We start from the raw sequence: 57,671 nt of genomic DNA, 5'->3' as shown, positions 1-57,671 counted from the left end.
GAGGATCCGCTGGGGGTATCAGCTCTGAGACAGGCAGATCGTCGTCATCGAGTCCGACCTCGCGTACTTGTAACCAGAGTTCAGGCGCAAGCAGTGCAGTATCCCCAAGCTGAAGCTTTACAGGCACCTTCTGATATTGCCAAGCCTGGCTCAATTAAAGCCTCGCCGTATACCCTGCTCCAGCATTCTCAGCCCGGTCTTCCACACCGGTGAGACCAGGGGAGCTGGCTGTGAACATGCTAGATCGGGGACTAATCCATTAAACCCCCGGACATGAAAACAATCCCGATGGCGATCAAGAAAAGAGCAGAGTTTGCGGAAGCGCGTTACCACGATATCATCCGGCCGGTTCATGCCGCCATTCAGCAATTCAAAATTATGAGAAAGAATAACGAATGCCTTACGTCCGGATTCCAGTGCCTGCCACAGCAAACCTTCCATTTCCCCATAAGAACAGGCGGTCAACTGTACATGACGCAATGAGCGAGCGCTGCTACGGAAGACCGTCATGGGATACTCATAGACATCTTCGCACTCAGCAGGCTCTACAAGCATGACGCCAGGGGAGACTCCGCTATCACGTCCAAACATGCTGGCGTTGTAGCTGCTGTCGAAAGTAATACGATTCCTGGCGAGCGCGTGCAGCGTATCCCGGTTGAAGCCAAAGCTTCCAGCGCGGAATGCTTTTACAATGGGAGCTCCGGCCAACTCGATTAACTTTGCTCCTGCCTGAATCAGGATGGTTTGCTCGTCTAAGGAAAAGTAGCGCAGAAACTGCTTCTTGCCTGCGATGCTGTCGAGCAAGGGCTGACGAGACTCATCCACCCACTCGGTATGCAGGTGAAGTTGTATTTCATGCCCATGCTTTTGAATGAGACCGATGATTTCCGCCAACGGGTCCGGGCCAAACCGGGTCGAGAAGAGCGATTCGACGAAAAACACTCCTGTTAGGCCATGTTCCCGCAATTGATATAACTGATACGGTAAACCATAGTTGCCTCTCGACGTAGGACCATAGACATACCGTTGAAACGCGCTTGGAAACTTGGCGTCAATGCCATCCCATCCATCGCACCAGACCTCTACGTCAACGGTAAAAAATACGTCCAGCATTTTATTGAACCTCTAAAACCGATATTGAGGCAGAGGAAGAATGCGGCCGGCGGCCTGGCGATGATCGGATCGTCCGTACAGGGAGAAATATTTGAGGTTGGGCTCGTCCGTTCCGCCGGCACAGCACAGTTCCAGCATTCCGTTATTGGGCATGGGTTATGCCACCTTGCGATCTTCCTTACGTGAACGTGGCTGCTCCATATCGAGCACGTTGCGCAAAAAAGATTCGAACATTAGCAGTGTCCAAAGCGGAGCGCTATGGTCGCGCCGCCCCGACTGGTGCTGGTCGAGCATCTGGCTTATATAGGTCCGGTTGAATAATCCGGTATCCGATAAAACCGGACCCATTAACGCATTGTTCAATCTCTCGCGCAACGGACCACGAAACCAGCTTGCCAGCGGAACGGCAAAACCCATCTTATCGCGGTACAGGATCTCATTGGAAAGATGAGGTTCCAGAGCTTTCTTGAATACGTATTTGCCTTCATGTCCGTGAAGCTTGAACGAAGCCGGCAGGCCGGATATCCATTCGACCAGCTTATGATCGAGCAGTGGCACCCGCACCTCCAAAGCGTGCGCCATGCTCGCTCGGTCAACTTTGGTAAGGATATCTCCGACAAGGTAGGTTTTCATGTCCAGGTATTGCACCCGCGACAGGGCGTCCTGTACAGGGCATTTTTCAGCATGCATACGCAACACCTCCACCGCTTGATAACCCTGAAGGCTGCGATTGAACGAAGGGCTGAACAGGCTTTGGCGCATCCTGTCTTTAACGATGGATACGCCATGAAAATAACCCTCCACCGAATCTCGGGCGAGTGCCTCGAAGGTGGATTTTGCCCTCAGAAACTTGGGCGCCCAGTCAGCCTTGGGATACAGACTGCCCAACAACCCAAACATTGGCTTGCAAAGCCCGAACGGTAGCGCGGACCTCATCCGATCTTCATAGAGATGCCAGCGATAACGGCGGTAGCCGGCGAGGTTCTCGTCCCCGCCATCTCCTGACAATGCAACGGTTACGCGTTTCCTCGCCAGCTCGCAAACCCGATAGGTGGGCATGGCCGAGCTGTCAGCAAAAGGCTCATCATAAATCGAAGCCAGCTTGTCTATCAGGTCAAAGTCGTCATGGTTCACCTGCTCTACATTATGGCTAGTATGGTAGCGATCAGCCACACTTTGCGCATATTGCGATTCGTTGAAAGCAGGGTCACCGAAAGAGATGGAGCATGTATTGACCGGTTCCTTCATGAGGTTGGCCATCATCGCAACCACCGCGCTTGAATCTACACCACCAGACAGGAAAGCTCCAAGGGGCACCTCGGTCATAAGGTGAATCTTGACCGATTCGCGCAGCCGTATAGTCAGCTCTTCCTGCGCCTCGGCCATACTGAGCGGCTCGTGCGGAACAAATGGTATATCCCAGTATTGGCGCAGCTGCGGCACATTTTGCCCGCAGTGGAGTTTCAGGGTATGAGCTGGGGGCAGTTTGAAAGCCTGCCGAAATATCGTCTTTGGCTCAGGTATATAACCGTAACCAAAATAATCTTCGATCGCATACGGGTCGAGCTCCCGCAGAAAATCCGGATGAGCTAGTAAAGCCTTAAGCTCGGAACCAAAAATGAATGTGCCATCTTTGAGCAGGCTGTAGTACAGGGGTTTGATGCCAAGCCGATCCCGGGCAAGAAACAACAGCTCACGATTACGGTCCCATAAACCGAATGCAAACATGCCTCTGAAGCGATCTACGCAATTCTCACCCCACTCTTCCCAGGCATGCACGATGACCTCGGTATCACAATGGGTACGGAAAATATGGCCGGCGGCGGCAAGCTCCCTGGCAAGATCCTGGAAATTATAGATTTCCCCATTGAAGATGACGACGACGCTGCCGTCCTCGTTGAAAAGCGGTTGTTGGCCGCTGGATACATCCATGATCGAGAGGCGGCGATGACCCAGGCCGACACCCGGCTCGGTGTACAACTCACCTTCATCGGGCCCGCGATGTGCCTGAATCTGATTCATGCGCTCCAGGAGCCGACGGTCGAACTCCCTCTTGCCGCGCGTATCAAATAGGCCGACGATTCCACACATGCTGGTTTTCCTTTATCTCAACTTTGTCTGCATAACACCTTGTCATAGACCCGGAGATAGCCCTTCGTCATGGCCTCGATGCTGAAGCTTGCCTGAATCTGTTCTCGCGCTGCCGACCCATGGCTGGCGATCAGCTCGGGATGCTTATAATAGCTCAATATGGCTGTCATCATGGCCGCTGGCGCGTCTGGCGGAATAAGTGTTCCAGTAACTCCTTCTTTTATCAGTTCCACATTTCCGCCAACCCTGGTCGCTATGACTGGCAAACCAGTGGACATGGCTTCGAGAATGGTGTTGGAAATGCCTTCGCCGAGCGAGGGAAGCACGAACAAATCCATAGCCCGCATCAGCTCCGGAATGTCTGCGCGCTCACCTGGAAACCAGCCAAGGGCTTCCGCTCCCGCTTCACGTAACATATTGACGCACTTCCCACGTGAATTCCCATCCCCGATTATCAGGAGCCGAAGTCGTTGGCGAGCTGAAGGTTCTTCTTTCAACAGCATCAGAAAAGCCTGAACCAAACAGGGAAAATTTTTTACATCCGCCATTCTTCCAACACTTCCAATAACAAATGTATTGTCAGCAATAAATCCTTCCGGTATACCTCCAATGCGCCCGGCTGCAAAAATATGGTGGTTGCGCGGGGAAAAACGTGTACTGTCGACGCCGTTGTAGATCTGGTTGACGCGGACGGGTGTTGCACCAATAGTATTGACGAGCCAGTTTTCCAGATCTTTGCTAACGGCAATGAAATCGGTCACTAAAGGGCAAATCGCCTTGCGCAGTAAGTTGTATTTACGGTTTTTCCCATGCAAGTCAAAAATGTCGCGACCGTGTTCCCCGTGCACGCGTGCCCGTGCGCCCGTAATGGCGGCGATGACCTGGCCCTCCATCGTGCCAAGGTTGCGGGTGTGCACGATATCTGGCCTCAGCCGCCTGAATGCCTTAAAAAGAGCGACGTAAAGATTGAGGTCGTTTCCCTCACGCTTGTTCAACGCTATAATTTCCACATCATGCCTGATGATCCTCCTGCGAAAGTCGGAATATCCCTTGAGGCAAACGATGGCATGGCGGTAACGCTCCGTCGGAATATGGTTGATCAGATTGATGAGTCCGTTTTCCAGGCCGCCTACACCTAAATGGTAAATCACATGAACAACAAGGGGAGGCTGTTCAAGGACTTCCGCGGATCTTGTTTGACCTGCCATTTACTAGCGATTGCCCGCATTCCGGAGAGATGTTTCTATGGATGGCATCATATCGGCGAAAAAACTTTCAAGTATCGGAGCCGCCTCATCGGATACGTCGTCATAAGATGCCGCAACAATAATCTCTGCCCCATCATCAGCCCTGCCCATAAGTTTGTTTCTGGCGAGAATCAGTTTGGCCAGATAGGGATTGGCGGTTTTTTCTTCACCAAGCCAATACCACCTCCATACCAGCAGCTTGGATGAGGATGATTGTATGAGGTTCTGATTAATTACCCCTTCGCCGGAGCCAAAGGATACAGTACGCGTGTCGTGCTTGACGTTCCGCCAATGGGATCGAGTTTCGGGATTACTTTGCGATTCATTTTCCGACTCATTTTCCAACGTAAGCACATTTTCCGAATTCACCAGCTCTTTCCCCTGCTGTTGATTTCGATAATAGGTAATGTATAGATCCACTGCTCTCTCCGGCCGTTTGCTATCGTTATAGTGTTGCAGGAGCTGGGTAGTTGCGCCAATGTATTGTGGCCTCCATTCAGAACCCCCCCTCGGGCTGATTTCCCATTTCTGCGAGAGACCGGCAATCTCGAGCTTAGGCATTGTATCGCTGCGGGAAAGCATGTTTTCGAGGTAAGCGGCATAAGCCGGCCAGATAAGTGCAACAGCAACGACCGCGGTGGCGGCGTAGATCAGGCTCTTGAGTGGAACGCCGCCCGGCGTCGGGTCCGATTCAGGCTCGAAGTGGGTCATCGGACCGGCAGATTTTGGCTCGTCCTCGCGCCAGAAGGATCCGATCCAGAATAATAAAAGCATCACGAAGCCAAAAAAAACCCAACCGTAGATCAGATGATCAATTCCCACGGCGAGACGCATATCGCTCAAATGACCCGTCATCACAATCATGTATGCGCGGATGCCGTTGGCGACCAAGGGCACTATCACCGACAATGCAATGAAGATCAGGCGGCGCTTCAGGCTTTGGTAGGTCAGATAAGCGTAAAGAGTACCCAGCGTAAAAGATGCGATCAGGTAGCGCAAGCCGCTGCAGGCTTCCACAACGGACCAGTTCCCGCTCGGGATGGTAAAAAAGCTGCCTTCACGATAAACCGGGATGCCCGTCAATTGTAATGCCGCCACGGTAAAGTCGGCGGTAAAGTCTATCAGGGGAGAAATAAGCGCCTCCCCAAACGGTACGGCAAGCAAGAGATAAGCTAACGGGAAAGCCAGTGCCCATACCATGCGGTTTCCAAGAATTGCCCAAACTGCGGCAGGGATCATCGCCACAAGGAAAATCTGCTCGAACACCTGAACGCTGGCGAGTATTGCAAGCAGCCAGCTAAAACCGATGGTGGCAAGCGCAGCCAGCCCAAACAGGTTCGGTTGAAGACTAAGGGCGCTGAGACGCTTGCGTTGCGTCCATATCAAATAAGCGCTGAAAGGAAAAATCAGAAAGCCATGAGCAAATGTATCGGATCGTGCCCAGATGGATACCATGGACCAGGTCGTTTTGTGGTAGCTCGCGAGAATGGCAACAATTGTAACGAGCGTTACGGCGACAGCTATTTTAAAACCGTGTTGATCCAGCGTTATCACGGGGTCATGCGTTAATTTTTGCGGCGTTTGAATATCCATGCCAATCATCTCCCGCCAATCTGAAGCAACTTTGCGGCCGGCCGGACCTCTTCATCAGAATAAATTGTTCGTGTCCGGGCAAGAAGCCTGTCGATGCCCCCCAGGCTTTTTTCCCAACTGTAGCATTCAAGCACACGATTCCTTGCAGCATGACCCATGGACGAATCCGATCCGTTGGCCAGCACCGCCAGAATGTGGGAGGCGAACTCACTACCATCGCTTGCTACGACCAGTTCCCGGCCGGGGCACGCGTGGATGCCTTCCATCGCCTGAGGGGAGATCACTGCAATTTTTTCCATCGCCATTGCTTCAAGCACTTTGTTTTGTATACCGCGGGCGATACGCAGCGGAACTACGACCAGGGAGGCATGGGCGAGAAAAGGCCGGACATCCGGTACCGATCCGGTTACCGTTACACCGGGCAGACTGGCTAAAGCGATTACTGCTGCGGTGGGACGCGCACCCACTATGTGAAACTCAACCATGGGTAATTGCGCGCGAACCTCGGAAAAAACCCGGCGCGCAAACCATTCCACGGCGTCAATATTGGCCCAATAGTCCATCGCGCCAGTGAAGACCAATGTAGGTAAACCGGCCGTGTAGGGATTTGAGTACGGCCGATGCGGTGAGAAATAGTCGGCATCGACGCCATTGTTGAAGTACGTAACCTTCTTCGCAGCTTCTGGCACGAGTTTTCCGAATAGGTCGGCTTCCGCCTGGGAAACGAATGTGGCGCAATCAAAATCTACAGCAACCTGCCGTTCGTAGCCAAGAAGCAATTTCGACTCGCGCCGATAAACCCGGTTCATCGGCCAGCGTGTGGCGTTTGCATATTGCCGCCATTTATCGGAATCAATATCGACGAAATCGACTATGCGGTGTGCGTTTCTCGCATGGCTGACGTATTGGGCCATGGCCGAGGAAAAAACCAGAATATTTCTGACCGGTCTCGTTTCAAGAATACTGTTTACCCAAGTTTGCAATCCCTTATCCCAATAATAGGGCAAGGTCAGAGGCCGCCCGGAAAAAAAACCGCGGAGGCTGCGTACACGCGCTACCTTTGGGGAGAGATCGATAAAACAGGTCTCGCCGCAGAGGCCTTTCACTTTATCGCGATACTTCCAGTCCCCGTCGTCATCAATAAAGGTACCGAGATGAATGCGATAGCGTTGACTCAAATGCCTGAGTAGATGATAAGAGCGTATTTTATCTCCCTTGTTCGGAGGATAAGGAAAGCGGTGGACGAGATAAAGAATTTCCTCCATTGTCAGCCCAGATTTTTCACGATATGCGGGCCGATGAGATTGGCAAGCCGCAGAGGCAGCTTCTGCCAAGCTTTGATGAACAGCCGGTACCGGGGATTGAGGGGATTGTGATCAGGCACTGCCTCAGACCCGTGTAGCTGGTATTCATAATAAAGTGGCGTGGGTTCGAACCCCCAGTTTTTCTTGAAATCGAAAGAGCCGGTATTGTGCTTGCTACGGCCGAAATCAAATGTTTTATATCCTCTTTCACAAGCACGGCGCATCAGTTCCCAATACATAAAGTCATTTCCCGCTACTTCCCGAGCTTCATGAGTACCGCCACCATAGTAGGGCAAGACCTCGTCTCGAAAATAAAAACTCATGACCCCGCTGACAATTTGCCCACCTTTTTCAATAATCATAAGTTCGCAATCCTGCCCGAACACCTCCTTGAGAAGACGGAAATAGCTTTTGGAAAACACTGGAGTACCAAGCCGGTGCACGCTTGCCGAATACGCCGAAAAAAAACGTAAGGTATCTTCATCTATGACGCTTTCCAGTCCAGCCTTGATACCCTTGCGTACCATTGCGCGCTGCTTGCGCGGGATGGCTTGCATGTTATCCTCCACTTCAGGGGCGATCTCTTTGCGGAAAGTCACATACAAGTCCTTGGTTGGCCATTGCGCATGCAGCGCTCTTAGATTGCGGTATTCCAGATAGTCCACTTGCAGCCGCGACGCGAGCGCCTGGGCTGCATGGTCGAGCGCTTGCCGCCCTGTTTCAGAAGTGGCAGCGATTCCGCCATATACACAAAATGGAAGTGAACTCAAGGAATGACCGAAAAGCCGGCTGTTAATCTCAGCTAAAGGCAGCACACCTTGAACCTGACCATCCAATTCCACATACAGGAACCATGTTTTATGCCCGAACGCACGTTCGATGACCGTTTGCCATCCGCTGCGGTGGAAAAAGGTCGCTTCGGGGCAGAGCGACACGAATTCGTCCCATCTTTTGGCCTGTTGTGGCTGAAGTAAATGCACAGATGGAGTATCAGCCCGAACGGAGGAGTGGCTGCGATTCTCCTGAGATGCGTCAATAGGACAACCCGTGCTGCTAATCAAGGAAAACCCGATCCATTCGATTCCAGTTGAAGTCACGGGTCAGTGCTTTGATCCGCTTTTCCATGCGGTGGAGATTGTAATAATGGCGGAAGCGCGTTTTCATACTGATACCTTTTTGACGCGGCTGTTGATGATCTATTTCCCAAGGATGGAAGTAGAAAATCGCAGAGCGCTGCTCCAGTTGATTCAGCCTTTTCAAAAACCATTTTGAAACGGGATAGGGCCAAAGCCTGAAATAGCCGCCGCCTCCGGCGGGAATATTTTGCCTGAACAGGCGCATTGTGGTGATGGGCAATTCCAGCAACCCACTGCCGCGGGGATAATATGCAAAACGGGGGGCATCGGGAATCCCATAATGATCGTGTCGAACTGGGTAAATGCTCGAGCTGTAACGGTAACCCGCCTCTTCAAGCAGATCCAGTGCCCATTGGTTATGCCGGCCTATGGAAAAACTGGGTGCACGGTACCCTAAAACCGCCTGGCCACCGATATCTTCCAAAATGGCTTTACTTCGGAGGATATCTTCACGAAATTCATCCGGATTTTGATCGGAAACACGGTAGTGAGCCCATCCATGGCTTGCAAGCTCGTGACCATTTGAAACGATGCGGCTTACCATTGCAGGATACCGGTCGGCGATCCATCCCAAGGTGAAAAACGTCGCTTTTGTGCCCTCTTCATCCAATAAAGCAAGGATGCGGTCAACATTGGACTCTACTCGGCAAGGTATGGATTCCCACCGTTCCCGAGCGATATACGGAGCGAATGCGGAAACCTGGAAATAGTCCTCCACATCGATCGTCATAGCGTTACGTATTGACGTCTGGGTCATCGGGAGGAATGCGTCCGGCGCGTAGACCACATCAAATCTTGTCCTTTTTAAGTTTTTTGCCCGGATCCGAAAGGGAGAGTATTTGCTTGAGCAACTCCAGCAACGAGACAACCGATTCCTCCAGCCTGGCAAGCCGGTTATCCGTATTTTCCATCTTGAGTAGAGATTCACTGCTCTCCGACACAGGTGTGCCAGGACTGTCGCCTGGCATGCGGACTGTGGCAGCCGGCACATCGAATTCCTGCTGAATATCACGAATAACTTCGTTAACTTCCGCGCTACTGAAACTGTGCAATTTTTCCAGGTAACCCATCAGCAGGAGGCGATCGCAAAGCCCATTTATTTTTCGGGGAATACCTGCTGTGTAATCATAAATGGCGCCAAAGGCATCCTCATCAAATGACGGATTTCCCTGCCAGCCTGCCGTCGTTAACCGATGTTCAATGTACGATTGTGTTTCGGCCAAGTCCATGGGCCCGAGGTGATACGTTGCAATCACTCTCTGGCGCAATTGCTGCATGTCGCGGCTCATTAGAGTTTCCCTGAACTCCGGCTGGCCAAGCAAAAAAGTTTGTAAGAGGGGCCTATCATCCGTTTGGAAATTGGAAAGCATTCTCAACTCTTCTACGGTCCGAGGAGAGAGATTCTGCGCTTCATCGACTACCAGGAGGGAGCGTTTTCCCTGCTGATCGCACTGACGAAAGAATTGTTCCAGCCCGATTAACAACGAAGCCTTGCTTAGATTTTCATAGGGCAACCCAAACGCCGCAGACACCATTCTCAACGTGTCGCCGGAATCCAGATCGGTATTTACAACCTGCGCAGGGAGAATCTTCTCGGAATCCAGCTTGCGAAAAAGATGCCGAACCAGTGTCGTTTTGCCCGCACCCACTTCGCCGGTAATGACAATAAAACCCTCTCCTTGGGCGAGTCCATACTCGAGATAGGCCATGGCGCGTTTATGACCCTTGCTACCGAAGAAAAAATTCGGATCGGGTTTTAATTGAAACGGTTTGACTCTGAAGCCATAGAATGATGAGTACATTCGATTATTTTCGCCAAGAAACTTCCGCTTTAAAAACTCATGTTCAGGGACGCAATAATGGCGTTCTCCCGGTAGTCTGCCCCGGGCTGATTGGAATTTCGTTCCTGATGCCGCACCTGAAGCGTTCCATTCAGATTAGGCCGGATTTGCGAGAATTGCCTGGACAAGCCGAGCGTGATCAGCCAAAAGTCATCCACTCTGCCGGCACCCAGAAAGCTGAATTTCGTGTACCCGAAATTGGCGTTGGCACTCGTCAATTGGCTAAGCCGGTAGCTCCATAATGCATTTGCACCGCGCTGCCTCGTGTGGTTAAGCAGTGCCAAATCTCCCGCCCCAACCAAACCGGCGTCGACCGAGTCTGGAGAGAATGCCTGGCGCGTCATATCGAATACTCTGAGCACAACAGTATTTCTTGCTCCATTCATCGCGACAGAAGCCTGTAGCATCTTCTGCAGGAAGAGGCGGTTGGTTAAAAAGTTGGTAGGACCAAAAAAAGAACCGGTCGCTCCGAGGCCAAGAATTGCGCCGCTAGCTTGCTGGATTGCGTCGGGGCTGAGAGTGGGATTTTGCGCCGCGAGGAGTTGGTTCAGCGATCCCCCGAAGCCGGCTGATGAACCAAGGCCAAGGCCAGCCTGCTGGTTGAAGGTTGTGATATCTTGGCTATAACTGACATCCCAGGCGGTCAAGCGGGTACGATGACTGGCCAGGGCTGAATAGGTGTTGCCGAAGAACCGTTGTCCGCCGTTCACAGCAATGTTCGTTCTTTCAGTGGGTGCCCATGCAAAACCAACCGTCCAGAGAGGTGCCGAGGGACTCCCTCTGATCGAAATAAAACTGTTTCTTTCGTAGCCACCGGTTGCGGTCAGGCCAAATTGCGGCGTTACCCGGTAACGAAGGTTACCGATCGTACGCTCCAGTTCGACTGACCGGCCGGTAGCGAAGTGGATCATTTGATTGCTGTAATTCACGCCCCACCCAAGCGTGTTGAAAGCGGTACCACTGTTGAGGCCAAGAAGGAAGCTATCCCCTTGGCTGTTAAAAAGCGAGTTTGCACTTGAATTGACTATATTGTGGATATAACGGAGTTCGGTTGATGCAAAGTTCTGAAAACGATGGCGCAGGTAGGGACTGACACTATAAAGGCTTACATTGGACCTGTTGCCTGTGACATTGACATTGTCAATCCCCTGCGGCCCAAGCAAGGAAGTATTCTGCTGTCTGATTGAAGCGCTTCCATCCACGAAAAACAGATCTTTCACCAGCTCGGCAGTCCCAATGGCGTTGAGTTGGTGCCTGATTCGGTTAAAATTACTGTTGTTGGCATAGATGAGATTGTTCAACGTGTAATCTATGTTGGCATTGAAGCGGTTTCCTATCCCGGTTACCGTTATACCCGGATTAGTCTGAGTGATGAAATCATCCGTTCCGGCCCCCCCTCCCAATCGCACGTTATCGCTATATGTTTCAACCAAATTCGTTCGACGAATTACCCTCCATTCAGCCGCATCCGAGTAGGAAGACAGTAATAACATTGCCGTTGCAGCCAGGTAAGCAGCCGGCAATAAATGCTTGTGAGAGCGCCAGTTTTCAGGCGCTCTCATGATAATAATAGCCGTAATATTCTCCGCCAGAAAATGATCTGGCCTTGTTATAGATCAGATTTACAACATCGCATGATTCTATCTGCCGGAGGGTTTCCTTGACGGCCTGTTGCGATGTCGTTTCAGCTTCCACTACCAGAACAATTTGCCCCATCTGAGTTGCCAGTACACGCGCCTCGCTCGTCAATAGTAATGGCGGGGAATCAAAAATAACGACGCGATCGGCATAACGTTCCGCCAGTTCTTTTAACAAATCATTCATGCTCTGGCTTGCTAACAGCTCGGTTGAATGCGAGTGTCTTCTCCCTGCCGTAAGAAGCGTGAGCTTTTCGATGTTCGTCTTAATCAGGACGTCCGCCAAATCGAGCTTTTCATCAATAAGGATATCCATTAAACCGCTCTCTGTCCCAAGTCCAAGAATTTTGGGTACCGTAGGGCGAGCCACATCAGCATCCACCAACAACACAGTGCGGTCCATTTCCATGGCGATGCTCATGGCCAGATTGACCGTACAAAAACTTTTCCCTTCCCCCGCAAGAGCGCTCGTGACCATGATCAGGTTTCCATTCTTGATCATTCCTGGTCCTCTGTTAAACGCATTCGTAAGTAGCGGCCGTTTGATTACACGGAATTGCTCGGCAATCTGTGTTCTTCCCTGGTCCGGCGTGACAATCCCATACTGCCGCATCTTCGCCAGATTTAGAGTAATCCGTCTTGACATCGGGGCAGAGGCCGGGGCCGTCGCCACTCCTGGAACCGGTACTGTGTCTTTTACCGAATCTGGTCCAGTCTGAACACCTTCGCTTGCCCTCGACTGAATGTCCATCTCATCGGAAAGCTCTCCGGAGCTGATGGAATTACTCGAAAGGAACGGCCCGCCACCACTCTCCTCTTTTTCGAGTTTAGCTGCGGCCTTCTCAATGATACTCATGCTTTCTCCGATTAAATCTACAAGGCACGATATGATGCAGAAGTGTTGGAATTTGCCGAGATGCAGATTCTGCAGAAATCAAAAACGACCCCGGCAGCCAAGCCGGTAAATTGCATGATTTCGTTGAATAAAAAGAGTAGGGGCTGATAAATGACTTTTCGAATACTCATCCATACGCTTAGTCGGCTTATGCATCAAGGATATATCCTATAGGGGCGAAGCCGGTGGAACCCTGCCTGGGGCGGCTAAAATTGCCGAGATCAAAGCAAGTGGGTTCTCAATTCCAGGTTAGGCCATTTTTACTAACAACGCGCCATATATGCCGAGTAAGGATAGTAATGAAAGGCCAAACGCATACAGCCGTTTCCTGCGCTTAATTTTTTCCTTACTGGTCCAAATCATTGGAATTGAACCCAATATCGGCCTTCCAGTTAATTCCCGCAGGCTAGCTTGACTATGAAACGTTGGCCGAACCTGGCTGATAACAAACGCGATTCCGATCCCTAATAATATGGCCCCAAGAAACACCAGAGAATATAGTTTGCCTCGATCGGGTCCCACCGGAATGTCGGGTACTGTTGGCGGATCGATAATCCTAAATGACATCAAATCCGTCGCGGAGCCCAGTTCGCCAGATATCTTCGCCGATTCGCGGCGTTCCAGAAGCTTTTCGTAATTGGCTTTGTTGACCTGGTAGTCGCGATTGAGTTGAGTAAGCTCCGCCTCTACTTGCGGCACTGCGTTGCTCAGGGATTTCAGCCGATTGTAGCGGAAAGTGTATTCCTCCACCCGAGCCTTCATGGACGCGACATCTGCTTCAGCTTCCGCCAGGGCCACATTGAGCTGTTGCAGCATGGGACTATAATTTTTCCCGGGATCGGCGCTATTTTTTGTTAGCTTAGCTTCTTCTTTCTTGCGCTCTTCAAGCTGGGCAACCAAACGCTTGGTTGAGATAATATCAGGATGCAGTTCCGTATAGTTTAGTCTGAGAGTGTCCAGATTCTTGTTCAATGCATCAATTCGAGAGTCAATCTCTACATTAACTATAGATGAGGGCGAGTCATTCTGATCCACCAGGAGTACGGGCTCGTCGCCGGTAATTTGCCTTTTGATCGCATCGCGAGCCTGCTCGGCTTCACGTAAATCCAGCCTGGTTTTGTTGAGATCTTCCTCTGCCTGAGATAGCTGGGCGTAATAATCGCTGCCTTGCTGAGGCATTAACCCAATATTCTTTTGTTTGAATGCCTTAAGATTATTTTCCCCGGCAATCAGCTTCTCCTCATAACTCTGGATCTGCTCGTCAATAAAGCGAATGGCGGACGAAGAATCTTTCTTATCCCCCAGACCCCCTTCGACAAAAATGGTTAATAACGATTGAACGATGTCTTTAGCAAGTTTAGGGTTTTGATTGTTATAGTGAATGGTAAAAAGGTTATCGCGACCAGCCGCCCCCAGCTGGATTTTTCCCATAAGCTCCTTGACCAGCTTTTCCTGCTCCTTTACATCCTTGACCTTGATATCCAGATCAACCATGCGCACCACTCTTTCCACGTTGGGGCGGCTGATCAAGGTTCGGCTCATGATGGAAACCTGCTGTTGCAGATCAGGGGAAATTGTCATACCAGCCATTAATGGCTTCAATACATTTTGTGTATCGACATAAATTCTGGCGGAAGCCTGATAATCATCAGGCAGCTTGTAAACAATAACCCAGCCTGCAATGGCGACGATCCAGGCTGCACTTACCGCAATCCAGCGATATTTCCACACCCCTTTCAGGTAAACAAGCAGCTGGGTTGTCAGCTCCTCCATATTTCAATTGGCCTTATAGATGGGGTAATCACTTAAGCTGTCGCCATTACTCCGGAATGTCAAAATTTCCGAAAGTGTGCTCTTGCAATACTTTCGCGGAAAGCTGATAGACGAGGTTAATCCCGATTGATCCACGCTCCTGCGTACCGTCATGCCTGCAAGGTGAAACGGATGCTTGCGTTTTGTAATCCGGGGAATGAGATACGGATGCTTTTCTGATTGAATGTACTCAGACCATCTGTTGAAAAGCCCCAGGCTTGCCGTAGAAATCCGATAAATTAGGGGCATGATGTTTGAATAGCCTTTTTTTTGCGCATGCAAGACTGCCCCTGCCGGAATCTCTAATGGCGCGACCAGAAACATACTGCGCTTTGTGAAGTAGACTGAACCAAGCCAGTCATCCCAATGTAAATCAAAAAAAGCTTTCTGGAATGACGAGAACATCCCCTTGACGCATGGGTACATTTGCGGAAATATCTCCATTCCTGATCAGATCATCCAATCTAACACTAAATTGTTGCTGTTTCCCATCCACGTTCCGAATGATCCTGGCCTTGTTGCCTGCAGCAAAATCGGTGATGCCGCCCACCGCGATCAATACATCCATCAACGTCATTTCTTCCCGGTAGGGGAGTGCCTGAGGCTTGGTAGCCTCGCCTATAACCCGTATTTGCTCCATGTATGGCCCCACAAACTCGGTCACGACGACAGTGACGACCGGCTGCTGGATGTACTTGGATAAGGCTTGTTCAATATCCCGCGCCAGCTGCGTCGAGGTTTTTCCACTGGCGGGCAGATCCTCCACCAGCGGTGTAGTGATTTTTCCATCGGGACGCACGGGCACCGCCATGGAAACCTCCGGATTGCGCCAGACAATAACGTCCACGTTGTCCCCGGGGCCAATGAGATAATCGTGCGAGATATACTTTTCGTCAGGGCTAAGAGCTGGGTAGGTTTTGCAACCGCCAAGGAAGAGGATAGGAAATATGACGGCAAGACAGGCCAGCCATTTCAAAATACTCAAGTGCAGAGCGTTCACTAATTTTCCTTTTTGCTATATGAAAGAGGCGGTCCGATCTATGCGATGGGGGCTGGTTTTATCGGAAAATAAAGATGCTATAAGTCAGCCTCTCTGTCAAGAGACTATTGATTTGTTGTGTTTTTTGCAACACATGACACCGATGCAGCATCTGCAGATTTCATTTGCAAGTGTATGCGCGATCCCGCAGTCAAACAAAAATCCAGCTTCAGAATCAAAAAATTCTTCTCGTAAACTTCTTCTCATAAACGTAAGGCAACTGTCTGAAGCACTTATCGCTTATATAGGTTGCTGGTTGAGCTATTTTCTCATCGCGAACCGCATCGTATCAGCATCAGCATCGGCATCAAATTGGACTTTAGTACACTCACTTGCACCGGTCTATAGTCCGTTGGGGGCAGTTTACCCGTCCACTCACTTTGCCGTCTTCCGAAGTGGCGGCTAAACGCGACGTTTATTGTGATTTTGCAATGCCCATCGGACATGTTCGCGCACAAGTGATGAAACATCGTCGCGCCGCCCCTGCAATGCATCAACCACGGCAGGCGAGGTCGGCGCATTACCTAGTCCTACCGCCAGGTTGCGCAGCCATTGCTCGTGGCCAATGCGGCGAATTGGGCTGCCAGCAAGCCGAGTATCGAACTCTTCTTTATTCCACGAAAATAACTCGACCAGCGATATGTCGTCCAGGCCGTTGCGCACGGCGAAGTCAGCTTCAACGGTTTTGACCGCGAACTTGTTCCACGGGCAGATCAGTTGGCAGTCATCGCAGCCATATACCCGATTGCCTATCAATGGACGCAGCGCTTCCGGAATGCTGCCCTTGTGTTCGATGGTAAGGTAGGAGATGCAACGTCTGGCATCCAGTCGGTAGGGCGCAACAATTGCGTGGGTGGGGCAAATATCGATGCACCTCGTGCAGCTTCCACAATAATTTCCTATGGGGCTGTCCACAGTCACAGGCGTATCAGTATATATTTCGCCCAGAAAGAACATGGACCCGGCCTCACGCGAAATCAGCAGGGTATGCTTGCCACGCCATCCCACACCTGATTTCTGAGCCCATTCTACCTCCATGACGGGGGCACTATCCGTGAATACGCGGTAGTTGGAGTGCTCCACCTCCGCGGCTATCCTGTCGGCAAGTTTTTGTAAACGCGTACGCAATACCTTGTGATAATCACGCCCGAGCGCATAGCGTGATACAAATGCCTTGTCGCCATTGCCGATCACCTGCCAACTGTCCTTCGCCACAGGCATATAATTCATGCATACAGAGATTATCCGCAACGTGCCAGGGATGAGTTCCGCGGGGCGGGTGCGCCGGGTGCCATGTTTCGCCATATAATCCATCTCGCCTTGATAACCCTTGTTCAGCCATTGCTCCAAACCGTATTCAGATTGGCTCATGTCGGCGTTGGCATCCGCGATTCGGATCTCTTGAAAACCCAACTCTCTGCCCCAGGCTTTGATCGCTCCGGCAAGCCGGGCAAAGTCCGGAGCGGAGTCCCGGGCGTTTTTCAATGGATTTTCTGAGATTTTCTTCTGCATAACTCACATCATACCGGGTCTCACGCGATGCATCACTCCGATCACGTTCACTTTACCCATCATCTTTCCGGCGAAGCCGCGACACTCGCGCTTGGCGCGGAAATCGCAACGGGTTTGCATCCCGGCCTCATCATTTTTCTGAGCGGCAACCTTGGCGCAGGCAAAACCACGCTGGTTCGGGGTATCCTGCGCGGCCTGGGTTATAAGGAAAAAGTAAAAAGCCCCACCTATAATTTAATTGAAGTTTATAAAATTTCTAAGTTATACTTGTATCACTTTGATTTTTATCGTTTTGAAAATCCCCACGAATGGGAAGAAGCAGGTTTCCGCGAATACTTCAATACAGACTCGATCTGTGTAGTGGAGTGGGCCGAAAAGGTGGGAGGGTTATTGCCCACCGCGGATTTAAGGTTTTTTATTCATATTGCTGAAGCAGGCCGCGATGTCGAAATTCACGCAGACACGGAGGCAGGCAGACTGTGCTTGAAACGTTGGCAAGCCGCCCTGAAAGGGTCGGATTTCCTAAATCCCTAATCCAGGCATTGTTCTATTGCCGGAACAACACCGTTCCATCGCTACCCGTCATCTATCTATCTATGGCGGCGCTCCTGTTCCTGTCATTTAAAAACCTCGTCTTTGCCGGTACGCCAGCTAGCGCGACGGCCGGCAACACGGTCAGTTCGGTTCGAGTCTGGCCCGCACCGGAGTATACACGCCTCACATTGGAGTCGGCCCTGCCCATACAGTACTCGCTGAGTACCGTTAAGGGCCCGGACCGCGTGGTGGTTGACCTGGACCAGATCGCGCTTACGCCGGAGCTCGAAAAGCTCCCCGATAAAATCGATGCGTCCGATCCATATATTCGCGCGGTCCGTATAGGCCGATATAAGCCCGGCATAGTCAGACTGGTGCTGGACCTCAAGACCGAGGCGATACCCCAGGCATTCGTGCTCAAACCGGTGGGCAATTATGGCCACCGGCTGGTGCTGGACGTTTATCCGGTCGTTCCACCAGATCCGCTCATGGCTCTCCTTAATGAAAATGCCACAGCGGCTACTCAGGCTGATTCGAAGGCAGATCTGAAGGCCGATAACAGCCCGATCATTAGTGGCGGCACCCTCGCCCGGGGCATAACAGCCTCGAAAAAAAACAAACCCGAGATGACGCGCCTCATTACCGTCGCCATTGACCCTGGCCACGGTGGCGAAGATCCCGGTGCAATAAGCCGCAGCGGTACTCATGAGAAACATATCACTCTGGCGATCGCAAAGAAACTCAAAGCCAAAATAGACAAGGAACCCAACATGCGCGCAGCACTTACCCGGGATGGAGATTATTTTATTTCTCTGCCGACGCGGTTAGTGAAAGCACGTCAGTTGAATGCCGATTTATTTGTATCGGTGCATGCGGATGCGTTCATCAAACCGCATGCGCGCGGTTCTTCGGTGTTTGCGCTATCTGAGCGTGGCGCGACCTCCGCTGCCGCGCGCTGGCTCGCAAAAAAAGAAAACCAGGCAGACTTGATCGGCGGGGTCAATCTGGATATCAAGGATCCCTATCTCAAGCAAACGTTGCTGGATTTATCGCAAACCGCGACAATCAACGATAGCCTCAAGCTCGGCAGAGAGGTACTGTCGGAGATCGGCGATATCAACCATTTGCATAAGAGCGATGTGGAACAGGCAGGATTTGCCGTGCTCAAATCGCCGGATATTCCTTCCATTCTGGTGGAAACCGCTTTCATCAGTAATCCCGATGAAGAGAAGAAGCTGAGAGATACCGCCTATCAGGACAAATTGGCTGAAGCCATACTCGCAGGCATCAAGCGCTATTTCGCGAATAACCCACCCCTGTCCCGGTCGAGAATGGTATCGCTCGAGTGATATCTGCCTTGGCTGGCAAACCGCTTGCATACTGTTAGCAAAGAATTTTTGTACTCAATAGACGGACGGCAGGAGAAGACAGGAGACAGGGCGGTTGAGGGGTGTTTGGCCCGTTGCGCCTGTTATCTCATAGAGCCGCAGCGAGCAGCACAGCCTGAACAATGATGTGTGGTTTTAACTTTCTACTTCTCGCTCATTTTCAGCAAAAGTTATTGGCGAATCTCTTCAATGGTCCCCATGTGAAAGCCTAGTTTGCCTTGCCGCCGCTCTTCGAAGTAACGTTTCAGCGGCTCCCGTATAACGCGGAAAGCCAGCTTATCCCATGGAATCTCTTCCTCACTGAAAAGCCTGACATCCAGGCTCTCAAGCCCGGGTTTGAAATCCAGGTCCAGCAACCGCGCGCGAAACAGTACATGCACTTGGTTGATATGGGGCAAACTGTAAATCGCGTAGAGGTTCCCCATTTGCACTCGGGCATTTGCCTCCTCCAATGTTTCCCGTTCGGCTCCCTGGCCAAGCGTCTCAGCATTTTCCATGAACCCGGAAGGCACAGTCCACAAGCCGTGGCGAGGCTCGATGGCCCGGCGGCACAGCAGTATTTTATCTTCCCATTCCGGTATGCAACCCACCACTATCTTCGGATTCTGATAATGAATAACGCTGCATGCGGGACATACGTAGCGGGGCAGCGTGTCGCCTTGGGGAACACGCAATTCCACCCGAGTGGCACAGTTACTACAATATCTCATGAGGGTGTCTCATAACGTTTTAACTGAAAGCAATAATGGCACAAGTGTTTCATGGTTTATATTGGCTCATGACAAAAGCGGCAACTTGAATTCTTCAGCTTGAAGGCGCTGCTTTTCTGAACGGTATGCTATCGTTCAGTTCGTCTACATAATGATCGAGGTGTTGTGCCTCTGTTTGGAGATAATTCCCAATAGCGGCGGCCAGTTGCGGATGTGCGAGCCAGTGGGCTGACCAGGTGCGCACCGGAAGAAATCCCCGGGCAAGCTTATGCTCCCCCTGGGCTCCTCCCTCAAACAAGCTGATCCGGTGTGCGATGCAGAATTCGATGGCCTGATAGTAACAAGTTTCGAAATGCAGCCCTGAAACAAACTCCTGTGTGCCCCAGTAACGCCCGTACAGTGCCCGGGAATTTATAAAATTCAACGCGGCTGCAATAGGCTGATTACCACGCAGCGCCAGAATCAGCAGCAGGTTTTCCGGCATGCTCTGACTGAGCCGCAAAAAGAATTCCAGATTGAGATAGGGACTCGAATAATGATCGCGGTATGTCTTGTTATAACAATCGATAAAGAAACGCCAGTGATCAGGAGTGGCCTCATGCCCGGTTAGCCATTGAAAATGGATGTCTGATTCATGTAATTTTCTACGCTCCTGGCGGATTTTCTTGCGTTTGCTGTGACTCATGCCCTTCAAGAATTCTTCGAAACTTTCAAAACCCGTTCCTGCCTGGTTCTTCCAATGAAACTGGACACCCTGCCGCAGCATCATTCCGGCTCGAGCCATTTCTTCTGCTTCATCCTCTGGCAGGAAAAGACAGTGGAAAGACGAAGCCCCGTACCCCGCATTTTTACCCTGAGCCAATTTCAACGCGGCCATAACAAGCAAGGCGCGATGCTCCGCCGTCCGTGCCAGCAGTCGCCGTCCCGTCACGGGACTAAAAGGCACCGCACTCAGCAGTTTTGGATAATACGAAACCCCACAGCGCCGATAAGCATCCGCCCAGGCCCAGTCAAATACATATTCTCCGTATGAGTGAGTTTTCACATAAAGCGGCAATGCGCCACGCAGCGTGCTTCCCTCCCATAACGTAATGAACTTTGGCGACCAACCGCTTTTTTCCGATGCGCATTCCGATTTATGAAGAGCGGAAAAGAATTCGTGGCGCAGGAACGGATCGTCCCCAGCCAGGGTATTCCACGCTGTAACAGGAATATCGTCGAGGCAATGGATTATTTGGATGTCGAGTTCTGAATTCATGAAAAATCACTGCTCCGCACGACAGGCGTGCTGGAACAGCGCTTCTTTCCTTCTGGTATATTTACCAAAATGTTAACTCAAAATCGTCGAACTCAAGCAGACTCACCCACATGAAACTCGCCATTGCCCAGATCAATTGCATCGTCGGCGACCTCAGCGGCAACGTCCGGAAGATACTTGATTACGCCGATCAGGCAAAGAAGTCTGGAGCGGCTTTGATGATTACCCCCGAGTTGGCACTTTCGGGCTACCCCCCGGAAGACCTGTTATTGCGCAATGGGTTCCGCGGCGCATGCAGAGATGTGCTAGCGGATCTCGCCAAAAAAATAGATGGGATCACGTTGCTGCTAGGCCATCCACATCTTGTCGACAACAAACTCTACAATGCGGCATCGGTGGTACGCGAGGGCAAAATCATTGCGACATATCTGAAGAATCAGCTTCCCAATGACAGCGTATTTGACGAGCGGCGCTATTTCCAGCCTGGATCCGATCCCTGCGTATTTGAATTGGATGGGATGAGATTCGGCATCAATATCTGCCAGGATATTTGGGAAGAAGGCACCGCCTCTCGCGCCAGGAAAGCGGGGGCAGACATATTGCTCGTGCTGAATTCTTCCCCCTACCACATGCGCAAGCAAAACTTGCGATATAAGATCGTTCGTCAGCGCATCCGCGAAACGGCAATGCCCATTATTTATGCCAATCTGGTGGGGGGGCAGGATGAGCTGATATTCGACGGTGCATCCTTTGCCATGAATGGCGAAGGCGAACTGACTCATCAATTCGATGAGTTCAAGGAAAGGCTCAGCCTGATCGAACTGCAAGGTGCTACTCTTGTAAGCGGGTATATTGCGCCGACCCAAACCGTGGAAGCCAGCGTTTACCAGGCGCTGTGTCTCGGCATCAGGGACTATGTCGGGAAAAATGGGATACCCGGCGTAGTGTTGGGGTTGTCCGGCGGGGTCGACTCGGCACTCACCATGACCATCGCGGTAGACGCGTTGGGTGCCGATAAAGTTGAGGCGGTAATGATGCCCTCACGATTTACGGCCGACATAAGCTTGCTCGACGCGCGTGCTATGGCCGATACATTGGGTGTACGCTACAGTGAATTTGCCATCGACGCGATTTTTAACGAATTTCAAGATACCCTGGCTGGGAAATTCCTGGCGCCGCCCAAACTTGGTGGCCCCGATCTCACCGAGGAGAACTTGCAGGCACGCATACGCGGCACGCTATTGATGGCATTATCGAACAAATATGGCTCGATCGTGCTCACGACCGGCAATAAATCGGAAATGGCTGTAGGATACTGTACCTTATACGGCGATATGGCCGGCGGCTTTGCGATACTGAAAGACATCCCCAAAACCATGGTCTATCAGCTCTGCCACTACCGCAATAATTTATCGGAGGTTATTCCGGCGCGGGTCATCACTCGCGCACCCTCTGCTGAATTGCGTCCCGACCAGACCGATCAGGATAATCTTCCTCCCTATGATGTACTCGATGGCATCGTGGAAGCTTATGTGGAACGGAATTTATCGCTACGCGAAATTTTGGGAATGAATTATGCGGAAGCCGACGTGCGGCGGGTAGTGTATTTAATTCGCCAGAACGAATATAAGCGCCGCCAGTCTCCACCCGGCGTCCGCGTCACCCAACGGGGGTTCGGCAAGGATTGGCGTTACCCGATTACAGCAAAGTATCGGGACGAGTTTTAGCGTGCTACTCATGCAATGGAAGTGGAGCAAGCGCCGTTTCAAGAAGGCCGCCTAACCCAAGTTTGCCGGATATATACTCACCAAGTTTGACGGATATATATTTTCCCGGCTTTAACCTTTGCCGTGTAGTAGAGTGTGGGCTGGACTGATCTGATTGATTGCTGCCGTGATCCCGCGCCCTAACTATCTGCCATTTGAAGGAGTATTGCGATGCGAGTCATGGTGATTGTCAAGGCCAGCAAGGCCTCGGAGGCTGGGATGATGCCGAGCGAGCAATTGCTTGCCGAAATGGGCAAATATAATGAAGAGTTGGCGAATGCCGGATTGCTGCTTGCAGGCGAAGGGCTTCATCCGACTTCGAAAGGTGCGCGCGTCCGGTTTTCAGGACGTCAGCGTACTGTATCCAGTGGCCCCTTTACCGAGTCCGAGGACCTGATAGCCGGCTTCTGGCTGTGGCAAGTCCAGTCAATGGACGAGGCTATCGAATGGGTCAAGCGCTGTCCCAATCCACATGAGGAAGAGACTGAGATAGAGATACGCCCCGTGTTCGAGGCGGATGACTTCGGTGCGGAATTCACGCCCGAACTGCGGGAACAGGAAGCACATCAGCGCATACGGGCTGAAGAACTCCGCAAGGCTGCCAAACATAGCTAATGCATAGCCGAGGCATACCCTAGTGTCCCCCCCAACCCCTTGAGAGCAAGGCGCAAAGCACAGGTTGAAGCCTGACACGGGTGCAAGTACCGGTGGGGTGCGCTTGCCCGGATTGCGAGCCGAAGCCACAGGAGACATATTATGCAGGTCCAGCCCTACTTATTCTTCAACGGCCGCTGCGAGGAAGCAGTGGAGTTCTATCGCAAAACGCTCGGCGCAGAGGTGATGATACTCATGCGCTTCAACGACAATCCAGAGCCCCCTGAGCCCGGCATGGCCCCAGCCTGTGCCGAAGACAAGATCATGCACACCAGCTTCCGCATTGGCGATACGACAGTGATGGCCTCGGATGGCAGGTGCGCAGGGCAGGCCAGCTTCGAAGGGTTTTCACTCTCGATCACGGCGGCCGACGTTGCCGAAGCCGAACGGCTTTTCGCCGGGCTGGCTGACAATGGCCAGGTGCAGATGCCGCTCACCAGGACCTTCTTTTCCCCCCTTTTCGGCATGGTCGCCGATCGCTTTGGGGTGTCATGGATGGTGATCGTGGCGTCCTGAAGAATTACTCGTTTTTGCTTGCAATGGCCGATGACAGAACCAGGTTATGGAAAATGCTGAATAAGGCTTGAGTAATGTTCCGGCGTTGAAACGCGCCCTAAATGTGGTGGCTTCCAGAATCGTCGCATGATCAAGCGATCTGCGGGTCGGATCCCCAAGCCCATTGCGGCAACTGTTCGCGGCCTGTAATCCTCATGCATTAAAATGAATTCCTTTCTTGGCGGTGCAACCGTTTTCTGCAAATGGCAGAAAGTTTTTAGAATCGGATATGGCTGACTCGGGAAGTCCCCCATCGCAGCACACAGCCCACATTCATAGTTATGATATTGATCTAAGGAAGGTTTCATGAAAAAAATCGAGGCCATCATAAAACCCTTCAAGCTCGACGAAGTGTGCGAGGCCCTCAACGAGATTGGTATCGCTGGCGTAACCATTACGGAAGTAAAAGGGTTCGGCAGACAAAAAGGTCACACTGAACTCTATCGTGGGGCGGAATATGTTGTGGATTTTCTCCCAAAAATAAAAATTGAGATCGTGGCAGATGAAAAACTGGTGGACAGCATTATTGACACTATTGTCAATACTGCCCGCACAGGCAAGATCGGCGATGGCAAGATTTTCGTTACCTCTATCGACCAGGTGGTACGCATACGCACGGGTGAAACGGATGAGGCAGCGATCTAGGCGTTTTGTCGTGCTCGAACGCAGAATCGCGCCAGACGAGCCAGCGCACATCACGCTGCAACGTCCGGTTTAGGCAGGTTAAACCAAGAGTCGGGGATTCAAGTAGATACCCCGCCGATTACTACCGATAAACTGTCCCGTACCGACCTCAATTCCCGGATTTCAACCCCTTTTCCCTTCAATTTTTCCTCTCACCGAATCCCCGTCCCGGCATGTTGAACTTTGCGGGGGAAGAGTTATCTTATCGACATGAAAGTGCACCAGATATTGGCTGTTCTGCCGCTTCTGTTTGCGTTACCCGTTTTTGCCGATGAGCTGCCCGATCTGGGCGATGTGTCTCAGGCTACCATTTCTCCACGCCAGGAAAGAGAACTCGGCCTGCAGATCATGTCCGAGATTCGCGCTGATCCCAGCTATCTGGATGACGCGGAAATAGCAGGTTACCTCGCCACGCTCGGCAACAAGCTGATTCTCGGCTCTCGCGAGGCACGTCCCGATCAGGAGTTTGAATTCTTCACCGTTAAAGATTCGGCCATCAACGCGTTCGCTCTCCCTGGCGGATTCATGGGTTTCAATACCGGCCTGATCCTTGCGGCACAAAGTGAATCCGAGCTGGCCGGCGTCATGGCGCATGAAATCGCCCACGTTACCCAAAAACATCTGGCTCGCATGATCTCCGGACAAAAATACAGCATGCTCACGTCCTTGGCCGCGGTAGCCCTGGCGGTTCTGGCATCGCGTACAAACCCACAGGCGGGGGCGGCCGTGCTGGTCGCCTCGCAGGCACGCCAGATTCAGTCGCAACTTGACTTTACCCGTGACCATGAAAAAGAGGCTGACCGCATAGGAATGAATATCCTGGTCGGCGCCGGTTTCGATCCACACGGAATGGCAGCATTTTTTGAACACCTGCAAAAGGCCGGGCGCTTTCAGGAAAATGGCGCTCCCTCATATCTTCGCACTCACCCGATCACGTATGAGCGTATTGCGGATATAGAGAACCGCATACAGAGCACGCCTTACCGCCAGGTTCCCGACAGTATGGATTTCCAGCTGGTACGTGCAAAGGTCCGCCCCTATCTGGAGAAAGCAGGTGATGCGGTAAAGTATTTCGAGTCGGTTTTGGGGGACAAGCGTTATATCAACGAGGCTGTGGAACGTTATGGGCTCGTCAATGCACTGCTGCAAGACAGAAAGTACCTGCGCGCCGACAAGGAATTGGCGCGCCTGTATGAAGCCTTGCAGCCAGGCGGGACGAACGATACGCTCGAAAACCATCGCCTCGGCTCGGCTATCCGGATTGAACGTAAAACGTCGCCGTCCAGTCCCATGGTCGAGACGCTCGCCGCCCGCGTCAAATTAGCAGTGGGACAAACTGCGGAAGCTCTCGATATTTACCAGGCCGCACTGAAAATATTTCCTCAGCACCGGGCATTGGTCTACGATTACACCGATGCGCTGCTGCGCAGTGGCCGCGCCGACACTGCGTTAAAATTTGTTAGCCAGCAATTGCAGTTCACTCCCAACGATACGCGCCTCTACGTACTGCAGGCACAGAGTCATGAAGCGCTCGGGGATAACATGTCTCAGCATCGGGCGCAAGCGGAAGTCTACGCGCGGCAGGGCGATTTTCCGGCAGCGGTCGAACAACTGCAGATCGCGCTGAGAACAAGCAATGGCGATTTTTACCAGACATCCAGCGTCGAAGCTCGCCTCAAGGAATTGCGCGAGCTGGCGGCCAATAAGAAGGCCAAGACGAAATAACGTATTTTCTGCGCTCTTCATTGCCCAGTCCGTTGTTCAATCCGGTCTTGAGACGGCACCAGCCAATGCTCTGTCCAGGGCTGAAGGATGCAGGGTTTTTGCTGGCGCACTATGTTCTAGTTTGCCCGCCGGATCGATAGAATTCGCGCACCTCTAGGTCAACCCTTTGCACTCAGGTAACATTCTGCCTTTTTGTCCGGCAATGCTCCGGCAGTGCCTGCACGCTCCCTTTTCAGTGATTTTTAGCCATATATGACCGTTATTCCGACCCGCAGAGTGCTCATTATCCTTTTGACGCTACTAATGGCTGGGGGGGTGGGGTTATGGTATTGGACAGCCCGATCCGAATCGAGGCATGAACGATATAAAACGCAGCCAATCGACCGCGGCGATATCGTACAGAATATTTCCGCGAACGGTACGCTTAACCCTGTAGTTCTGGTTAATGTGGGCACCCAGGTATCAGGCACGGTATACAAACTGTTTGCGGACTTCAATGATCGGGTAAAGGAGGGGCAGATACTGGTTGAGCTGGATCCGTCACTGTTTCAAGCCCAATTGCACCAATCTGAAGCCAGCGTGCTGAATGCCCAGGTTGCGCTGACGGTGGCCCAAAACAAGATGGCCCGTAACGTAGCGTTAAAAGAACAGGGTTTTATCTCACCGGATGCCCTGGATGTGATCGTGCAGCAACTGGAAGCGGCTCGCGCCCAGCTTGCGGTGAACAGGGCGCAGCTTGCACGCGACCGGACCAGTCTCAATTACACCATTATTCGCTCGCCGATTTCCGGCGTCGTGATAGCACGCAATGTGGACATCGGCCAGACTGTCGCGGCGAGCTTCCAAACCCCTACCTTGTTCCAGATTGCCAAAGACTTACGCCAGATGCAGATCGATACGAGCGTGGCGGAGGCGGATATTGGCCACCTGCATCTCGGCCAGACAGTGAATTTTACCGTGGATGCCTTCCAGGATCGTGAATTTACCGGTACGGTGGAACAGGTGCGCCTCAACCCCACCATTCAGCAAAACGTGGTGTCGTACAATGTCATCGTCGCGGTTTCCAATGATGACGGAGTATTGCTGCCTGGCATGACTGCCAACGTGCGCTTTACCGTCAACCAGAAAAAAGCTGTGCTGCGAGTGCCCAATGCGGCGTTGCGCTATAAACCAAGCGGTGACGATGCTGATGCCGCGATGCCGTCGGCCAAGCCGCCGGGGAAACACGTCCTATACCGGCTGGAAGACGGCAAACCAATCGCCATCAGCATCAAAACCGCTGTTTCCGATAATAACTATACCGAAGTTCTGGAAGGGGATATCAAGGAGGGCGATAAGGTGATCGTTCGAGAGGTCGGCGAAAAAGGAGAGAAGTCCGGCAGCAAGCTCAGATTCAGAATGTTCTGATGAACTCGCCTCAAGTTTCCGATCACCCCTTGATTCGGGTAGAGGATCTCTGCAAGATTTACAGCCTGGAAAGCGGCAATAAACAAGGGGGAGGAACGGTTAATAGCCAGGTGCTTTACGACGTAAACCTCGCGATCCACCGTGGCGAGTTCGTTGCCGTCATGGGGCATTCGGGTTCGGGAAAATCCACTTTGATGAATATCCTCGGTTGTCTCGATACGCCCACCAGCGGGCACTACTGGCTTGACGGCCGTGATATTGCTTCCCTTTCCGACGATGAGCTTGCGCAGGTGCGCAACCGCAATATCGGGTTTGTATTCCAGGGATTCAATCTGTTGAAACGCATGACAGCGTTGGATAACGTGGCGACCCCGCTGCTCTACGCCGGGGTGAGCCGGGCGGCGAGCCGCAAGCGCGCGCTGGAACTCTTGAAACAGACGGGTTTGGGAAAATTTGCCGCGTATCAGCCTAACCAACTTTCCGGAGGGCAGCAGCAGCGCGTGGCCATTAGCCGGGCACTGGTCAATAATCCACAGCTCATACTTGCGGACGAGCCCACCGGCAATCTCGATACTCAAACCAGCCGCGAGATCATGGCTGTTTTCCAGCAACTCAACCAGGAGCAAGGCATTACTATTGTGCTCGTCACCCATGAAGACGACATCGCCGCCTTTACCCGGCGCCTGGTCCGCCTGCAGGATGGACGCGTCGTGCACGATGGCAGGGTACCTGCATGAGTCTTCTCATAATCATCGGCGAAGCACTGCGCGCATTGCGGCTCAACCGGCTGCGGACCGGTCTGACCATGCTCGGCATGATCATTGGCGTGGCTGCGGTGGTCCTGATGCTCGCGGTGGGCCAAGGCGCGCAAACGACCGTGAATCAGGCGATAACCTCGATGGGTAGCAACCTGTTCTTCATTGTGCCCGGGGCGACCTCTTCGGGTGCTCTGCGCTCCGGGGCGGGCGCCGTGCAGACACTGACCATGGGCGATGCGCAGGCCATAGCCCATCTGCCGTCAATCAAAGCGACCGCTCCGATTATAACGGGGACGGCGCAGCTGAACTATGGTGCAAATAACTGGAGCACCTCGGTCACGGGCGTTACACCCGACTATTTCGCAGTGCGCGACTGGCCGGTGGAAAGCGGGGCGTTATTTACCGAAGCGGATCTGAGGTCCAGTGCGCGTATCGTGATCCTGGGGCAGATAACTGCGAGTAATCTATTCGGCGAGGAAGATCCGGTAGGAAAAACCGTGCGCATCAAGAGCAGCCCTTTTCTTGTCGCGGGAATACTTGCTCCCAAGGGCCAAAGCCTGGATGGACGCGACCAGGACGATGCGGTATTCATTCCCCTCACAACCGGCCAGCGCCAGATATTCGGCAACCAGTTTCCCGGAACGATACGTTTCATGATGGCGCAGGCACAGTCGGCGGAGGTCATGGATGAAGCCGAAACCGAAATGAACCGATTGCTGCGCCAGCGCCATCGTATCACCGAAGGCATGGAAAACGACTTCACGGTACGCAATCTGGCGGCGCTTGCCGCCGTGGCCACCGGTGCGGCCAAGGTCATGTCGCTGATGCTGGGAGCCATCGCCTCGGTATCGCTGCTGGTGGGCGGCATTGGCATCATGAATATCATGCTCGTATCGGTGACCGAGCGCACGCGCGAAATCGGCATTCGAATGGCCATCGGCGCCAATCGCCGCGCCATCCTTACCCAATTCCTGCTGGAGGCGCTGGTGATCTGCATCCTGGGCGGCCTTGTGGGCGTCGTCCTCGGTATTGGCGGGGCTTGGGCGGTAAGCCAGGCAGCGGATATGGTGGTCGTCATCACGTTCGGCATGGTCGCACTGGCGTTCGCGTTTGCTTCCGCAGTGGGCATATTTTTTGGATTTTATCCGGCGAGAAAAGCGGCAGCGCTGAAGCCGGTCGAGGCGCTGCGGTATGAATAAAGACCGAGCAAGGGTGTACTGAGCCTGCATCTCTTGAGTGATTCGCGATTCATTGCATTCCATGAAGCCACGCAGCTGAGCTGGTTTTCAGAAACTCAAGCGTGGCAAATGCTGATCTGGTGGACTACCATTAAAGTGACAACGAAAAACTGCGGCTTTTAAGGAAACTCTTCTCACCCCGGCCTTTGTTCACACGAGAGTTTGAACTAATGACAAGCAGCGGCTTTATCGCTTGGGTGTAACTGCCGGCCAATTATTTCAAAAAATGAATTTCAACGATCCAGTTACACCCGCAACAGTTCTTGGAGAGCTCATTTGCTATGCCCAGGCCCAGCCTGAACATAGCCAGTCCTTCTCCTTTTCCCATCTCAAACTTGACAGTGACCTGTGCCCGGGTTTTCATGACAAAGCGGCACGGATACTGGCCTCGTTCGATAAATACCGCTCGATTACCTATGACGTTCAGAGACCCCGAAAAGGCGGAGCAGACATGGTCATGAGGTATTCAAGCACGGCCAATTCTGCTGGCAACGAGCGCTATATCGCCATGGGAGTCATATCATTTGATGACTTTGAAAAGAATGGCGATCTGGTACCGAAAATCAAGGGGAAAATTTATGAGGCGAAGAAGGACTTCGGAGCCCAACTGGACTGGTATTATTTATTGCTGTGCACTGACGATAGAAAACACGGAGACAAGGTCCGGGCCATTCGCGCCGAGCTCAGGGCCGACACCATCGTTGTCGTGGTTGAACCGCCCGACGCCCAGTCCTTCTATGCCATGGAAGAAACAATGATTGATGCCGTATCAGATAAATTACTGAATTCCGATGATTACGTGCGGCGGCAAGCCCGGGAACAGATAGCAGGCATCGGCAAAAGAAAGCTCATTCTATTGTTATCCTGCCTCGTCCATGCCATTGAAGAAATGAAGAACTTTTCGATTGCCGATGAATTTGTGATACACAACGATCACCTGCACGACTTCGAAGCGACTCATCCGGGAAATTATGTCCCGTTACTGGAAGATGTAAGTGCAATGGAAGGCCATTTCTTTTTTCGCGATGCCGACGTGGAAGGCTTGAGAATCTATCAGGATAGCGTATCTGCCATTGTCGCCTTGTATTACGACGCAAAGGTTCGGTATGGGCATGAAGGGGACGATGCGGTACAGTATCTGTTCACTTTTCTGAAGTTAAGCGCCTGACTGCGTATTCGAGTGTTAGAAAGATACGATAATGGATCGGACTACCGAATTGGGCCATCGCTTCGGTGTTATTCCTGTGACAGCGCGCCATCCCTAATATTGCTTATTTCGATGACCGAGCGCACGCGCGAGTTCGGCGTTCGCTGTGCGGCTTAACGAGGCCATTATCGGGGCCAACCGCCCAAACCTCATCTTTTCTATAGGAAGTGCTGGCGAGCCGCATTTTACGCGCCTTCCGATCATAGCCTTCAGCAGGGGCCGGCCCTTAAACTAAAGATTTACTATGCTTTATGCTGGGTTCCAGTGATTTTACGACACTCAGCCAATTTGCGATGGGTTTAATTTATTTGGGCCAGCTGATTTATTCGGCAGAGACAACTTCATATATGGTAGACAGCGAGTATGCATTGGTTTCCCGACTACTCCACCGTCACCGACTTCGCAAGATTTCGCGGCTTATCGACGTCGGTGCCTTTCTGTAGCGCGACATGGTAGGCGAGCAATTGCAGAGGGATGGTGTGCAGAATGGGGCTGAGCAGCCCGGCATGTTCCGCCAGGCGGATTACATGCACACCTTCGCTTTCCTGGATGCGGGAATCGGCATCGGCGAACACGTAGAGTTCGCCGCCGCGCGCGCGGACTTCCTGTAGATTGGATTTGAGTTTCTCCAACAGCGCATCGTTGGGGGCAATGGCGACTACCGGCATATCCTTATCCACCAGCGCCAATGGCCCGTGCTTCAATTCACCGGCTGCGTAGGCTTCAGCGTGGATATAGGAGATCTCCTTGAGTTTGAGCGCCCCTTCCAGCGCGATAGGGTAATGCATGCCGCGCCCGAGAAACAGTGCGTGCTTTTTCTCGGAAAATCGCTCAGCCCAAGCTTTTACCTGCGGTTCCACCTGTAGTGCATGCTGCAGCGCAACAGGCAAATGCCGCATGGCTGTGATCATCTCGCGTTCGCTCTTGTCCGATGATCTTCCGTTGAGTTTCGCCAACGTCATGGTGAGCAGCATCAGCGCAGCCAATTGGGTAGTGAACGCCTTCGTCGAGGCGACACCGATTTCCGGGCCGGCCCGGGTGAGAAAGCGCAGATCCGTTTGACGCACCAGTGCGCTTTCAGCCACGTTGCAAATGCCCAGGCTGTGGCGGTGCCCCAGCGATTTGGCATAGCTGAGGGCAGCAAGCGTGTCGGCTGTTTCCCCCGACTGAGAAATGCCTACTACTAGCGTGTGCGGAGCAATTGCCGGGTTACGGTAACGATACTCGCTGGCGATCTCGACATTGCAGGGCAGACCTGTCACCGTTTCCAACCAGTAGCGGGCGACCAGCCCGGCGTGATAGCTGGTTCCGCACGCCAGGATCAGTATGCTGCGCGTATCCTTGAAAATATTCTCCGCCTCGTTGCCAAACAGCCGGGGCGATATGGAGTGCGCATTGAGCACCATTTCCAGGGTATTCGCCACGACGCCCGGCTGCTCGAATATTTCCTTCTGCATGAAATGGGCATAGGGACCCATTTCCACCGCTTCGTTGGTCAGCTCGCTCTCCTGCACGGTGCGCGCGACTTCCCTGGCCACGCCTCCCGGAAGGCAATTGACGATGCGGTATCCGTCGCGATGGATTTCCGCAACGTCGCCCTCTTCCAGATAGACCATGCGCCTGGTTACCTGAAGCAGGGCGGATGCATCCGAAGCAGCGTACGTGCCGTATTCACCCAGGCCGAGCAATAGTGGCGCACCGTTGCGGCAAACAACGATACGCTCGGGCCGGGCTTCTTCCATTACCGCGATTGCATAGGCTCCCTGCAATTCGGCCACGGAACGGCACACCGCTTCGAATAAGTCGGGTGTTTCTTTCAGATTGATCGTGATGAGGTGGGCAATGACTTCTGTGTCGGTATCCGAAGTGAAAGTGAAGCCCTCATTCTGCAAACGCTGGCGCAACGCCTCATGGTTTTCGATGATGCCGTTATGCACCACCGCCACCTCACCGGAAATATGGGGATGAGCATTGCGCTCCGACGGCGCACCATGGGTCGCCCAGCGGGTATGCGCAATCCCGGCTTCTCCGCTAAATTTCTGATCATCAGCCAGTTTGCTGAGCTCCGCAACCCGCCCCGTCGTGCGCAGCCGATGCAATGCGCCATTGTTCAGCGCGATCCCGGCCGAGTCATAGCCGCGGTATTCGAGGCGGCGCAACCCTTCCAGTAGAGTGGGAACAATGTTACCTTTCGCTACCGCGCCGACTATGCCGCACATAAATAGTCTCCTTCCTGCTGTGATTCAAGGTAAAGGTTCGCATATTCGAAGATCGGATAGTTCATTTTTCACCCTTCGGTTTTTTTACCGGCCGCTTCCATCCCTCTACGCTCATTTGTCGGGTCCTCGATAAAGTCAAGGTCTCGGGTGGCGTATCCCTGGTAATTGTCGAGCCGGCGCCTATCGTGGAACCCTGCGCAACTTTTACCGGTGCGATCAATTGCGTATCAGAGCCGACGAAAACGTCGTCCTCGATAATCGTCTGGTGCTTGTTTGCACCGTCGTAGTTGCAGGTGATTGTGCCAGCGCCGATGTTGACGCTCTTGCCAATGGTGGCGTCCCCTATGTAGCTGAGATGGTTTGCCTTGCTGCCAGCCGCAATGATGCTGTTTTTGACCTCGACGAAATTGCCGATGTGAACCCCGTTGTCGAGCCGGGTCCCCGGGCGAATACGTGCATAAGGTCCAATTCGGCAATTTTCGCCGATCTCGGCAGATTCTATCAGGCTGAACGGAGCAATTGCCGAGCCTGCGGCAACCCTGGTGTTTTTAAGTATACTGTGAGCGCCCACTTTCACCCCATCACCCAATTGTACGTTACCCTCGAAAATGCAGTTGATATCTATTTCCACATCTCTGCCGCAGGTGAGTTGACCGCGAATATCGATACGCGACGGGTCCGCAAGAGTTGTACCCTGCTCCAGTAATTTTCGCGCAGACTCGTTCTGGTAAATGCGTTCAAGTTCCGCCAGGTGTATTTTGCTATTCACCCCAGTGGTTTCCCAACCGTGACCGGGGTGTACGGATCTGACACCGAGGCTATCCTTGACCGCCATGGCAACAATATCGGTAAGATAATATTCTTTTTGGGCATTGTTGTTTTCCAGCTTGTGAAGCCAGCCATGCAGCCAGCGATTCGGTATCACCATGATGCCGGTATTGATTTCGCGGATTTGCCGCTGGGATTCACTGGCATCTTTTTCTTCAACAATAGCGGTAATTTCGCCCGCATCACTCCGCACAATTCGGCCATAGCCCGATGGCTCGGCCAACTCTACCGTCAGCACAGCAAGTGATTCTCCGCTTTCCGTTTCCCTACCGGTGGCAATTAACCTCTGTAGCGTATCGACGCTGGTCAGCGGAACATCTCCATATAACACAAGTGTAGACCCTTCTTTGTCCAGGTGGGGCAGCGCTTGCATCAGCGCGTGGCCAGTGCCCAGTTGCGGCACCTGCCGTACCCAGGTAATGGTTTCATCGGTAATTGCCTGAGGCACGGTTTCGCCGCCGTGTCCGTAAACGATACAAACATTTTGTGGGGATAATGCGCGGGCAGTGTCGAGCACGTGCGCCAGGAGGGGCTTGCCGGCCAGCCGATGCAAAACCTTGGGCAGCGCCGAGTGCATGCGCTTGCCGAGCCCGGCAGCGAGTATGACAATATTCAATTTATGCATATTCATATGTAAATGCCATGTCTTTTCCGAAGGGGGAGCCATTACCAGCACTGGGGTACCGTTAACAGCAGTGGTCGCGCTCCTGTACAACCTATGCGAAGAGCATTGTACTTAAAGGTCAATAATAAGAAATGACGAGAATCGGACCGGCAGCTAAAGGGATTACCACAGAGATCACCAAGGGATTATATAAACTAATGGACCCCATGGTAAGCTCAAACTCTAATGTGCTGTTCGCTTATGGGTGCGTTCGTTCGCCACGAGCGCTTCAACCTCTGCAAATAGTTCGGGGTAGTTTCGCATACACTCCGAACGTTCAAGGTGGATGCGCTGTGCATTTTGCGACTTATTTGCTTCCTCCAACTGGAACCCGAATTTTTCCGGAACTTCTGACCCTGCACGTACCATTAGCAATGGATTGGTTGACCGGGAGAACATTGATTCCAACACGACGTCTCCCAACTGCTTCTTGAAATGCCCAGCTTCCCAGTACCAACGGGTGGCGGTCACACGATCTCCCTTTGCCGGCACTTTTTCGCAGTTGTAGCTACTGTAACCGCTGAAATCGAACAACGCGATGCGGGCATCCGGGTGGCGCAATTGCGCGGCGGATATCTCATTTATTAGCAGGTTCTTCCATTCCTCGAACGCATGCACCAGCCCTATTTCTTCAAAAAGGGCGAATATCTGGGCATGATATGGATAGATTATCAAGTTGACGTCGCTGCCGGACTCGGCCGCCATGTCAAGGATGGCCCGAAGATGGCCAAAATCGGCAAGAGAAAGCGAACCCTTTGCTTTCCTGAGATAAATCCTGGTATTTTCCTGAGCCCTTTGCTGAAACAGCGTGAAATAGCCCTCGCTTCGCACGATCGGCCCATATTCACTCAATGGGTTAAATCCTCTGGAGGTCATTGTATCCGCTTCGTTATCATGCTGAAGATACAATGTTCGAATTGCGTCCTTTATCGATGCTAACGAGAATAGGCTATCGAAACGCCAGAACCATTGCGTGACGGGATGCTGATCATCAGGAGCGCGCGCCTTCGCGATGACGGATGGTGATGCGTGCGAAGCCTCCATGAAATCCAGAAATTCCACGCCCAATATGATGACTTTCGGCTTGATTCCAATCCGATGTAGATATTCAGCTTGCTTGCGCGCGGTAAAAATACCGGTGCCAGGTATTGCGAGATTGTATGCGGATAATCCATGTCGAGCGAATACGGGTGCCTCAGGGTCAAAGCCCACTTCAGCGCGCGAATGACCATAAATAAGCGCATCGGCTTGTATATCAGCAGCGTGTGTCAGCTTGATTTCACTTTGATAGCGAGTAAGTCCCGGCTTGACCAGATTGAAGCCGGGAAGAACCACGATGCGATACTGATCATAAGGATCTACGATCACCACGAACGTGATCATCAATACAATTCCTGACATGAGTGAAACCGTGAACCAGCGTAGGAATAGCGGTGCTTTGGATGATGATGTCATTCTCATGCCGGCGTGTTAAAACTGGAAATACAGAAACTCGTTCGGGCGATTCAACGAGAGCAAGCTGATAACCGTGAGCAATCCGAGAAAAATTGCCCAACAGCGCGATGGCTCCCAGGTTAGCAACCGCGCCAGACGGCCAGGCACATTCTGCGCAGAGGGCTTGAAATCCAGGGCTGGCTCGAACAGGCGAGTAAGCTCTTGCGTATTCGGCAGGAAAAATGCAAGGGCTGCGGCAAACGCAATCCATCCCCATGTCTCCATAAAGCGCGACCCTCCGCCGAGATAAAAACTGACACCGAGGTGCTGAAGGGTCGAAGCGAGCGGCCCGATTCGATTACCGATGGCCTCGGGTAAGCCGGCACCATATGCTCCTGTCATGCCCCGGATGATTTCCCAGGAGGTAGCCAGGTCGGGTGAACGAAAGAATACCCACGCGAAGGACACAGCGATAAAGGTTACCGCGGTGGCGATCAGCCTCCACGCCATCGACCTGGAGGGAAAGGCCATGCGTTTGGACACTGCAGCCCAGGCATGATGGATGACCAGATAAAAACCGTGCAACCCACCCCAGATAACAAAATTCCACCCGGCGCCGTGCCACATTCCACCCAGTAGCATAACTGTCATCAGATTGCGATAGCGATTGAGTGGGCCAGTCCGGTTCCCGCCTAGCGGGAAATATAAGTAATCGCGCAGAAAGCGCGACAAAGTCATATGCCACCTTCGCCAGAACTCGCTGATATTTTCCGCTTTGTAGGGTGAGTCGAAGTTTAACGGAAGCCTGATTCCGAACAGGCGCGATAAACCGATGGCCATGTCCGAATAAGCAGAAAAGTCAAAGTACAATTGAAACGTATAGGCGAGTACGCCTGCCCACGCGATAAACAGCGAGGGAGAATCCGCATTATCAAATAGTGGTCCTGAGTAAGGGGACAGATTATCTGCAATGAGTACTTTCTTGGCGAGGCCGATGCAGAATATGGTTAAACCCACCGCGAAATTGGTTGGGGAAAAGCTATATATCCGCGTTTCCGCGAACTGGGGCATCATTTCCTTGTGATGCAACACCGGTCCTGCGATGAGATGCGGAAAATAAGTTACGAATAACAGGTAATGCACAAACCGATATTCGCTGACCTTACCTTGATAGGTATCGACCAGGAAGGCGATTTGGGTGAACGTGTAGAAAGATATGCCGATTGGCAAAATAACGTCCAATGCCGGAAAAGTCGTGTCACCGAGAACATTGAGCGTATCGAGAAAAAAATTAGCGTATTTGAAATAGACAAGCAGGGCCAGATTGGCGGCGACCGCAAAGGCAAGCCAGTGCTTTCGGTGCGGTTTATCTGCCTGGGCGATGTTCAGCCCCATCCAATAATTAAAACCGATCGAGGCAAGAAGCAACGGAATATACCTGTAATCCCAATACCCATAGAAAAACAGCGATGCCAACGCCAGCCAGCCAGCCGCCCAGGTGCGGTCCCGCGAACCCAGCCAAAAGAAAACGCCGAGTACGACTGGCAGGTAGGCAAAAATGAATATAAAGGAGTTGAACAGCATAGAGCGGGAACCTGGTGGACTGGGCCTCTGAATGGGGTTTTATCCTACGCTATTCTCATCACGGCTATATAACGAAAACAGGCTTAACCCGGCAGGGCCCGCCGGCTAAGTCCGCAGGATTCACAGGTTTCGCGAAACCTGACTTCGGGCCACGGTTATCGGCAATAAAGCACTTGCCGTATACGGCTCGGCCCCCGTTTATTTTAACGTTTGCCCGATGGACAGATGGGTGAAGAAGGAGTTCGTCCACTGCATTTCACCAAAAGCGACGCCGATCGTGTTTTTCGCAGGAACTGGCGGACCGCCTGCCGTTTATAAGGGGAATCTTAACGGCTGAGCTTGCCGATCCGAAGGACGTCGAGATCGGCATTAAGAGGGGGAAATTGCTGAATTCGATCTTGAGCTGTTGATAGTCGGGTCGCTTTTGACGGCTATTTCGATTTGCGTATCGAACACGTCAGTCCGGAAACGTCCGCTCAAGGAACGTTTCGAGGATGGCGAGCGGCTGTTGCCGCTCCCCTGGAAGATCAATCGATCAGTGCCCGCGTTTCCGCAGTTTCTGGATTGCAGCCAATTGAGCGATCGCTTCGCTGAGCTCGGCCTGGGCCCGGGCATATTCGATGGCGGAGGAGCGGTCTTTCATGGCCTCTTCCGCCCGCTTCTTGGCTTCTATGGCCTTCAATTCATCAAGATTGGCCCCGCGCACGGCAGTGTCAGCCAGGATCGTTACCACGTCCGGCTGAATTTCGAGCATGCCGCCGGATACGTAAACCAGCTCTTCTTCTTGCAACGGTGCCTTGATACGGACCGAGCCCGGTTTAATGCGGGTCAGCATCGGCGTATGTTGAGGATAAATGCCGACCTCCCCCGCCTCTGCCGGCGCAACCAGAAATTCAGCGGGACCGGAGTAGATGGACTCCTCCGCGCTGACGATATCAAGGTGGAATACGCCCATTTTAGTTACCATTCACTCCCATTGGTCGGCTCGCGTATGTCTCATCAATAAATATTAGTGAGTCGAGATTTATCAGATTCTATTGCAGGGTCTTGGCCTTTTCGACCGCTTCGTCTATACCGCCAACCATGTAGAAAGCCTGTTCCGGCAGATGGTCGTAATCGCCCGCAACAATGCCTTTGAAGCCTTTAATGGTCTCTTTCAGCGGTACGTACTTGCCGGGCGAACCGGTAAATACTTCCGCCACATTGAAAGGCTGCGAAAGAAAGCGCTGAATTTTTCGGGCCCGTGCAACAGCCAGCTTGTCCTCGGGCGAAAGCTCGTCCATACCCAGAATCGCAATAATGTCGCGCAGTTCCTTGTAGCGCTGCAAGGTCTGCTGAACGGCACGCGCGGTACTGTAGTGCTCTTCGCCGACCACAAGGGGATCAAGCTGCCGAGACGTGGAGTCGAGCGGATCCACTGCGGGATAAATCCCCAGCGAGGCAATATCGCGCGATAGCACCACGGTTGCATCCAGATGGCCGAATGTCGTCGCGGGAGAAGGATCGGTCAAATCGTCCGCCGGCACATAAACGGCTTGAATCGACGTGATTGATCCTGATTTGGTCGATGTAATCCGCTCCTGAAGGCGGCCCATTTCCTCCGCCAGAGTCGGCTGATAGCCCACCGCGGATGGCATCCGGCCCAGCAAAGCGGATACTTCAGTACCTGCAAGGGTATATCGATAAATGTTATCGACGAAAAGCAATACGTCGCGGCCTTCGTCCCGAAAATATTCCGCCATGGTCAGACCCGTCAGCGCAACACGCAGCCGGTTACCGGGTGGCTCATTCATTTGCCCGTAAACCAGCGCCACTTTGTCCAGAACGTTCGAATCCTTCATTTCGTGGTAGAAGTCGTTGCCTTCCCGTGTCCGCTCACCTACACCCGCAAACACCGAATAGCCGCTGTGTTCAATAGCGATGTTGCGGATCAGTTCCATCATATTGACAGTCTTGCCGACGCCCGCACCACCAAACAGGCCCACCTTACCGCCTTTGGCAAAAGGACATACCAGATCGATAACCTTGATGCCGGTTTCAAGCAGCTCCGTGGAGGCGGACAGCTCATCGAAGGCAGGCGCCTTCCGGTGAATCGACATGGTCTTTTCCGCGTCGACGGGTCCCATCTCGTCTATCGGCCTCCCCAGAACATCCATGATCCGGCCCAAGGTCTTGATACCCACCGGGACCCGGATCTGGTCGCGGGTGTTCGACACCATCATGCCACGGCGAAGCCCGTCCGAGGATCCTAGCGCAATGGTGCGCACCACGCCATCGCCCAATTGCTGCTGCACCTCAAGCGTGAGCTCCGTTCCCTCAAGCACGAGTGCATCATAAACTTTTGGCATTTCTTCGCGCGTAAATTCGACATCAACCACCGCGCCGATACACTGAACAATTTTTCCCTGGTTCATGTTGTTCCTTAAGTTTCCGAATCAAATTTATTAAACTGCTGCCGCGCCTCCGACGATCTCGGACAGTTCCTTCGTGATCGCGGCTTGGCGGGACTTGTTGTAGATGAGCGTCAATTCGTTGATCACGTTCCCTGCATTGTCCGATGCCGCTTTCATAGCAACCATCCGCGCGGATTGTTCGGACGCCATGTTTTCCGTCAAGGCCTGGTAAATGAGCGCTTCGACGTACCGGACCATGATGTCGTCGATGACAGGCTTGGCTTCGGGCTCATAAATATAATCCCATACTCCCCGTTGCCCTTTGGGTCCGTCGCCGGCTTTGAGACGCTCGTCAGAAAGCGGGAGCAACTGCTCCATTACGGGCTCCTGTTTCATGGTGTTGACAAATCGGGTGTAGAAAATATACACGCGATCGAAGCGATCCTGCGTATAACCATCCAGCAGTACTTTTACCGCGCCAATCAGTTTTTCCAGGTCCGGCGTGTCGCCCAGGCTTACCACATGTGAAATCACGTTGGCACCGATCCGGCTCATGAATCCGAAGCCTTTGTTGCCGATGCAGGATACCTCGATCTGCTCGCCCTCTGCTTCCCACGCTTTCATCTTGTTCACGGCCATGCGCAACACGTTCGTGTTGAGGCCACCGCACAAACCCTTATCCGACGTCACCACGACAATACCGATCCGCTTGACCGAATCCCGGTCAATCAAAAATGGGTGACGATACTCCGTATACGCTCGACTCATATGCGCGGCCACATTTCGGATCTTTTCCCCATAAGGGCGTGCCTTCCTCATGCGTTCCTGTGCCTTGCGCATTTTGGATGCCGCCACCATTTCCATGGCACGCGTAATTTTTTGCGTATTTTTTACGCTTTTTATTTTATTGCGTATTTCTCTGCTGCCAGCCATGAATTAATAGGTTCCGTTCTTTTTGAAGTCCTGAATTGCGGCATCGAGCTCCTTTTCGGTGGCCGCGTCAAGATCCTTGGTCGTTTCTATCTTATCCATAATGTGGGCATATTTGCCCCGTATGAAGCCTTTCAACGCCGCCTCAAACGCCAGCGCGCGCTTTACCTCGACATCGTCGAGATATCCCTTATTCACCGCAAAGAGGGTGATTGCCATTTCCGATACGCTCAAGGTGGAATATTGCGGCTGCTTCATCAGTTCGGTCACCATTTTGCCGCGTTCCAATTGCTTGCGGGTGGCTTCGTCGAGATCGGAGGCAAACTGCGCGAAAGCCGCAAGCTCCCGATACTGCGCCAGTGCCAGGCGCACGCCGCCGCCCAGCTTTTTGATAACCTTGGTCTGTGCCGCGCCGCCAACGCGTGAAACCGAAATGCCCGCGTTGATAGCCGGACGAATGCCGGCATTGAACAGATCCGATTCCAGAAAAATCTGGCCATCCGTAATCGAAATAACGTTAGTTGGAACGAAAGCCGTGACGTCGCCCGCCTGAGTCTCGATCACCGGAAGCGCGGTAAGCGAACCCGTCTTTCCTTTGATCGCGCCATGGGTGGCCTTTTCGACATACGCTGCGCTGACCCGTGCAGCACGCTCCAACAGGCGCGAATGCAAATAAAACACGTCCCCAGGATAAGCTTCCCGGCCGGGAGGACGCCGCAGTAATAGCGAAATCTGCCGATAAGCCCATGCCTGCTTGGTCAAATCGTCATAAATGATGAGCGCATCTCGACCAGAGTCGCGAAAGTATTCACCCATGGTGCAGCCGGAATAAGGCGCAATGAATTGCATCGCCGCCGACTCCGATGCCGTGGCAGCCACGACAATGGTATATCCCATCGCCCCGTGCTCTTCCAATTTGCGGACAACGTTGCTGATGGAGGAGGCTTTCTGCCCGATCGCAACATAGATGCAAGTCATGTTCTCGCGCTTCTGATTGATGATCGCGTCTATTGCTACCGCTGTCTTGCCTGTCTGGCGGTCGCCAATGATTAATTCACGCTGCCCTCGCCCGATGGGGACCATTGAATCGATGGATTTCAGCCCGGTCTGCACGGGCTGATTCACCGATTGGCGCCAAATCACACCGGGCGCAATTTTTTCAATTGGCTCGGAACGCTTAGCATTGACGGGGCCTTTTCCATCTATCGGCTGCCCCAGCGCGTTGACCACGCGGCCTATCAGTTCCTCGCCCACGGGCACTTCGAGGATACGGCTGGTACACTTGACCGTATCGCCTTCGGTAATGTGCTCATACTCACCCAGAATCACCGCTCCGACCGAATCACGCTCAAGATTAAGCGCAAGGCCATACGTGTTGCCGGGAAACTCCAGCATCTCGCCCTGCATCACGTCGGAGAGACCATGGATACGCACGATGCCGTCGGTTACTGAAACAATAGTCCCCTGAGTGCGGACCTCCGCGGTTTCGGCAAGCCCTTCAATTCTGCTTTTGATCAGTTCACTAATTTCGGATGGATTTAAATGCATTTCAAATAACTCCTAGCTTTTGAGCGCGACAGCCATGGCTTCCAGTTTACCTCGCACCGAGGCGTCAAGCACCTCGTCACCGATTTCAACTTTTACGCCGCCTATCAATTCCGGATCGATACTTACCTTGGGTTCTATTTTGCGCTTGAACTTGGCCTCGAGGTCAGTGACCAAACCCTTCAACTGAGCCTCGCTCATGGGAAATGCGGAAATGATGTTTGCGTCCAGCACACCTTCGTGGCGTGCACGAAGCTGCTCAAACAGCTCGCTTACCTCGGGCAATATTTCAACCCGGCCATTCTCCGCCAATAGCAGGACGAAGTTGCGGCCCTCGTAATTGAGCTTGTCACCGCATATTCCGAGTAACAGCTCGCCTAAACGCCTGGCTGAAAATTCGGGATCACCGATGAGCGCACGAATGCGCTCGTCCGAAGCTACCGCTGCCGCAAGCTGCAACATATCCGACCAGGCAGCCAGTTCACCTTTAGCTTTTGCCAGCTTGAAAACGGCTTCAGCATAAGGCCGTGCGATGGTACGGACTTCAGCCATTGTTTAAAGCTCCGCTTTGATGGAGGCAAGCAGATCAGCGTGGGTCTTCGCATCCACTTCGCGACGCAAAATTTTTGAGGCCCCCGCCAAGGCAAGGTCCGCCACCTGCTGACGCAGCGCTTCCCGTGCGCGAAATACTTCCTGCTCGACCTCCGCCTTCTTACCGGCGAGAATACGGGCACCTTCATCCTCGGCCGCACCTTTGGCTTCATCAACGATCTGGGCGGCGCGTTTTTCTGCCTGAGCAATGATATCCGACGCTCTCTGCTTGGCGTCTCTCACCACGTCCGCGGAGCGTTGGCTGGCCAGCTCCAGTTCGCGCTTGCCCCGCTCGCCCGCAGCCAGACCGTCGGCGATGGTTTTCTGACGGGTTTCGATTGCGCGCATCAGCGGAGGCCACACGAACCTGACCGTGAACCATATAAATATGGCGAACGCCATTGCCTGAGAAATAAGCGTGAAGTTGATATTCATGGCTAGCCTTTTACGCCGAACACAGGCAATTTATTTGATGACGGCCAGCAACGGATTGCCGAACGCGAAAAGCATCGCCAGACCGACACCAATAATGAATGAGGCGTCGATCAGCCCGAGCAGCAGGAATACTTTGCCTTGCAGGGTCGGAATCATTTCCGGCTGACGTGCAGCACCCTCAAGAAAGCTGCTGCACATGATGCCGATGCCGATACATGCACCCGCAGCGCCAAGGCCGATCATCAGACCGATACCAATGCCCGTGTAGGCCTGAATCATCGCCAAGTATTGCAAATTGTCCATCTCGTTTTTCCTCTCGTGGTAGTGAATAGTAAAGGGTAGCCAAACAGCACCGAATCAGTGGGACTCGTGTGCCATGGAAAGATAAACGACCGTCAGCATCATGAAAATAAATGCCTGCAGCGTTACGATCAAAATATGGAAAATGGCCCATCCTGCGCCGAGCAGTGTTCCAAATACCGTGCCGGACAGGCCTGTGGCGGCCCACATGCCGAGCAACAGAAAAATAATTTCCCCCGCATAAATGTTTCCATAAAGACGCAGGGAGTGAGAAAGGGGTTTGGAAACATATTCGACGAGGTTGAACAGGATATTGACCGGCCACAGCAGGGGATTTTTGCCGAACGGGGAGCACACCAGTTCATGTATCCAGCCGCCCAGCCCCTTGACCTTTATGTTGAAAAAAATCATCAGCAACCAGACCGAGAGCGCCAGCGCGAAAGTGGTGTTCACATCGGCGGTAGGAACGCTGCGCCAGTTGTGCAGACCCAGCCGTTCGTATATCCAAGCCATGATATCGACCGGCAGGAAATCCATTGCGTTCATCATGAACACCCAGATAAATACCGTGAGCGCAGCCGGTGCGACAAACGCGTGCCTGTCACCATGGAACGCGCTCTTGACCTGCTCATCGATGAATTCGACAGCCAGTTCGACAAACGCCTGCCGCTTGCCCGGAACCGCCGATGTCGCGCCGCGCACCACCCATCCCAGGAAGCCGAAGCTCACGATTCCGGTCAACAACGCCATTACCAGCGTATCGACGTGCAGAGTCCAGAACGCACCATCTCCTATCGAACTGGTCAAGTTCGTCAGATGATGGGACATATATGAGGTTGGAGTGACTTCTGTGCCTGATGCCATTTATTTACCTATCAAACTATCTGAACCGGGCAACCCTTGCGTCATCCGTCACGAACAACGCCATTCCGAAAATCAGGACGGTAAGAGCGAACGTTCCGATAAACCCGACCGCAACCACATCTTTGTAAAGCGTCATGACAAGCCAGAGCAGCGTGATCATGACAACGATCTTGACCGCTTCGGCCTTGACCGCCGTTATCAATACTCCACCGGCGGTGGCACCGCGGTAGCGGGAAACAATTGCCGCAAAAGCCGCAGCAGAAACAATGCTTACGAATCCCCCTAGCAATGCTGAGGCCGCAGCGTGAATTCCCCACATCAGGCCGAGGATCAAGACCATCGCCAGAGTGACAATCAGTTGCCAACGCATGACGATGCGCACCGGCTTGTTTCCTATCCAAGGCATATTTTGGCGTCAGTCAGAAGCAACGGCTCAGCGTGACGTTGAGCTTGCTGGAACTCTGTTTTCGGAAGACCTGATTGTTCCCGGAAGACCTGATGTTGTATTCCCTGGCCGGCGACCCTACCGGTACTTCTTCTGGATCATCCGAAAAGGCGAAAACGCACGGGATTTAAATTGGCTATTAATTATTAATAGTACTCAATGGCCGTGTTTCAAATTGGCCGTGTTTCAAATCACGCGGATTTTAATCTGCTTGAGCTTGCCAGTCAATGGAAAGTGCTCTGCAATAAGACACAGCCACTAAAACCCGGCAGCCAGTAATGCTTATGATAGCCTTAATGGACAATAATCTCAGCCTGTTCGCATCTTCTCCAGCTTTCCCGCCCGGCAGTTCAGCATACGTTCACGCCGCCGTTATGCCCCTGTTTTTGTTAGCCTCCGCTTTCGGCTCCGCTTCCCATCATTTATCCGGCGCTCGGTAAAATTCAACGAAGAAGCGAACGGAGCCGACGGGTTCCACGCTATGCGGGACTTCTGGCGCAACAATTCCGAGCTTGTCCGCGGATAACTCGGTGTCGACCCCCAGGGCCGGCACGCGATAGCGCAGTTTTCCCTCTGCCACCCTGATTTTCGCCCAAACGCCTGCTTTTGTTGAGTGGTCTTTTCTCAACGCGGCCGGGACCGATTCTTCAGTAAAATCGGATGTTCGTTTGTATGCGATAAAGTTATCCGGCAGTTCCAGGTTATCGCACCGCACGCAGTTGAGCATTTTCCCGATCATACCTCTGCGTCCCTCTTCGGACGTCACCCAGGGACGATTGATAAACGGAGGCTTATGCCGGACATGTTGCGGATGTCCGCAACCGAGAATCGCTATGGGATCTCCTTGGTTGTCCACTTCAAATGCCGTAATCGGTCGTTCCATAACTTGATTGATGGGTTCCATTCAGGGTTTGTTTATTAATGTAAATATCGCCGGGCCCGAGAGTCAACACACAACGACCGTCGGGCAGCAATTGATCCGCCTGCTCATGTAATTACACGATTTCAGGTGTAGCAAGCATATTACGAGCCATTTGCAAGGTGAAACGCGCCAATCCCCGGCCCCAAGGGGTAAATCGCGGCAATTGGAATACATCGCAATCCTTTTTGGCCACGCCATAAGCGGTCGAAACCGCCCCATCAAAGCCCAGGCCTTTGAGAATCCTGACGTGATCCGAAAGATAATCTCGTCCGGGCTTTCCGTTCGGGTAAGCAAAAAGACGTACCGGTGCGCGCGTTATGCCCTCAAGCATTTCCTTGCCCTGAGCAATCTCGGCTCGAGCTGTATTATTTTCCATGCCTGACAGAATGGGATGGTTGGCCGTGTGTCCGCCGATTTCCATCCCGGCTCGATGCAAGACCCTGACTTGGTCCGAAGTCATCATCAGGTTACGCGGAGGAAGAACGGGAACAAGCGTACACATGGCTTCCACCTTCGCCTTCCGGGACTCCAAACCCATATACTTGAGCTCACCCAAAAGGTAATGAATGGCCTGCCTGCGTTGGGGGATGCTCCCGATCTGAAATTGTCCCAGCCCTACACTGCTGAGATCGAGTTCAGGCCCCGGCGCACGGCGAACCAACTCGATCACGGTATCGTTCCACATCCGGCCGCCATCAAGGAAACTGGAGGCCACAAAAAAGGTCGCGTGCAGGCCATGCTTTTGCAGGATCGGCAACGCAATCTCCGCATTATCGGCGTAACCGTCATCGAACGTAATGCATGCCGCACGGGACGGCAGCTTTCCACGGTTGAGGCCCTGCACCGCATCGATGAGAGGGATCACGTTAAAGCAAGCGACAAGCTGCTTCATTTGCTGATCGAAGTTCACCGCATCACTTTCATCCGGAAACAAGGTGTCCGGATGAGGCAACACACGGTGATAGATCAGTATGGACAAGCGGCTGTCTCGCCCGCCGGGCGATAACAGGCTCAGGAGCGTGCGGCTCGGCAATGAGGTCCAAGGCCGGATAGTCCTGGATGGGCCTTCCACATAGCCCGATTCATGCGCGGCCATATGCTAGCCCCATAATCGCAGCCAGATTAAGATCTCTGCGCGGAAATTGTCCATTCTACTGCCCATGAGATTAAGCCGAATCCCGGGTAATCGTTGGCGACGGGGATGGATTCAATTGCCCGATTTTTGGTGAAGAGCTCATGCCCTTTTTAGTGACCGATGAAGCTCTTTCCTTGAGTTCCTTTTCCACCAGGACTCGAGTCGCCACCATAGCCCCCATAAGGTAGTAAGGCACGTCAAAATAAAGCAGACTCAGGAATGTGCCACCCACGGCAAATCCCACCAGACTCACCTGGATCATGGTCGCAAGATTTGAGGCCCATCGATATTCCGGCTGATTTGCCGTATTGCGAATAATCCATGAACCTGTTCGCCAGGTCGCCAAGCCGAGTAGCAGATATAAACCCAAACCGAAAAAACCATGCTCACCGAGCGCCTGAAAATAAATGCTGTGCGCAGCATGAAGATCCTCCGGATTCGGAGCATAGCGATAAAAAAGCTCGGGTGTGATGACCTCAAATCCTCCGCCAATCGGCCGATCCTTGGCCAGGTTGTAGGCCATCCACCAGGCATTGAAACGGCCTTGAACGGAGCCGTCCTCCTCATACGTATTGATGGTATCCATTCTTTCCGTCCACTTCTCAGGCATGAATGCGAGGGCCGGCGGAATAGCCAGGACCAACAGCATCGCAATGCGAACCTTATGCTGGCTCTTAAGCCATAGAAACAAGCCCATCGTTGCGATTGCCAGCAAAGCGCCACGGGAATAGGAACCGAGGGCCGCGAGCGCGGAAAGCAGCATGGCCACTGTCAGACTGTGACGCACCCAAGTTTTCTGTGCAGTCGTTTGAAGGTAGTGCATCAGGGGTATGATCATGATAAGCGCAAGAGCGATTTCGTTGTTCCCTCCAATAAAGGTGCCCTCCGGCCCCAATACCATATCCACGCCCCCGCTTACTATGGTGAAAAGTCCGCCCTTGACACCGTAATAACCCAGTGAGACGACCGTTACCACAATGAGGAGCTGTATATGTTGTTTTGTCTTTATGAGCATGAGCGTCACGAGCGTCATCAGCATGATCTTCATGACCTTGTTCCACTGGGTGTACGATTCCTCCGGGTAAAGAGCGAAAATCGTGGTCACGTTCATCCATAGAATGAAAATGATGAATATCCACGTTACAGAAGTTAGAGGCAGGTTTTTCGGCTCCTTCGTAAAGAGAACGGCCAATATTGTCACTGCCGCTATGATGGCGGCAAATGGGAATGTGGTGGCAAATCCCCACCCTTGAGTATGTGGATTCATGACGCTGATCCACACCCACAACAGCGCGCCAACATATGGCTTTTTGAAGACGGAAGGCAGGAAACCGAAAACGATCAGGGTAACAAGAATGTCTCTCATTGTTTACTGCCAGGCATAAGCATTAACTGATGCATTTATAATGCACAGAAAAGAAGGGGCTGTTAAGCGGATCAACATAAAATCATGATGAGCTGACCCCATTGATTACGAGTCACGCATAGGGTTGTCACCATCAGCTGAGCCATGGAGCCTCGCCCCTGGACGGTTTTGAAGTCCTCTTCCATGCCCGTCGCTCGAAATTCCACTGAAGATACTGCGCTGCTTTAAATATCCGATCACCTGCCCGATACACTCTTCAAGCGGCAGCTCGCCCGTTCGTATGACCAATTCTGGATTCGTCGGTGCTTCATAAGGCGATGAGATTCCTGTAAATTCTTTTACTTCACCGGCCCGTGCGCGCTTGTAAAGTCCTTTTACATCGCGCTGCTCGCACACATCGAGGCTGGCATCACAGAAAATTTCGATGAAATCGCCATGCGGAAAAATGCTGCGTGCGCGTTGACGATCGGCGCGAAACGGCGAAATGAACGCCGTCATTGCGATTACACCCGACTCGACCAGCAACTTGGCTGCCTCGCTTATGCGCCGGATGTTTTCGGATCGATCCTGAGCCGAAAAGCCGAGATCAGAGCACAAACCTTGGCGCACGTTATCACCATCCAGCACGAAGGTACGGCAGTCGAGTTGATAAAGCCTATCTTCCACCGCATGAGCCAGCGTGGATTTACCCGAACCGGAAAAACCCGTAAACCACAACACCACAGAACGATGTACATTCAATTGCTCTCGGTGGGACCGTGTAATCGTAGCGCTGTGCCAGACTATGTTGGGACTCACTGGGTTGGTGCTTCTACTCATGTCATCAGTCTACAAGGTTCCTGCTTGGGTTGGCGACCTGCCGAATCAATACTTGCAATCAGTACAGCCTAACACCCCAAGAGACACGTTCGAGCTTGAAATAGCGGGGAATTGTTTGTGCTAATAGAATTTTGCAGCTAAAACTGACGCGGTAAAATAATGCACTAACGCGACTGGGGAGCGGACTCACCTTCGGTCCCAGGAGCTTGCATCCGAAGCATGAGGCTGACCAGGATGGAACAAAATAATTATTGCATCAAGCGGGTACCGGCACAACTCGAATTTTGCGTTGTCTCGTGGGATACTGCCTTGGCTACCATTGCCAAAGTTTTCGTTTGCGTGCCTTGATATTTAGCCTGTGATAATGTTCGCCAAGAACATGCAGCCGCCTTTATTTGGATAACCAGGAAACTTGGGTGAGAAATAATAACGCATTGATCATTCTGGGAATGCATCGCAGCGGCACGTCGCTATTAACAGGACTGCTAAGTCAGGTCGGCGTGAAAATGGGAAAAAGTCTGTATGCGCCTCAGAAAGGGGTTAATGAAAAAGGATTTTGGGAGCATGAAGATATCGTCGATACACATGATGAGCTATTGCTCGCGCTGCGTTCACAATGGGACGATCTGTTGCCCTTGGGCGATGAATGGTGGAAATGGGACATTGTTCAACCGTTTGCAGATCGGCTGAGCAACCTTGTCAACCGGGATTTCTCGGACGCCTATGCCTGGGCCCTCAAAGATCCAAGGATGTGTCGCCTGTTACCGTTATGGTTTCCGATCTTTACGTCCCAAGGTGCAAGAGCAACCTTTATCTGCATGAACAGAAACCCGTTTGAAGTGGTCGCCTCCTTACAAAAACGGGACGGTTTTTCCAAAGAGAAAGCGTTGGTTTTGTGGTTAAGCCATTCTCTCTCCGCCGAGTTTTATTCCAGGGGACAGCCACGGATTTTTATCGATTTTGATCAAGTCGTCAAAAATCCTGCCCAGGTATTACTGAAAATAGAACAGGAAGCCAACCTTGTTTTTCCAATATCTGTAAAACAAGCGAGCGAAAAAATTGAAGGCTTTGTATCTCCTGGTCTTCGGCATCACAAGGCCGATGCGTCACTTGAGCACATGCATGAAGGGTTATCGTCGATGGCTCACGAGTTGTACTACGCTTTCAATAAACTGGCTGGCGAAAATGAGGGCTCATATGAATCGATCGACAGTATCGCAGCGCGTTTTATGGCTTATCGGAACAATTGGAGCCTGGAATTAGTCGAGCAGATCCGCTATCTCAATCAGGAGCGCGCCGACTATAGAGGTAAGTTCTTTCGAGTTTACCACTCGTGGAGTTGGCTGTTAGCCAAGCCTGTTTGGTTAATCGAAAAATTGTTGCGCAAATACTGAAACGAACGCAGAGCCTCACATACCCCGGTATCGCATAGCATAACGGGTGGCGGCGTGACAGGGGGGCGGGTCATTGAGGGGGACGGAAGGTCGTCTCGAACCTGTCCAGGAAACGCGTCAGATCGCGCTCCGGCAGGAAATTGATGCCCGCCGCGCTTTTACGTCCTCCCCCGCTTTCAAACTCGTAGCACAATTCGTCGGCGCTTTTGGGGTTGGCGCGGGCAGCGCGTACGCTGACTCCGTAACCGCCGTCCGGTTTTTGAGTCAGCACAGCATGAGCAAGCTTCGGTTCAGCCTGGGCCAGATAATTGCCGAATGCACCGCTTACCCGGCGGCTCCAAGGCTGATCGGGGAGTATATAAACCGCCCCGCCCGAGTATGTCCAGGCCGGCTGTTCTGCTTGTGCCATGGCGATATCGGCTGTGTAACCCCGTTTAAGGATCGGGAATACGGTTTCTGCCTTTATAAAGTCGAACGGGTTGGAATAGGCATGCAGGCAGCGATACAGCTCGGCGGGATGAAAAAACAGATCATTCACAGTATCCCCATAAGCATTATAGTTGAGGCAAGCCCCCAGCTCGGCAAGCAGGTCCAGATCATCACTGCTTACATTCAGGAATGCCGCCAGACGCGTGGCGCATCCTGGTGAATTGTCTCCGAACGCAGCCACCACAGCCCAGATCCGGAACTGGCCCTGCAGCAGCTCATCCACCAGCGAGCTGGTACAAACACCCGAAGAGGGATTGATTATTGCATTTAACGCTGGATGGTGTGGAATGTCACCGGCAAAGTGGTGGTCGACGTAAGTTATTTGCGCGCCTTGCCCCAACAGGTTTTGAAGGGAGTCGCGATTCTTATCCAGGGAAATATCGAGGGCGGTGATTCGATCACCATCAGACGCGCGAACCTTCTTCAATAAATCAATGTCCCGTTTAACGCCTGTAATCAATACGCTGTCCCTCGGTTCGGCCAGCCGGAGTTGATGCAACGCGCATATCCCGTCAGCATCGCCGTTGAATACGTCAAAATTAGCCATGATTATGCATAAACTGTCGACAAAACCTCTGGGCTAGCTCTACCGAGGTGCGACGGTAGCTTTGAAGGACGGGATGCGCCAGGTTGAGAAGACGAGGATATGAATGGTCGAATTCCATTCGTGAGGAGGTCTGTGTTATTACCATTTCGGTCTCCAGCCAAATAGCCCGGCGGGAATATATAAAAGACTCTTCAATCCGAAGGGGGATTTCAGCCAGGACTTCAGGAAAGAACGATTTGCTATTTTCAGGTTGCCCGACGCAAGGTGTCTAATACCGAAATCCTTGTGGTAGCGAGCGATAGTCTGTCTGAATTCACGTTTTGAAATACAACGTCCATCACGGCTGCATAGCCCCCACTTCGTGGCTGACCTGACTAATAATTCGGTGCGATAGTCTGTATTTCTTGGTATGAGATTTCCCTGCCGGGGATGTTGACGATATAGGGTTAGCGGTTTTTTCACCTTTATAAACGGATACTCCCTGGAAATGCGCAACCAAAGGTCCCAGTCCTCGCTGTAAGGCAGAGATTCGTCAAACACACCGCATTTATCGAACACCTCCGCCCGTATTAACGCTGAGCTGGTCAACACCCAACAATCAAGCAAGAGCAGGTGGTATATCCAGCCGGAGAACTCCTCATCAATACCAGCTGGGTACGGTTGCACCCTATAACTTCCGGGATCGGGAAAGGTCCCGTCCGCATCGGGCCACCACCAGATAAACGTACTGTACACCAAGCCAACCTCCGGATGCGCATCCATTTCTTCCAACTGCAGTGCAAGTTTGTCCGGAAACCAGTAGTCATCGTGGTCCATCAGGCAGAGATATCTGCCCGCCGCTTCGCGGATTCCGCGGTTACGTGCCGCGCACACGCCCGAGTTCGATTGAGTGACGAGCCGCACGAGCGCGCCATACGAGGACACAATTTGGCAGGTCCGATCGGTGGAACCATCATCCACTACAATTATTTCAATATTTTTAAAAGTTTGATCAAGTATGCTTTCAAGCGTCTCAACGATATAAGATTCGCAATTGTAGGTTGGGATAATGACGGAGACGGTTGGCTGGGAGCTTCTCATGCTGGAAGATTTCGTTTAACCGGTTGAATGAACTTTACCATTAACACTTACATATGGCATAACGGCGGTGAGGGTCAAAGCTATAATGAGTGATTCCTTTGCAAATGCCGAGTTTTAGTCTCCAGTTTCTCTTGAAAGGGGAAATGTCTATTGCGCGGATAGACCGAGGGGCAAAGAATAGAGCGAGGGCTGCCGTAATACATGGTTCAAAAAAATAAATGAGAAAAAGCAGCCGTGGCCAGCTTTAGAGTATCGCTCGCTTATTCATATCTGAACAAGTATTTGACGCTCGTCATTAATTTTGTGACGACCATCATACTTGCCCGCCTGCTTACCCCGGCCGATATCGGCATTTATACTGTCGCGGCTGTGTTCGTTGGGTTAGGCCACCTTCTCCGGGAATTTGGTATTAATGAGTACATCGTCCAGGAAAAGGATTTGACTCCTGACCGGATTCGAGCGGCTTTCACCCTCAACATTTTATTCGGCTGGAGCATCGCGCTGATCCTGTATGTTGCGCGATCGCCCATCGGGGCCTTTTATAACAGCGAAGAAGTACGCGAGGTTATCGAGCTATTGTGCATCAATTTTCTGCTGGTACCAATCGGCGCAATCACCTTTGCCCATATCCGGCGTGAAATGCGGTTTCGTCATGCAATGGTGATCCAGGTCGCCAGTGCGTTCGTTTCAGCGACGGTGGGTATATTTGCTGCCTTCGCTGGAGAAGCCTACCGTAGCCTGGTTTGGAGCGCCATTGCGGGCACATTAACCAGTGTGTTTTTTACGCTGGTATTCCGCCCGAAGGGCATGCTGCTGCTTCCGGGCCTTCGCGAAATTCCTCATGTTTTGGCATTTTGCCGCTACGCCGGGCCTAGCGAACTCATCTATCATGCCGGACAGACGGCACCGGACTGGATACTGGGAAAAGTGCTGGATATGAGCGCCGTAGGATTATATAGCCGTGCATTGGGCACAGTTAGTATTTTCAACAAGGCCTTCCTTGAAGGACTATGGGGGGTCATAATGCCTCATTTTTCCAGACAGCATCGCGACGGGGCAATCGACAAGGACCAGTATCTTTTTTTGGTTGCCTGCATAACCGCCGTGGCCTGGCCATTTTTTGCAACGCTCGCCATATTGGCTGAGCCGGTAATATCGATTTTATTCGGCGCAAAATGGCTGGAATCAGTACCGGTACTGCGCATTCTCTGCCTGGGTGCGATATCAATGTATACAACGGTTCTAATTGATCAGATATTGAGATCGTCAGGACGAGTGCGCGCTTCTTTTAGAATCATCCTCATCACACAAATACTGGCCGTTATAGCCGTTTTGCTTTCAGCGTTTCATGGGCTGATCTGGGTCGCGATGGCAACAGCGGGCGTGAGTATGGTTCAATCATGCATTTATCAGATCGTCGGGCAGCGCACCTTGGATATACCTTTTATTTCTTTTATTCGTATTTATATCAAGAATATATTGATAACCGGTATTACGGTTATGCCCGCTCTAGTTGCGATTCTGACCGTAGGGAGCGCACCATTTGCTTTTCTTCCTTCTTTCGCTGCGCTCGTGGCAGTTACCGGGTTATGCTGGATAACGGCAATCTGGTTGCTTAAGTCGCCGTTGCTGGAAGAAATAATAATCGCTGCGTCATACGTGGCGAGCTGGCGCCGCCCGGGTGCAAGTGGATCGACACGATCATAACAATGGATAAAGCTTTATTCGTCTCCGCATGGGCACCGACGAGGCCAGGCGCTATGGAAACGGGCTTGTACCGCCGGCTTACGATTATGATTGATGCAATCAAACAGAATTGCTCTGTACTTAATGCCCTGTTTTTTTTACGGCACGATGATGACTATCCTGATGAAGGCCAGCTTCGGGCAATTGAATTCGACTTAACCGAACAGTGGGGGCTCGAGGTACGGATCTCATTTTGTCGCCGTGAGGCGCCAGACGTGTTAGAGCCATCAATTGGCCCCTACCTGAAATCAGCAAACAGTTTCTTTCGTTTACCAGGCTACAAGGAGTTTTCAGGTGTAAGTCAAATTGCCGCTCTCGATAGATGTCTTGAGCAAAGCCCCCGCCTCATCTTTGTACATCGGCTTCATTCTATGCCGCCGCTAATGCGAACAAAACGAGTTCTGCCGCCAGTTTTTTTAGATCTTGACGATATTGAGCATATTGCAGTGTTAAGAACTTTATCGCAGCCGCCACACTGGTGGCGCAAGAAGGTCGCCTATTTACACTTCCCTGCCCTTGTATGGGGGGAACGCAAGGCAATAGAATCCACTCGAGCCACTTTTGTCTGTTCCGATATCGACCAGCGCAAACTTGCACGGCTGTTTCATGCACCACATGTCACCGCAATCCCTAATGCGGTGGCACTACCGTTGATCAGCACTCCTTCACACCAGCCGATAATTGCCATGCTCGGCAATTATGAATTTGCGCCTAACAGGCAAGGGGTGGAGTTTTTTCTGAATCATGTTTGGCCCTTGATATTAGCCCGTTTTCCCAAGGCAGAGGTTATCTTTGCTGGGCGTCGGGCTGAAGTAATACAGCATTATGCGCATCCGCCACACCAAGTTTCCTTTCCAGGCTTTGTAAAGGACTTGGACAGTTTGTATCAACGTGCTCAAATTGTGATTTGCCCTATCTTATCAGGTGCTGGAACCAGGGTAAAAATTATGGAAGCAGCGGCTTATGCGCGGCCAGTCGTATCAACAACCATAGGAGCTGAAGGGATAAATTTGGTTGATGGGAAGGAGATTCTTTTACGAGATACTGCGGAAAGTTTCGCGGATGCCTGCGTCGAGCTATTGAAAAATTATGATGCCGCCAAAATGCTTGGGCTTGCGGCACGAGCGGCGATCGAGTCCAGATATGACCGAGGCAAAATAGTGGCGAGGCTTGCCGGTGTGATACGAGCGGCTATAACGCAAAATAATCGCCAAGTAGGAGCTTCCGAATAACGCAGATTCCCTGAAAAAAAGATATAGAACTCGACCTGACAGGACAGTTACATTAAGTTTGGCACAAACAATTGCAGGGTTGCTTGGGAGATGAAAATTTCTAACAAATTCAAGGAAGTTGCACATAATGCCGCCAGGCTTCTCGGGTATGAAGTAATCCCGAGTTGGCGATTTCAAACACTGGGGTTTACTACACTATTAGCTGAATTGTTTCAGCGCAATCAAGTTAATTGCGTGTTGGATGTGGGCGCCAATAAGGGACAATATGTTCAATTTCTGCGGGAGTTCGTCGGATACGAAGGCCGTGCAATCTCTTTTGAACCTGTGTCTCACTGTTATCAATCCCTCATACGTAAAGCTGAGCTGGACCCAATGTGGGAGACAAGACAATTGGCACTAGGAAGGGAAAACGCCAAACAAAAAATAAACGTGATGAAGTCAGACCAGTTTTCATCATTTCTCCAACCGACTCACAAGCACATCGATGGATATCGAAATCTTAATGTTGTAGACCATACGGAAGAAATAGCCGTACGATCGCTGGATGACGTATTGCCGGAGTTAAAAATTGACAGCGTTGCAGCAAATATCTATTTGAAGCTCGATACGCAAGGGTTTGACATGGAAGTCATCGCGGGCGCTAAAAATGCTCTGAAAAACATCTGCGCGCTTCAAACCGAGGTATCCGTGCTCAACATCTATGAGGACATGCCATCTATAGAGCATGTTATCGTCGAGATGCGCAATCTGGAATTCGATCTTGTCGGTATGTTCCCGGTTAATCATGACCATAATTTGAGAGTAATCGAATATGATGCCGTGTTTATCAACCGCAGCCGAATGAAATAACTATGAGTGATAAGCATTCTATTAATGTCCCGAAGATGGACGACTTCTCCATCAGAAAACTGAAGTGGCTTCCCCGCATTTGGGGTGCAAACCGATGAGTCTTAAGCTTTGCGCTTTCGAACGCAATATGCTCAGCCAGATGCTCGGCCGCGAGCAGGAATGTCAAACCAGCAGGGGTTTTGGTCCAAGGAAACTTTTCGAATGCTTACCAATAAAGATTTCCTGCCGTTATCCATAGGATTGATGGGATGAGAAAATTAATATTTATTGGCTTTCATTCCCACATTTAACAGCAGCCGCTGAAAACAGTAGCAGCGGATCATACTGATAATGAGAATTGTCGCAATATTAGCTAGTTATAACGAGCAAAAATTCATTCGTGCCTGCCTCGAACACTATCTTCAGCAGGGCATAGAAGTTTATCTCCTGGACAACGATTCCACAGACGATACGTTGGATATCGCTCGCGAGTACCTCGGCCGCAACCTGATCGGCATTGAACGCATCCCTCGCCATGGGATGTATCAATGGCAGAAGATATTGATGCGGAAGGAACAATTGGCCGATGAAATCCAGGCAGACTGGCTGATGCATGCGGACCCGGATGAAATCCGGGTTGCGCCAACCTCCGCCCAGACCTTGGCAGAAGCAATCGCCGAGGTGGATCGGAAAGGCTACAACGCAATCAACTTCATGGAATACACCTTCCTGCCGGTGCGCGAATCACCCGATCATGATAATGCCGAATTCCAGAAG

Annotated in this window: 53 protein-coding genes (2 of these 53 cut by a window edge); 16 read left to right on the top strand and 37 right to left on the bottom strand. The window is 52.1% G+C overall.

Features of this window, described 5'->3' with window-relative positions; genetic code table 11:
- From BMX00_RS00515 to queG, 16 genes are all read right to left on the bottom strand, one after another.
- Nucleotides 1-154 carry the 5' portion of a GNAT family N-acetyltransferase gene (locus BMX00_RS00515; RefSeq protein WP_090825787.1) on the bottom strand. It extends 788 nt beyond the left edge of the window, so only the first 154 of its 942 coding nucleotides appear in the window; it begins with the start codon at nucleotides 152-154; its stop codon lies beyond the left edge, outside the window.
- A complete protein-coding gene (locus BMX00_RS00510; RefSeq protein ID WP_090825784.1) occupies nucleotides 151-1,113 on the bottom strand; it encodes a polysaccharide deacetylase family protein in 963 nt (320 codons plus the stop codon). The genes BMX00_RS00515 and BMX00_RS00510 overlap by 4 nt, the downstream gene beginning before the upstream one ends.
- Before the next feature lie 12 nt (nucleotides 1,114-1,125).
- Nucleotides 1,126-1,266 carry a hypothetical protein gene (locus BMX00_RS14465; RefSeq protein ID WP_177171726.1) on the bottom strand — a complete coding sequence of 47 codons (141 nt, stop codon included), beginning with the start codon at nucleotides 1,264-1,266 and terminating at the stop codon, nucleotides 1,126-1,128.
- 3 nt (nucleotides 1,267-1,269) lie between these two features.
- Nucleotides 1,270-3,204: an XrtA/PEP-CTERM system amidotransferase gene (locus tag BMX00_RS00505; RefSeq protein WP_090825781.1), complete on the bottom strand. Its 1,935-nt coding sequence runs from the start codon at nucleotides 3,202-3,204 to the stop codon at nucleotides 1,270-1,272.
- Nucleotides 3,205-3,221: 17 nt separating this feature from the next.
- Entirely contained in the window at nucleotides 3,222-4,412 is a 1,191-nt protein-coding gene (locus BMX00_RS00500) for a TIGR03088 family PEP-CTERM/XrtA system glycosyltransferase (RefSeq protein WP_090825778.1), read from the bottom strand.
- A gap of 3 nt (nucleotides 4,413-4,415) precedes the next feature.
- Nucleotides 4,416-6,044 (bottom strand): exosortase A, encoded by a 1,629-nt coding sequence (gene xrtA, locus BMX00_RS00495; RefSeq protein WP_090825776.1) that lies wholly within the window; start codon nucleotides 6,042-6,044, stop codon nucleotides 4,416-4,418.
- A 5-nt stretch (nucleotides 6,045-6,049) separates the two neighbouring features.
- On the bottom strand, nucleotides 6,050-7,309 hold the full coding sequence (locus BMX00_RS00490; protein ID WP_090825773.1) for a TIGR03087 family PEP-CTERM/XrtA system glycosyltransferase: 1,260 nt from the start codon (nucleotides 7,307-7,309) through the stop codon (nucleotides 6,050-6,052).
- Between the two features lie 2 nt (nucleotides 7,310-7,311).
- Entirely contained in the window at nucleotides 7,312-8,328 is a 1,017-nt protein-coding gene (locus tag BMX00_RS00485; protein WP_245727464.1) for a FemAB family XrtA/PEP-CTERM system-associated protein, read from the bottom strand.
- Between the two features lie 73 nt (nucleotides 8,329-8,401).
- The gene (locus tag BMX00_RS00480; RefSeq protein WP_090826803.1) at nucleotides 8,402-9,241 is read right to left on the bottom strand and encodes an XrtA system polysaccharide deacetylase; all 840 of its coding nucleotides are present in this window, start codon (nucleotides 9,239-9,241) and stop codon (nucleotides 8,402-8,404) included.
- A gap of 31 nt (nucleotides 9,242-9,272) precedes the next feature.
- Nucleotides 9,273-10,286 (bottom strand): XrtA/PEP-CTERM system-associated ATPase, encoded by a 1,014-nt coding sequence (locus BMX00_RS00475; protein WP_090825770.1) that lies wholly within the window; start codon nucleotides 10,284-10,286, stop codon nucleotides 9,273-9,275.
- Nucleotides 10,287-10,315: 29 nt separating this feature from the next.
- A complete protein-coding gene (locus tag BMX00_RS00470; protein WP_090825767.1) occupies nucleotides 10,316-11,887 on the bottom strand; it encodes a TIGR03016 family PEP-CTERM system-associated outer membrane protein in 1,572 nt (523 codons plus the stop codon).
- Nucleotides 11,874-12,818 carry an XrtA-associated tyrosine autokinase gene (locus tag BMX00_RS00465; protein WP_090825764.1) on the bottom strand — a complete coding sequence of 315 codons (945 nt, stop codon included), beginning with the start codon at nucleotides 12,816-12,818 and terminating at the stop codon, nucleotides 11,874-11,876. The genes BMX00_RS00470 and BMX00_RS00465 overlap by 14 nt, the downstream gene beginning before the upstream one ends.
- Before the next feature lie 288 nt (nucleotides 12,819-13,106).
- Nucleotides 13,107-14,630 carry an XrtA system polysaccharide chain length determinant gene (locus BMX00_RS00460; protein ID WP_090825761.1) on the bottom strand — a complete coding sequence of 508 codons (1,524 nt, stop codon included), beginning with the start codon at nucleotides 14,628-14,630 and terminating at the stop codon, nucleotides 13,107-13,109.
- A gap of 3 nt (nucleotides 14,631-14,633) precedes the next feature.
- The gene (locus tag BMX00_RS00455; protein ID WP_143053014.1) at nucleotides 14,634-14,993 is read right to left on the bottom strand and encodes a hypothetical protein; all 360 of its coding nucleotides are present in this window, start codon (nucleotides 14,991-14,993) and stop codon (nucleotides 14,634-14,636) included.
- A 49-nt stretch (nucleotides 14,994-15,042) separates the two neighbouring features.
- On the bottom strand, nucleotides 15,043-15,669 hold the full coding sequence (locus BMX00_RS00450; RefSeq protein WP_090825756.1) for an XrtA/PEP-CTERM system exopolysaccharide export protein: 627 nt from the start codon (nucleotides 15,667-15,669) through the stop codon (nucleotides 15,043-15,045).
- Nucleotides 15,670-16,110: 441 nt separating this feature from the next.
- A complete protein-coding gene (queG, locus tag BMX00_RS00445) occupies nucleotides 16,111-17,220 on the bottom strand; it encodes a tRNA epoxyqueuosine(34) reductase QueG (RefSeq protein WP_090825754.1) in 1,110 nt (369 codons plus the stop codon).
- Between the two features lie 27 nt (nucleotides 17,221-17,247).
- On the opposite strand from queG, the gene tsaE reads away from it, so the two are divergent.
- Nucleotides 17,248-17,754, top strand: coding sequence for a tRNA (adenosine(37)-N6)-threonylcarbamoyltransferase complex ATPase subunit type 1 TsaE (gene tsaE, locus BMX00_RS00440; RefSeq protein ID WP_090825751.1), 507 nt, complete (start codon nucleotides 17,248-17,250; stop codon nucleotides 17,752-17,754).
- Entirely contained in the window at nucleotides 17,700-19,103 is a 1,404-nt protein-coding gene (locus tag BMX00_RS00435) for an N-acetylmuramoyl-L-alanine amidase (protein ID WP_425433849.1), read from the top strand. The genes tsaE and BMX00_RS00435 overlap by 55 nt, the downstream gene beginning before the upstream one ends.
- Nucleotides 19,104-19,312: 209 nt before the next feature.
- Here the strand turns inward: BMX00_RS00435 and BMX00_RS00430 are convergent, their stop codons facing one another.
- Nucleotides 19,313-19,852: an NUDIX hydrolase gene (locus tag BMX00_RS00430; protein ID WP_090825745.1), complete on the bottom strand. Its 540-nt coding sequence runs from the start codon at nucleotides 19,850-19,852 to the stop codon at nucleotides 19,313-19,315.
- A 94-nt stretch (nucleotides 19,853-19,946) separates the two neighbouring features.
- Nucleotides 19,947-21,110, bottom strand: a complete 1,164-nt coding sequence (locus tag BMX00_RS00425; RefSeq protein WP_090825742.1) for a GNAT family N-acetyltransferase — start codon at nucleotides 21,108-21,110, stop codon at nucleotides 19,947-19,949.
- Between the two features lie 110 nt (nucleotides 21,111-21,220).
- On the opposite strand from BMX00_RS00425, the gene BMX00_RS00420 reads away from it, so the two are divergent.
- From BMX00_RS00420 to BMX00_RS00380, 9 genes are all read left to right on the top strand, one after another.
- Nucleotides 21,221-22,837 carry an NAD+ synthase gene (locus BMX00_RS00420; protein ID WP_090825739.1) on the top strand — a complete coding sequence of 539 codons (1,617 nt, stop codon included), beginning with the start codon at nucleotides 21,221-21,223 and terminating at the stop codon, nucleotides 22,835-22,837.
- Between the two features lie 210 nt (nucleotides 22,838-23,047).
- Nucleotides 23,048-23,491: a YciI family protein gene (locus BMX00_RS00415; RefSeq protein WP_090825734.1), complete on the top strand. Its 444-nt coding sequence runs from the start codon at nucleotides 23,048-23,050 to the stop codon at nucleotides 23,489-23,491.
- A 141-nt stretch (nucleotides 23,492-23,632) separates the two neighbouring features.
- The gene (locus BMX00_RS00410) at nucleotides 23,633-24,046 is read left to right on the top strand and encodes a VOC family protein (protein WP_090825730.1); all 414 of its coding nucleotides are present in this window, start codon (nucleotides 23,633-23,635) and stop codon (nucleotides 24,044-24,046) included.
- A gap of 345 nt (nucleotides 24,047-24,391) precedes the next feature.
- A complete protein-coding gene (locus tag BMX00_RS00405) occupies nucleotides 24,392-24,730 on the top strand; it encodes a P-II family nitrogen regulator (protein ID WP_090825727.1) in 339 nt (112 codons plus the stop codon).
- Between the two features lie 249 nt (nucleotides 24,731-24,979).
- Nucleotides 24,980-26,494, top strand: a complete 1,515-nt coding sequence (locus tag BMX00_RS00400; protein ID WP_090825723.1) for a M48 family metalloprotease — start codon at nucleotides 24,980-24,982, stop codon at nucleotides 26,492-26,494.
- A gap of 252 nt (nucleotides 26,495-26,746) precedes the next feature.
- Nucleotides 26,747-27,901 (top strand): efflux RND transporter periplasmic adaptor subunit, encoded by a 1,155-nt coding sequence (locus BMX00_RS00395; RefSeq protein ID WP_090825719.1) that lies wholly within the window; start codon nucleotides 26,747-26,749, stop codon nucleotides 27,899-27,901.
- Nucleotides 27,901-28,638 (top strand): ABC transporter ATP-binding protein, encoded by a 738-nt coding sequence (locus BMX00_RS00390; RefSeq protein ID WP_090825716.1) that lies wholly within the window; start codon nucleotides 27,901-27,903, stop codon nucleotides 28,636-28,638. Before BMX00_RS00395 ends, BMX00_RS00390 begins: the two co-directional genes overlap by 1 nt.
- Complete coding sequence (locus BMX00_RS00385) at nucleotides 28,635-29,858, top strand: ABC transporter permease (RefSeq protein ID WP_090825713.1); 1,224 nt, start codon at nucleotides 28,635-28,637, stop codon at nucleotides 29,856-29,858. The genes BMX00_RS00390 and BMX00_RS00385 overlap by 4 nt, the downstream gene beginning before the upstream one ends.
- Before the next feature lie 265 nt (nucleotides 29,859-30,123).
- A complete protein-coding gene (locus tag BMX00_RS00380) occupies nucleotides 30,124-31,065 on the top strand; it encodes a penta-EF hand family protein (protein WP_090825710.1) in 942 nt (313 codons plus the stop codon).
- 419 nt (nucleotides 31,066-31,484) lie between these two features.
- Here BMX00_RS00380 and glmS read toward each other — a convergent pair whose 3' ends face one another.
- The 17 genes from glmS to cysC all read right to left on the bottom strand — a co-directional run bounded on the left by glmS (nucleotide 31,485) and on the right by cysC (nucleotide 49,557).
- On the bottom strand, nucleotides 31,485-33,323 hold the full coding sequence (gene glmS / locus BMX00_RS00375) for a glutamine--fructose-6-phosphate transaminase (isomerizing) (protein WP_090825706.1): 1,839 nt from the start codon (nucleotides 33,321-33,323) through the stop codon (nucleotides 31,485-31,487).
- Between the two features lie 61 nt (nucleotides 33,324-33,384).
- Nucleotides 33,385-34,776 carry a bifunctional UDP-N-acetylglucosamine diphosphorylase/glucosamine-1-phosphate N-acetyltransferase GlmU gene (gene glmU, locus BMX00_RS00370; RefSeq protein ID WP_218141468.1) on the bottom strand — a complete coding sequence of 464 codons (1,392 nt, stop codon included), beginning with the start codon at nucleotides 34,774-34,776 and terminating at the stop codon, nucleotides 33,385-33,387.
- Nucleotides 34,777-34,998: 222 nt separating this feature from the next.
- Complete coding sequence (locus BMX00_RS00365; protein ID WP_143053013.1) at nucleotides 34,999-36,216, bottom strand: hypothetical protein; 1,218 nt, start codon at nucleotides 36,214-36,216, stop codon at nucleotides 34,999-35,001.
- Between the two features lie 69 nt (nucleotides 36,217-36,285).
- Nucleotides 36,286-37,833: an MBOAT family O-acyltransferase gene (locus tag BMX00_RS00360; RefSeq protein WP_090825700.1), complete on the bottom strand. Its 1,548-nt coding sequence runs from the start codon at nucleotides 37,831-37,833 to the stop codon at nucleotides 36,286-36,288.
- Nucleotides 37,834-38,368: 535 nt separating this feature from the next.
- Complete coding sequence (locus tag BMX00_RS00355; protein ID WP_090825697.1) at nucleotides 38,369-38,788, bottom strand: F0F1 ATP synthase subunit epsilon; 420 nt, start codon at nucleotides 38,786-38,788, stop codon at nucleotides 38,369-38,371.
- 79 nt (nucleotides 38,789-38,867) lie between these two features.
- On the bottom strand, nucleotides 38,868-40,247 hold the full coding sequence (gene atpD / locus BMX00_RS00350; protein ID WP_090825695.1) for a F0F1 ATP synthase subunit beta: 1,380 nt from the start codon (nucleotides 40,245-40,247) through the stop codon (nucleotides 38,868-38,870).
- Between the two features lie 30 nt (nucleotides 40,248-40,277).
- A complete protein-coding gene (atpG, locus tag BMX00_RS00345; protein WP_090825692.1) occupies nucleotides 40,278-41,159 on the bottom strand; it encodes a F0F1 ATP synthase subunit gamma in 882 nt (293 codons plus the stop codon).
- Nucleotides 41,160-41,162: 3 nt separating this feature from the next.
- Nucleotides 41,163-42,704 carry a F0F1 ATP synthase subunit alpha gene (atpA, locus tag BMX00_RS00340; RefSeq protein ID WP_090825689.1) on the bottom strand — a complete coding sequence of 514 codons (1,542 nt, stop codon included), beginning with the start codon at nucleotides 42,702-42,704 and terminating at the stop codon, nucleotides 41,163-41,165.
- A gap of 12 nt (nucleotides 42,705-42,716) precedes the next feature.
- Complete coding sequence (locus BMX00_RS00335; protein WP_090825686.1) at nucleotides 42,717-43,253, bottom strand: F0F1 ATP synthase subunit delta; 537 nt, start codon at nucleotides 43,251-43,253, stop codon at nucleotides 42,717-42,719.
- A gap of 3 nt (nucleotides 43,254-43,256) precedes the next feature.
- A complete protein-coding gene (locus BMX00_RS00330; RefSeq protein WP_090825683.1) occupies nucleotides 43,257-43,727 on the bottom strand; it encodes a F0F1 ATP synthase subunit B in 471 nt (156 codons plus the stop codon).
- A 30-nt stretch (nucleotides 43,728-43,757) separates the two neighbouring features.
- Nucleotides 43,758-44,030, bottom strand: a complete 273-nt coding sequence (atpE, locus tag BMX00_RS00325; RefSeq protein WP_004180856.1) for a F0F1 ATP synthase subunit C — start codon at nucleotides 44,028-44,030, stop codon at nucleotides 43,758-43,760.
- A 54-nt stretch (nucleotides 44,031-44,084) separates the two neighbouring features.
- The gene (atpB, locus tag BMX00_RS00320; RefSeq protein WP_090825680.1) at nucleotides 44,085-44,891 is read right to left on the bottom strand and encodes a F0F1 ATP synthase subunit A; all 807 of its coding nucleotides are present in this window, start codon (nucleotides 44,889-44,891) and stop codon (nucleotides 44,085-44,087) included.
- 16 nt (nucleotides 44,892-44,907) lie between these two features.
- Entirely contained in the window at nucleotides 44,908-45,297 is a 390-nt protein-coding gene (locus BMX00_RS00315) for an ATP synthase subunit I (protein ID WP_090825677.1), read from the bottom strand.
- Nucleotides 45,298-45,754: 457 nt separating this feature from the next.
- Nucleotides 45,755-46,240: a DUF3565 domain-containing protein gene (locus BMX00_RS00310; RefSeq protein WP_245727462.1), complete on the bottom strand. Its 486-nt coding sequence runs from the start codon at nucleotides 46,238-46,240 to the stop codon at nucleotides 45,755-45,757.
- Between the two features lie 91 nt (nucleotides 46,241-46,331).
- Entirely contained in the window at nucleotides 46,332-47,354 is a 1,023-nt protein-coding gene (locus BMX00_RS00305; RefSeq protein WP_218141456.1) for a polysaccharide deacetylase family protein, read from the bottom strand.
- A 70-nt stretch (nucleotides 47,355-47,424) separates the two neighbouring features.
- A complete protein-coding gene (locus BMX00_RS00300) occupies nucleotides 47,425-48,759 on the bottom strand; it encodes a putative O-glycosylation ligase, exosortase A system-associated (protein WP_090825674.1) in 1,335 nt (444 codons plus the stop codon).
- Nucleotides 48,760-48,864: 105 nt separating this feature from the next.
- On the bottom strand, nucleotides 48,865-49,557 hold the full coding sequence (gene cysC / locus BMX00_RS00295; protein ID WP_245727460.1) for an adenylyl-sulfate kinase: 693 nt from the start codon (nucleotides 49,555-49,557) through the stop codon (nucleotides 48,865-48,867).
- Nucleotides 49,558-50,027: 470 nt separating this feature from the next.
- Between cysC and BMX00_RS00290 the strand changes: the two genes are divergently transcribed.
- Entirely contained in the window at nucleotides 50,028-50,972 is a 945-nt protein-coding gene (locus tag BMX00_RS00290) for a sulfotransferase family protein (RefSeq protein WP_143053012.1), read from the top strand.
- A gap of 70 nt (nucleotides 50,973-51,042) precedes the next feature.
- Here the strand turns inward: BMX00_RS00290 and BMX00_RS00285 are convergent, their stop codons facing one another.
- Nucleotides 51,043-52,008, bottom strand: coding sequence for a DHH family phosphoesterase (locus BMX00_RS00285; RefSeq protein ID WP_090825665.1), 966 nt, complete (start codon nucleotides 52,006-52,008; stop codon nucleotides 51,043-51,045).
- Nucleotides 52,009-52,146: 138 nt separating this feature from the next.
- A complete protein-coding gene (locus BMX00_RS00280; protein ID WP_090825662.1) occupies nucleotides 52,147-53,088 on the bottom strand; it encodes a glycosyltransferase family 2 protein in 942 nt (313 codons plus the stop codon).
- A gap of 234 nt (nucleotides 53,089-53,322) precedes the next feature.
- Here BMX00_RS00280 and BMX00_RS00275 point away from each other — a divergent pair, with 234 nt between their 5' ends.
- The 4 genes from BMX00_RS00275 to BMX00_RS00260 form a co-directional block, all read left to right on the top strand.
- Nucleotides 53,323-54,795, top strand: coding sequence for a lipopolysaccharide biosynthesis protein (locus BMX00_RS00275; protein WP_090825659.1), 1,473 nt, complete (start codon nucleotides 53,323-53,325; stop codon nucleotides 54,793-54,795).
- A gap of 86 nt (nucleotides 54,796-54,881) precedes the next feature.
- Nucleotides 54,882-56,066, top strand: a complete 1,185-nt coding sequence (locus BMX00_RS00270) for a glycosyltransferase (RefSeq protein ID WP_177171725.1) — start codon at nucleotides 54,882-54,884, stop codon at nucleotides 56,064-56,066.
- Between the two features lie 90 nt (nucleotides 56,067-56,156).
- On the top strand, nucleotides 56,157-56,915 hold the full coding sequence (locus BMX00_RS00265) for an FkbM family methyltransferase (RefSeq protein WP_090825654.1): 759 nt from the start codon (nucleotides 56,157-56,159) through the stop codon (nucleotides 56,913-56,915).
- Nucleotides 56,916-57,245: 330 nt separating this feature from the next.
- Nucleotides 57,246-57,671 carry the 5' portion of a glycosyltransferase family 2 protein gene (locus BMX00_RS00260; RefSeq protein WP_090825651.1) on the top strand. Its footprint extends 435 nt past the window's final position, so only the first 426 of its 861 coding nucleotides appear in the window; its start codon is at nucleotides 57,246-57,248; its stop codon lies off the right edge, out of view.

This window comes from Nitrosovibrio tenuis, from assembly GCF_900109785.1.
GTDB lineage: Bacteria > Pseudomonadota > Gammaproteobacteria > Burkholderiales > Nitrosomonadaceae > Nitrosospira > Nitrosospira tenuis_A.
The sequence above is the reverse complement of the archived record's forward strand: the minus strand, read 5'-3'. Positions and strand labels throughout refer to the sequence as shown.

Bases quoted from the DNA above. Each gene is read 5' to 3' on its own strand.
- BMX00_RS00390 (WP_090825716.1), top strand. From the start codon at position 27,901: ATGAACTCGCCTCAAGTTTCCGATCACCCCTTGATTCGGGTAGAGGAT.
- BMX00_RS00335 (WP_090825686.1), bottom strand. From the start codon at position 43,253: ATGGCTGAAGTCCGTACCATCGCACGGCCTTATGCTGAAGCCGTTTTC.
- BMX00_RS00300 (WP_090825674.1), bottom strand. From the start codon at position 48,759: ATGAGAGACATTCTTGTTACCCTGATCGTTTTCGGTTTCCTGCCTTCC.
- BMX00_RS00365 (WP_143053013.1), bottom strand. From the start codon at position 36,216: ATGTCAGGAATTGTATTGATGATCACGTTCGTGGTGATCGTAGATCCT.
- BMX00_RS00380 (WP_090825710.1), top strand. From the start codon at position 30,124: ATGAATTTCAACGATCCAGTTACACCCGCAACAGTTCTTGGAGAGCTC.
- BMX00_RS00505 (WP_090825781.1), bottom strand. From the start codon at position 3,204: ATGTGTGGAATCGTCGGCCTATTTGATACGCGCGGCAAGAGGGAGTTC.
- BMX00_RS00410 (WP_090825730.1), top strand. From the start codon at position 23,633: ATGCAGGTCCAGCCCTACTTATTCTTCAACGGCCGCTGCGAGGAAGCA.
- glmU (WP_218141468.1), bottom strand. From the start codon at position 34,776: ATGCATAAATTGAATATTGTCATACTCGCTGCCGGGCTCGGCAAGCGC.
- BMX00_RS00290 (WP_143053012.1), top strand. From the start codon at position 50,028: ATGCATCGCAGCGGCACGTCGCTATTAACAGGACTGCTAAGTCAGGTC.
- atpG (WP_090825692.1), bottom strand. From the start codon at position 41,159: ATGGCTGGCAGCAGAGAAATACGCAATAAAATAAAAAGCGTAAAAAAT.
- BMX00_RS00470 (WP_090825767.1), bottom strand. From the start codon at position 11,887: ATGAGAGCGCCTGAAAACTGGCGCTCTCACAAGCATTTATTGCCGGCT.
- BMX00_RS00285 (WP_090825665.1), bottom strand. From the start codon at position 52,008: ATGGCTAATTTTGACGTATTCAACGGCGATGCTGACGGGATATGCGCG.
- tsaE (WP_090825751.1), top strand. From the start codon at position 17,248: ATGCATCACTCCGATCACGTTCACTTTACCCATCATCTTTCCGGCGAA.
- BMX00_RS00465 (WP_090825764.1), bottom strand. From the start codon at position 12,818: ATGAGTATCATTGAGAAGGCCGCAGCTAAACTCGAAAAAGAGGAGAGT.
- BMX00_RS00305 (WP_218141456.1), bottom strand. From the start codon at position 47,354: ATGGCCGCGCATGAATCGGGCTATGTGGAAGGCCCATCCAGGACTATC.
- BMX00_RS00265 (WP_090825654.1), top strand. From the start codon at position 56,157: ATGAAAATTTCTAACAAATTCAAGGAAGTTGCACATAATGCCGCCAGG.
- atpD (WP_090825695.1), bottom strand. From the start codon at position 40,247: ATGAACCAGGGAAAAATTGTTCAGTGTATCGGCGCGGTGGTTGATGTC.
- BMX00_RS00270 (WP_177171725.1), top strand. From the start codon at position 54,882: ATGATTGATGCAATCAAACAGAATTGCTCTGTACTTAATGCCCTGTTT.
- BMX00_RS00430 (WP_090825745.1), bottom strand. From the start codon at position 19,852: ATGAGATATTGTAGTAACTGTGCCACTCGGGTGGAATTGCGTGTTCCC.
- BMX00_RS00480 (WP_090826803.1), bottom strand. From the start codon at position 9,241: ATGACCCAGACGTCAATACGTAACGCTATGACGATCGATGTGGAGGAC.
- xrtA (WP_090825776.1), bottom strand. From the start codon at position 6,044: ATGGATATTCAAACGCCGCAAAAATTAACGCATGACCCCGTGATAACG.
- BMX00_RS00310 (WP_245727462.1), bottom strand. From the start codon at position 46,240: ATGGAACCCATCAATCAAGTTATGGAACGACCGATTACGGCATTTGAA.
- BMX00_RS00425 (WP_090825742.1), bottom strand. From the start codon at position 21,110: ATGAATTCAGAACTCGACATCCAAATAATCCATTGCCTCGACGATATT.
- BMX00_RS00500 (WP_090825778.1), bottom strand. From the start codon at position 4,412: ATGGCAGGTCAAACAAGATCCGCGGAAGTCCTTGAACAGCCTCCCCTT.
- BMX00_RS00475 (WP_090825770.1), bottom strand. From the start codon at position 10,286: ATGTACTCATCATTCTATGGCTTCAGAGTCAAACCGTTTCAATTAAAA.
- atpB (WP_090825680.1), bottom strand. From the start codon at position 44,891: ATGGCATCAGGCACAGAAGTCACTCCAACCTCATATATGTCCCATCAT.
- BMX00_RS00405 (WP_090825727.1), top strand. From the start codon at position 24,392: ATGAAAAAAATCGAGGCCATCATAAAACCCTTCAAGCTCGACGAAGTG.
- BMX00_RS00385 (WP_090825713.1), top strand. From the start codon at position 28,635: ATGAGTCTTCTCATAATCATCGGCGAAGCACTGCGCGCATTGCGGCTC.
- BMX00_RS00460 (WP_090825761.1), bottom strand. From the start codon at position 14,630: ATGGAGGAGCTGACAACCCAGCTGCTTGTTTACCTGAAAGGGGTGTGG.
- BMX00_RS00330 (WP_090825683.1), bottom strand. From the start codon at position 43,727: ATGAATATCAACTTCACGCTTATTTCTCAGGCAATGGCGTTCGCCATA.
- BMX00_RS00510 (WP_090825784.1), bottom strand. From the start codon at position 1,113: ATGCTGGACGTATTTTTTACCGTTGACGTAGAGGTCTGGTGCGATGGA.
- atpE (WP_004180856.1), bottom strand. From the start codon at position 44,030: ATGGACAATTTGCAATACTTGGCGATGATTCAGGCCTACACGGGCATT.
- BMX00_RS00315 (WP_090825677.1), bottom strand. From the start codon at position 45,297: ATGCCTTGGATAGGAAACAAGCCGGTGCGCATCGTCATGCGTTGGCAA.
- BMX00_RS00280 (WP_090825662.1), bottom strand. From the start codon at position 53,088: ATGAGAAGCTCCCAGCCAACCGTCTCCGTCATTATCCCAACCTACAAT.
- glmS (WP_090825706.1), bottom strand. From the start codon at position 33,323: ATGTGCGGCATAGTCGGCGCGGTAGCGAAAGGTAACATTGTTCCCACT.
- BMX00_RS00395 (WP_090825719.1), top strand. From the start codon at position 26,747: ATGACCGTTATTCCGACCCGCAGAGTGCTCATTATCCTTTTGACGCTA.
- BMX00_RS00355 (WP_090825697.1), bottom strand. From the start codon at position 38,788: ATGGGCGTATTCCACCTTGATATCGTCAGCGCGGAGGAGTCCATCTAC.
- BMX00_RS14465 (WP_177171726.1), bottom strand. From the start codon at position 1,266: ATGCCCAATAACGGAATGCTGGAACTGTGCTGTGCCGGCGGAACGGAC.
- atpA (WP_090825689.1), bottom strand. From the start codon at position 42,704: ATGCATTTAAATCCATCCGAAATTAGTGAACTGATCAAAAGCAGAATT.
- BMX00_RS00420 (WP_090825739.1), top strand. From the start codon at position 21,221: ATGAAACTCGCCATTGCCCAGATCAATTGCATCGTCGGCGACCTCAGC.
- BMX00_RS00415 (WP_090825734.1), top strand. From the start codon at position 23,048: ATGCGAGTCATGGTGATTGTCAAGGCCAGCAAGGCCTCGGAGGCTGGG.
- BMX00_RS00400 (WP_090825723.1), top strand. From the start codon at position 24,980: ATGAAAGTGCACCAGATATTGGCTGTTCTGCCGCTTCTGTTTGCGTTA.
- BMX00_RS00455 (WP_143053014.1), bottom strand. From the start codon at position 14,993: ATGTTTCTGGTCGCGCCATTAGAGATTCCGGCAGGGGCAGTCTTGCAT.
- queG (WP_090825754.1), bottom strand. From the start codon at position 17,220: ATGCAGAAGAAAATCTCAGAAAATCCATTGAAAAACGCCCGGGACTCC.
- BMX00_RS00360 (WP_090825700.1), bottom strand. From the start codon at position 37,833: ATGCTGTTCAACTCCTTTATATTCATTTTTGCCTACCTGCCAGTCGTA.
- BMX00_RS00490 (WP_090825773.1), bottom strand. From the start codon at position 7,309: ATGGAGGAAATTCTTTATCTCGTCCACCGCTTTCCTTATCCTCCGAAC.